Origin of the sequence: Dapis hubbardiae BLCC-M172 (assembly GCF_050016015.1) — a bacterium.
Taxonomy (GTDB): Bacteria; Cyanobacteriota; Cyanobacteriia; order Cyanobacteriales; family Microcoleaceae; genus Trichodesmium.
Window position 1 is genome coordinate 1 of the sequence record NZ_JBNHEQ010000275.1, and the last position, 57,671, is coordinate 57,671.

Here is a 57,671-nt window from a genome sequence, read left to right on the forward strand (position 1 = left end):
TAATGAAAGAGTTTTTTAAATCTCTAATTTTCTTTCCCTATTTCTATCTAACTATGTAATGCTCTAATTATCTATATATCAATTAATGAAATGTTGCTTAATTAGGGTTTGCTGATTAAATAAAAAAGCCTTTATATACATATCAAGGTTTAAGCATTTTTAGGTCTGGAAAAAGTACAAGGTTTTTGTTCTAAAGAGCTGCAAAAAGTTAGGATTTTGGGTTGACTATTGGCTGAAAAATTAAGGGATAATTCTTCTTCCTACCACCTCTAAATTCTCCATTGCTCCTGACTCAGTAGGGACGTTGCATACAACGTCCCTACCTCCTTACCCATAAGACTTTTTCAGCAAGCTCTAATTAGGTGATATGAAATTTATGGTTCTTATTACTAATTTTTTCAAGGTTTAAAGGAATAAATTAATGATTAATTGGTTACTATTAAATGCAGTAATATTAATTGTTGCCTATTTATTGGGTGCTACTCCTAGTGGCTATTGGATAGGTTCTTGGTTTTATGGTATTGACATTCGTGAACAAGGTTCTGGTTCTACAGGTGCAACTAATATATTAAGAACTTTGGGAAAGTTGCCTGCTTTGGCTGTGTTATTTATTGATATTTTAAAGGCAGTATTGGCGATAGTTCTAGTACGTTATATTTACTCTCTCCTTTTTACTCAAAACCTAACTATTGCTGCTGGAATAACTGATATTGATTTAGCAAAAGAATGGATGGTTATTTTAGCAGGATTAATGGCTATATTAGGTCATAGTAAATCTATTTGGATTGGTTTTAAAGGTGGCAAGTCTGTTGCTTCTAGTCTGGGTATTTTGTTAGCAATGTCTTGGGTTGTTGGTTTAGGAACACTTGGTGTTTTTATTGTTGTTATTAGTATTAGTCGTATCGTTTCTTTGAGTTCTATTATTGCTGCTGTTGCCGCTTCGGGTTTAATGTTTATTACAGGGAAACCACTTCCTTATGAAATATTTGCTATTATTGGTGGGGTATATGTGATTTGGCGTCACAGCAGCAATATTGAACGACTATTAGCTGGTACAGAACCTCGTATTGGGCAAAAGTTATCAACAGAATCTTAGTTCAACAATTATTAATTATTAATTACCTCTTCTGAAGTCTGAGTTCTGACTTAATTATTCATCTTCTATGGTTCTTTTAATGGCTCTGTAGCTACTTCATTTAAACCTACTGAATTGAGCAAATTTTGCCATTCTGAAGTAAATTTTACATCGTTGGGATTAGAGCGAATTAGTTCTGCTAAAGTAACGAGTGCTTCATACCATATACCAGCTTCTGAATAAATTAACCAGCGATCGCTCTCTGGAGTTTTTTGTAATTTTGTTGTCAAATCTGCACTGGGATTAACTCTTTGAATTGAGCCTTCTACCATAGCTTCAGGAATAGGAGTTTCACAGATTAAACTGAACGTCCAGTTATAATTTTTACCTACTTTTAGCTCTGGTTGATCGGTAGGAATTTTAATACCTATAATACCCTGACTATCGGGCAGTAATACTATATCTTCATAAACCTTTTTTTGAGTAGAATCTTTTAAGATAAACTCTCCAGCTATAGCTGTATTTTCTGGTACATAAATAAATATTGTTGGATGTGATGCCAGGGTTAATACTTGTCTGTTATTTGTTTTAGGAGTTAAAGGAGTTAAAGGTTTTTGACCCTCATAAAAGCAACTACCCCGTGTGCCTCCAGGAACAGTATCTCCTGTACCTCTATCTGTGCGTGGAGTCACATTTGCTAATGTACTTCTTGATAAAGAAATAGTAGATAATCCTAGAAATAATAATGTCAAAACAAGAGTTTTGAGGGTCAGGGAAGATAGTAAATTTTTTTGATAAATATTCATAGTCAGATAAGGTTTGTATTTTTTCTAATTATGGTTTGCTTAGAAATTATTTTCCCTAAAAATTAGAAAATCTTTATTTGACTTTTAGCCTATTCATTTTTAATTTTTTAGGGTTCAGAGGCGAGCAGGAGCATTTTGAGAATTCATTCATACTTATACCGTTTCACGGAACTCAAAAGTCAAAATTTTGATTTTATAGACTTGAAACTTTGATTCCACAGTAATTTCAGGCAATTATTTCACATTTAAAGTTTGAAACTATTTGTGACCTCTTTAAAGTGAATTAGTATTACTATTATATATCGTATTTATATTTGGGTGATGCAGAAAGTATTTGCATAATTAGGAAAAGGAAGAATAGTAGCGGATTTTAGAGAATTTTTGAGAGAAGAGCAAGAGAATATTTTTACTGGTGTTTATAACCGCCAGGCCGGTTTTTCATTTTAGTAGACCACAAAGTAGGGACTTTGTATGCAACGTCCCTACTGGTTTACCATTTTTTTAATGTGGTTTATTTACCTGAAAATTGCTTTAAAAAGACGGGACTTTCAACTTCTGAAATATTTTTGGTAAATAATTTATTTTTAGCTAATTAAAGGGCTTTTCACAAAGTTAGACTACAAAACTTTTTTCTTCTTCCTTCTTCCGTCTTCCTTCTTCCTTCTTCCTTTTAAAACTTCTTCCTTTTAAAACTTCTTCCTTCTTCTTTTAAACCCAAATATCTGTACTCTAAAAAACATGAAAACTGCTATAAAAATTATTTTCTACCAGTAACCAAATATATACCAACTGATATTTCCTTCCCTTTAAGATAAAAATCACCCCAAGATTCTACTTGAAATTTTCCACCTAAATGTGACAAAGTTTCTTGAGCAATCAAAATTCGGCAAATTCCTGGATGCCGTTCTTTTTCAAAACTTTCTAACCGAGAAGCAATATTAACACTATCCCCAATTACTCCATATTCTAAGCGATTTTTTCCGCCTAAACTACCCACTGTTACAGTTCCCGTATAAATTCCTACACGCATTTTTATTTCTGGAGAACCTTCTTGATGCCATTGATGATTCAACTTTAACAAATGTTTGTCCATTGCTAAAGCACAATTAACTGCATTTTGAGCATCTATAGCAATCTCTTCAACAGTGTTACTAGGTACTGGTATACCAAATACTGCAATTATTCCATCTCCAGTAAATTTATTGACTATTCCGTGATGATTAATAACAATATCTGTCATAGCACTCAGATATTCATTTAACCAAATCATTAAAGCTTCTGAGGATTTTTTTTCTGAGATAGTGCTAAAGTTTTTTAAGTCAGTAAATAAGATAGTTGCTGTAACTGTTTTTGGTGGTAAAATTCCACTATTAATTAAGTCTGAACGTTCTTGCCAAAGAGCATTAGCAATCTGTGGAGAAGTTTGCTGACCTAATAATTTCATTACCAGATTTTGTTGTTGCCATGATTCTTGAATCTTATAACAGATAACTATGCCACCTGTAATCACCATTCCTACTATTGGTGCTGCTATAGGTATCCATTTTGAATTGAGAAAAATAGCATAACTAATACCTATTAAAATACCTAAACTCAGAAAATTCATTAACACCAAAGTTATAAGTTTTCTGATATGCCAAGCTAGGCTAGCACCAACAATTGACCAAGCTATAATCCATAGTATTTCTGTTGATTCTTTCCAGAATAAAAATAACTTTCTATTATCAAGAACTGCACTAATAATTTGACTTGTAATGTGTGCATGAACCTCCACTCCTGCAATTCTTAATAACTTTAAACTAGCAAAACTATCAGGAGTAAAAAATAGGTCATTTCCACTAGGAGCAGTAGTACCAATCAAGACAATTTTGTTCTTGACTAATTTCGGGTCAAAATCACCTTTTAAAACATTCGTTATAGTAATTTTTGGAGCAACAGATTTAGAATTACGATAATTAATTAAAATTCTATATCCTGTATCATCTATTCTTTGGTATCCTCCAGAATTTGATTTTAATTCTTTAAATAATACGTCACCTAATTTATATTCATTATTCTCAGTTAAAGCAGGGGATATTCCATAATCTTTCAGATAAATAAGAGCTAATTGTAGAGAAAAAGCTGTCAATGTTTGATTGCCATCATCTGTAAATAGTAAAGTACGACGCACTACACCATCCGGGTCAATACTAATATTATTAAACCCAATTCTTTCTTGTGGCATTGTTGGAGGTGGCCCTACTGTATCACGAACAGATTCGCCAACGAAAGTAATAGCAAAAATATTCGGTTTTTTTAGTTGTTCTAATAATTCTGAATGACCAGGGTCATAAGGAATATCTCGATATATGTCTATACCTATTGCTTTGGGTTGATGCTTTTGTAGAGATACTAAAACGTTGGCCATAATTCTATCAGACATTGGCCACTGCTGCAAATACTGAATATCTTTTTCAGTTATCTCTACTATTAAAAGTCGAGGATCTGGTTTTTCATCAGACCGCAGACGCATCATACCATCAAATATTTTTATTTCTACTGGTTGAAATCCTCCTAAATTTCTGAAAAATAGTAAAGCAAGGATAGTAACACTAGAAAGAGTAATTATTGGTATTGGTATCCTTAGAGAATTAATTTTTTTATCGATCCATTGGAAAAAATGTATAAGCCCCATAATTTTAATGGCCATTAATCCTCTTTCAATCAGTTGTAAGTAAGTATTCTCCACACTTATGTACTATTCAGATAGATATTCAAACTATCGATTAATTTTGATAACAAAAGCATGGAGATTAGGGAATTTCCCCTCAGTTCACCTACTCATGTCTAACACCATCTGGCATTATTGTGCCAATAAGAATTGCTCCTTCTAAACTAGCTCCTTCCAAATTTGCTCCCCCTAGGTTTGCTCCTTCTAAGTTAGCTCCTGATAAATTTGCCCCTACCAAATAAGCTCCTCCTAAGTTTGCTCCTCCCAAGAAAGCTCCTTCCAAATTAGCTCCTTCCATATAAGCTCCCCCAAGGTTTGCTCCTCCCAAGTAAGCTCCTCCTAAATAAGCTCCCCCTAAGTTTGCTCCCCCTAAGTTTGCTCCTCCTAACTTAGCTCCTGCAAGGTTGGCGACTGGTAGTTTTGCTTCCCCAAGATTTGCTCCTCCAAGGTTTACACCTCCTAGTCTGGCTCCTTCTAGGTAGCAGTTTGGACACTCACGAGTCTCTAACAAAAGTCTAATGTTTCGTTCTATTTGTTGGTTAATCATTACTTAGAATCATTAAAATCTAGTCTAACTATTTATAACTATAGTTAGTAATGCAGCTACTGGTAATATCATGTCGGGTTGAACAGTGATAAATAAATAACTAGGTCGGAGTCAGTCCTCAGTCCTCAGTCCTCAGTCCTCAGGAGGGAAGAAAGAAGAACAGGAAAAGAAGGAGAAAGTTTTTTTGATCACTAATTATCCGGACATGATATAAGTCAAAAGTCAAAAATAAAAAATAAAAAGCTTTGAAAGGTAAGGCTTTGATAATTTTGTAACTGATAACTAATTTTTTAGAGATGATGTTTTTTTAGTAAAAACTATAGTTGCTATTGCTAGTATTTTTATATACTTTAATGCACATTTTTCTACTGTTGAGTGGAAAGAGTTTTACCAAGCATTGAAGTTATATGATATCCAGTTAATTAGCTATCGAAAACTTTCTTCTCCTTCTCCTCCTGATATATTCTTTTTTCCACAACTTCTCCCTCTTGACTCCTGACTCTTCTGTAATTATTTATAACTGTTTATTCAGACATGATATTAATCATTATTTTCACAAAGCTGGGCTGGTAAGGGGTGAATATTTTTATATTCTGATAAATATTGTTCCAAGATTTCCAACTGGGATAAATTAAGACTGTAATATATCCAACGACCATTCTGGCGACCTTGAACTAAGGAAGCTTCCTTGAGATTTTTTAGATGAAAAGATAGTTTTGACTGGGGAACATTCAGGCGATCGCATATATCACAGACACATAATTCTTGTGTCCGTAATAGTTCTAATATTTGTATTCGTAAGGGGTCAGAAAGTGCATGAAAGCTTGCTGCTACAAAAGTAGAGGATGATTTTAGGGATGTTTGTGGCATTAATTTTTAGGATGGCTTATTTAATTAGACATCTCCAGAAATTAAATATTTCTTTTTTTAAATCTTGTAGGGAAGTTATATGGAACTTTCCTACATTCTTTTTCGGAGATGTCTATTACACATAACTAATTTTTATCATATCACATTGTCTAAATTACACTAATGCACCACCACAGCTAGAACCACAACCTGCGGTACAACCATAACAATAATTTTCTGTCTGTACTTGTTCAATTATGTCTAAAGTATTAGCTTCTAATAATTTAGCTACTGTAATTTTGTCACCTTTCTCTGTTTGAGCTGGAATATTTTCCATTTGATTAAAGTCACAGTCATAAACATTACCTAAATAATCAATTGATAATTCATTCCGACACATTAAATTTTCTACAGTCTCCCTATTAAAATTTGTCTCTAAAAATTCTAGATAAGGCTGATATATTTTGCGGTTTTCCAGAAATAATTTAGTTCTACCTATAGGTAAATTAGTAATTGTGAACAGTTGATTAAACTCGACGTTAAAATGTTCTTTTAAATAATTCTTATAATCTTTTTCTAGATTTTGTTGATTGGGAGGAAGTGTAAATTTATCAATACTGGGAACTGGAGGATTATAAACTAAATCTAAGAGCAGATTTGGATTTTTTCCATATCCTAATCTATTCAAACATTGCAATGCTAGAATAGATTCATTATAAACACCATTGCCACGCATTTTATCGACATTATCTTCTAAATAACAAGGCAAAGATGCAATAATTCTCAGTTTATTTTCAGCGCAATATTCTGGAATATATTCAAATCCTGGCACAAAATAAATTGTCAAATTAGAACGAACAATTACTTCTTTATTCTTTGCTCTTGCAGCTTCAACTAATTGTTTAAAACCATAATTCATTTCTGGCGCACCCCCTGTCAAATCAATTGTTTGAATTTGGGGAAATCTATTAATTAACTCAATTAATTGTTCACAAATTTCTGGAGTAAGTTCTTCTGTTCTTTTTGGGCTAGCTTCCACATGACAATGACTACAGGCGAGATTACAACGTTTGCCAAGATTAACTTGTAAAACGGTGACTTTTTTCTTAGTTAAGTTTGTGCCAAGTTTAGTTGGGAAAGGTGTGAAAGCTGTTTGAATCATTGCAATAAATTTTAATAACGAATTAAATCAATTAATTGTGCAAAAGATTAACGGGTGGAAATTGACTTGAGAAAATTTTAGTTAAGCTTTTTCTTAAATATTCCCATCCGTTAACCAAAGATAATAATATAGGGGTTAGGATTTTAATGAGGTACAGTATTTTTATCTCTTCCCTATTTTGTGTTCCCTAATATCAAAAAGTTTTGTGTTTTAGAAATTTGATAATTGCGATATTGACTAACTACTTATTTACCGAAAAAATAAGGTTTGAAATAGCAGTCAGCGGTCAGCTCTCAAAGCGTATAATGGGGATTCCAACCCCCATCAATGCACACCACTAATTTTTAAAACTCTTGTGGGAGACTTAAACCCGCAGATTTTAGCTAATAGCTTGTTAAAGCCTCTCCTTTCAAGGATAAAAAAATTCTTTTTAAGAAGAGGTAATTATTAATTATTAATTATTTACTAGCTATTCTTGACCAATTTTGATCTGCTATAGCAATATGGCCAGGAATATCTTTTGTCCACAATTCTTTTACTTCTTTACTATAGTTTAAATAGAGTTTTCCATCAACAATTGACCAAGCATTGGGGTCTATAGGAGCTAGTTTTCCTTTTGCCATACCATAAGCGCAATGACCACCATATTGAGGTGCATATTTTTCTGGATTTTGAGCAAATAAGTCTCGGTTTTCAGCACTGGAAAAATACCAGTTTGCTCCTTTCCATTTATATTGATATTTGCTGTTTCCTTTTACTGCTTTACTTTGGGTAAAGTAGCTTACTGTATCTGCGCCACGAATGGCTGCGTTATTCTCTACATAGATATTTCCTGAGTTTTTACCAGCACAGGGGTTAGCTCCAGCACAAGGATTTTGTGCGATCGCTCCACTTGTAGTAGTATTTGATATAGTATCAAACTTGGGGTTAGCAATAGAACCGGTAGCTATTCCAGCACTCAAAAAAGAAGTAATAGCAAATGTTAGAAAATAGTTCAGTTTCATAGAAATAAACTTTGCTTATTTTTTTATTATTAACTAGCAGACATCTATGATTAAATATAGGCAAACTGAATCTAACCTGAGAAACAATTAAGAGATAGATAATAATTAATTACTGTCTATATTTATTGAATAGATAATTCTAGAATTATATCTGAAAGCTGAAATATTTGCATCATTATGGAAAATCGTGATTTTTTAGCAACTAAAGACGGTAAATGTGAAATTTTCAAGTCTATTATTCACAGAGAAATACCCACATATCCCTATCGACTTTATCGTTTTCTCACAGAAGTAGAAGATATTCTTTTAAAAGAACAAAATGACCAAATTAGACTCCAGAAAATTTGTCCGTTAGTGCGTTTATTATTAGATACTTCTCCTTGGTTACAAACTTTTTATTTAGAACCTTCTCCAGATACAGGTTGGTCAGTTTTAACACTTTATGAAGAACCAGATTTTGATTTAACTGTGCAAATAGTTGCTTGGCTACCAGGAAATATTTCACCTATTCATAATCATGCTACTTGGGGAATAGTTGCGCTTTTAAGTGGGATGGAAAAAAATACTTTCTGGAAACGAAACAATGACAGAAAATTTCCTGACAAAATTGCACAAGTTGGCTCTCAAATTTTAGAACCAGGAGATATTATTAGTTTAGTTCCAGATGCTATTCATTCTGTTGAACCTTTGGGAGAAGAAGCAACTATTACTTTTAATATTTATGGAGAGACTGATTTTTCTCAGCGCTTTGAATTTGATACTTTAACTAATACTGCTAAAAATTTTTAGGTAAGTATTTCTGTACTGGAATACTCCCTCAACAATTAATATTAATTATTACCTCTTCTGATAAAGAAGAGGATTAACAAACAAGATTTTTTTTCTCTTATACCAATTCCCAAAAGTATAGCAATACTTGGGCAATACTTCACTTATTAACTAATCAGCACAATCATAATTATTTTTTTGCTGATTTTAGCTAGTTTAATGTTAATTATTCTTATGTTTTCTTCTCCGGTAGGGACGTTGCATGCAACGTCCCTACACTCCCCTACTCCCCTACTCTGAAATAGATAAAGTTTTTGAGAAATGGTATTATTCGATTGGATATGGCGAGGGAACATCGCCATATCTTCGACCGCTTTTTTCTCCATGAATGGAGAGGCTTTATACCTATTTTTTCGGTAAACAGCTATTAGCATTCAGCAGGAAAAGCTGAATGCTAGGCAAACATATTTTGAAGGTAATAACTTACTAAGATTAGGTGATAATCTTTTTATTTTCTGCGCAATTCTGTGCAAACATATTTGACTCCTTGGAGACTAATTACTCTTTCCAAAATAATGAATTTATTAATTCATAGCTGTTTTGCTGCGCGAGATGAAAAAGGAATTTCCCACCTAAGAGGGTAGCTAATAGCTGAAGACTGAATGCTTACTAATTTTCTAAGCTTCGTTCCACATAGTTTTAACTTTATCTGGCATAAAACTAGCTATTTCTTGAACTCTTTCTGGAGATAATTCTTCTTTAGTAGCAGAAAAAACAGCTTTAATTACAGTTTCAGGTGCTATTCCTTTTGGAACTCCAGATTCTTGGTTAACTCGGAAAATAAAAGTATCGCCATCAAATATTAGTGGAGGACGAATTTTACTGAGAAAAGCAACAAGTGGGTTATTATCTTTCCAAAGTTCTCCTATTTCATCTGGGTCTGATTTTTCACTACTAGAAACTAAGTCTGAAGCGACTTGATCGGATGCTTCTGTTGTCATTAAATCACGCATTGTCCTAAATACAATAACACTAATATCTCTAGCATCGTAAATATCTGGTAATCCTGCTTGAGTCTGAACTTTCTGGAGAAAAGGTACAAATTTTTCATCTACAGGAATTTGTTGAGAATCAGTCATAATTATACCCTTGATTTTATTAGATTATTTATATAATATAGCAGTTCTCATAATGGTGAGGTACAAAATTCTAGCTTTGAGGGAACAGGGAATAGGGAATAGGGAATAGGGAGTAATGAAAAGATAAAGATATAACCGTACTTTACTAGCTTGGGAAACGCTATATCATAATATCAATTTCATAAAATATTGCTACAGTGACCAGAGAGGGAATAGGGAACAAGGAATAGGGAATCGGGAAAGAAAAACATAATAAATAAAGAGTAAAAAAGGTTTAATTTTTATAATTTATGGAATTTATAATTTTTTCTTGTAGGAATAAATCACATCTTTAGTAAGTAGCCAATGTACTTTCAGCAATACTTTCAATTATGATGCCTTATTCAAAGAGAATTATGTTATGTCAAATCCATTTAATTAGGTGTAAAAAAAATGTCTATCTTCATAGTTACCACATCTTTAGTGCTGATTTTACCGAAAAATTGTGGGTATGCGCCTCCCATTTTAATGGGGATAAAAAAAGAGCATATTCCTTATGTCAAGCCTACTTATTGCAGAGGTACTGATAACTGATAACTGATAACTGAAATTACCTCCTGATTACTAAATCCTAACTAACTATACCGATGTTACTGAATTTGATCTTAATAGCTAAGGGCTAAATGCTTAAAATAATAGGTGAATAATTTTCATTTTCCTAAATTTATTTGTTGCTGACTAGGAGGAGTTGTAAACCCAGTTTTATCAAGAATATAGACAACTCCAACTGATAAAATTGCCCCTACTACTAATCCAACTGCTATTAACATTAAAATAAACCGTTCTAGCATTACCTTAGTTTCAGGATTATAAGCTTCTATGATTTCCATTTGGTCATTTTCATTTTCTTCTGACTCAACTAAATGATTATCTAGAGGTTGAGAATTGGAATTAGGGATTCTATTCATTGGTAATTAATATTCAACTATAACGTTTACTATCTTATCCTAGTTTGGACTAATATCATCTCCAGTGAAAAATTTCTCAATAATTATAAATAAGTCAGGGTTCAGAAGTACAGGAGTTATGGAATAATATTATCTCCAGTTTAATAATTAATTATTATCAGCTTTTTCATCAATAAAGCAAACATTTGCTTTATTTCTACTATACTACTATATTATATTTTTAACTAGAGAATTGAAGCACAATAGCGACTATCTCTAGTTATCAACTAAAAGTAATGAAGCTATTAGCTGATTGCTGACCGCTGACGATGCAGAATGCTTACAAAAAGATTTTTTTTTATCCTGGAAAATAGAGACTTAAAATCATATAATTTATAAAAAAATAGTAGAAACTAGAGACTAATTTCTACTGAATTTAAATCAAGATAGTAATCAAGTAACTCATAGCTGACTGCTGAATGCCTACTCAACAACAATCAGAAGGAGTACAACAACTACTATTATTATTATTAATGTTTGTTATTTGATAATCGGAGCCTTTAGTTTCTCTAGGATGCCGAATTGTACGATCTCTAGAGTCAAACTTTTCTGCTACCTCTACAGGAATATTTGTATAAGGTTCAACAGGCAAAAAATCTTGATGGTAAGGACCGTTTTTATCTGTATAAATTTGGAAAGTCTTATCACAAACAGCCATTCTTTTACCTCTATATAAGGTATGACCATTATCATCAACTACCTGTTTCCACGGACCTTGATAAATCACAGCTTGATTCCGTTCTAAAAATTCTCCTTCTTTCCCTTTAAAAGCACGAACTGTTAGAGAACGAAATTCTATTCCATCAATTACTTGCCAGGGTTTTTCCTCACGTTTAAGAATTTCAATGCCATAAAAACCAGCTTCTTCAAACATTTCTAGAAAAACATCTTCTCGAAATGCTCCAGCAATACAGCCACTCCATAATTCCGGGTCGTTCATGATTTTTGGAGTGGGGTCTTCATCGCAGACAATATCAGAAATAACTGCTCGACCTCCCCTTTTTAATACTCTATGAATTTCCTGAAATAGTTTCTGTTTATCTTCGGGACGGACTAAGTTCAACACACAATTAGAAATTACAACATCAACACTATTATCTGGAATCAAAGGTTGTTCTTTGCGGAGAGCATTACATTCATATTCAAAAGCAGCTAAACCATCAATAGATGTAATTGGATTTGCAGTAAGCCAGTTTTCAACTAAGTCTAAATCTAAAGCTAAATCTTGGATTTTTCCTTTGACAAACTTAGTATTGTTACATCCAATTTTTGCAGCGATTTGACCTTGATATTTTCGAGCTAATGCCAACATATCATCATTAAAATCTACCCCAATTACTTGCCCCTCTGCACCAACTTTTTGAGCAATAATATAGCAATTTTTTCCAGCACCCGAACCTAAATCTAAAACTGTTTCTCCGGCAGATATGTAGCGCGTAGGGTCTCCACAACCATAATCTTTTTCAATAATTTCTAAAGGTAAAATATCGAGATAATTGCCCTCATAGTCAGTTGGACAACACAAGTCAGGTTGTACCTGTTGAGCGCCTTCTTGATAACGTTCTAAAACTGCACTTTCAATGTTATAATTACCAGTCAATTTTTGATTTGTAGTTGTATCGCTCATCGATAAATCTTGTTCCAAGTTTTCCAAATTCATTATATTTACCAAATAATTAAGCTGAATAAGCAAAAATTCAGCAAAAGTTTACAAACTCTAGTATAGACTTTGTATCATTTTTTCAAGTTATACCAGTTTCAAAAAATATCCCTAAATTAACTTTTTCGCTTTAGGTAAGGTTGGCATAGAGACAGGTTGTATTGTTAGATTTAAAGAGCAAAGGTAAATTTTTCCCAGTTCCAATTTTCCAGTTCCCTATATTTTTACTGTAACTATCTTTGTTGAATTTTGTACTATTTTTATTTAAAACACTTTTAGATGAGTATTTGCTGAGAAAAATTCAAAAATCAGATAAGATCCATCAAAAAAATTTGGTATTGAGAGCCAGTCAATTTAATTACTAAATTTATTTATAGAGCTTTTCTTTTTTATTATTTTTTCACGGTTGTATAGAAAGGTTCATTAATTGATAATGGATAATTATTTCTGATTAAAACCGTAGTTTATTGTTGATTGAATATAAAGAAATCTATTAGAACTTTTTTTTATTGAAATAGAAAGGTTGAAATTATTGGAGAGTAATTATCAATTATCCATTAATAATAGTCTCAAATAAATATAGCAATCCTAAATTCGTGACAAATCAAAAAGTATATAAAAAACTTGAAACTCCCGCCTGTTATCTGTTCCCTATTCCCTGTTCCCTCCATACCTAAAAGCGGTAAGGTTTTGATACACAAACTAAAATAGGACTGCTATATTATAATTATCAAATAGGTGAAATACAGATGTAGTTTAAATGCCTAACAACTTATTTAACCATTGCACTTAATAACATTAGTGCTATAAATAATTTTTCCTGCCTTTTTCTAAAGATATTTACCTTTGAAAGAGGCTGGCTGACGGCTTAATGCTTACGTTAATCCCGCAAAACATAACCCACCCCTCGCACAGTTTGAATTAACCGTTTTTCACTATTAGCTTCTAACTTCAAACGTAAATAACGAACATAAACTTCAATAATATTTGAATCTCCCATAAAATCATAACCCCAGACAGTTTCCAAAATTCTATCTCTTGTCAAAACTTGCCGAGGATGAGCCATTAAATATTCCAATAAATCAAACTCTTTTGCTGTTAATTCAATGTCCCTATTACCACGATAAACTTCTCTTGTACTTCGGTTTAAACTCAGGTCATCAAACATTAATAAATCGGGATTAGGTTCTTGAGTACGTCTGAGATGTGCCCGAACTCTAGCCAATAATTCTTCCACACTAAAAGGTTTTAACACATAATCATCGGCTCCAGCATCTAAACCAGCCACCCGATCTGTTACATCATCTTTAGCTGTTAACAAAATAACTGGAACTTTATCCCCCGTACTTCGCAACCGACGACATAATTCTAACCCCGATAAACCTGGTAACATCCAGTCAAGAAGTATCAAATCTGGCTTAATTTCTCGTGCGGTTGTTAGTCCAGTAAATCCATCATTTGCCACAGTTACTTGATAACCTTCATATTTAAGTTCTAACTCTATAAATTGAGCTAGTTTTGCTTCATCTTCAACTATCAGAATGTTAGAAGTCATAGCCCATACCTAAGCTAGTCAAAAATTAAATTGAGATATATTAGCCAAAAAAATATAAGACACTGCATTATAGCATAGTTTTTTATATATATCTATATTTTTATGCGATAATATAAGTTTTGTTTTATTTGAGTTTTTGAATTGAAGAAAAAATCAAACTAAGCTAAAGTTAACTTATAGGTACAGTTATGTCCACTATATAAGCTCTATTAATCTCTCTAGATGTCCAATCAAAGCCGATTTCTTCGCTCAAAACTCCTACGAGCAGCCCTTTGGTATGCGGCTAATGGTAAGTGCCAGAAATGTGGATGCGAGCTACCTACAAATTGGCACGCAGATCATATAGAGCGGTGGGCCGAGACTAACAGAACCAATGTCCACGAAATGCAGGCACTATGTCCTAAATGTCATTATGAAAAAACTGCTCAGGAGAACAAAAGTATGACAATAGGAAGACAACTAGATTTATTTTCCCAACCTACAGATCCGATTAAACTTAGGCATCATCAAGAACAATTTCAAGAAATATGTAAACGTATCAAGGCAGGGGAAAAAATTAGGAAAATTGTCATGGTAGTTACACCAGGGGGTGGTAAAAGCTTGATTCCTATTATTGCTGCTGCAAATTTGATTCCTTCTTCAGGTGGAGGAAATTTTCAAGGAACTATCGCAGACAAAATTTGTTGGATAGTTCCACAACTTAATCTGCAAAAGCAAGCAGAAGAAAATTTTGTATCTCCGTATTTTTAGAGAACAGTTGGGATATAAACATAGAATTAGGGCAAATAATAATGAACCAAACCCTTCCAAAGGAACATCAGGTTATGCTGCTACCTATCAAGCAATAGTAGCTAACCAAAATCTTCATGCACAAGAATTTCAGCGTCATCGCTATATCCTAGTTTTGGATGAGTTTCACCATGTCGGAGAAGGTAGTAAGTGGCATAAAGCTTTACAACCATTAGTAGATAAGTCAGTTTTAATGATTATGGTAACTGGAACTGTTGAAAGAGGGGATAAGAAAGCAATAGCTTTTATGCCTTATAAAAAAACTTCTGATGGTATGACTCCCGATCTATCTAATAGTGAAGATATACAAGTTATTCGTTACACAAGAGGTCAAGCGTTGAGAGAGGAGGCGATAGTGCCTCTTAATTTTGAGTGGGGTGATGGAGAAGCAGAATGGGTAGATAAAAAAGGAGAACGGCGTTCAGTAGATAGTTTAGCAGACGCAGGAGATTATACAAATGTAGCACTTAGCACAGCACTGAAGACAGGATATGCTCGTCAGCTACTAACTCAATGTAGTGATAGTTGGAAATCTTACAAACAAAATAATTCACGAGCAAAAATGTTAGTTATTGCACCATTTATATCAATAGCTAGGAAATATTTGGAGTGGTTGGATGATTTAGGAATAAAAGCTGTAATAGCTACAAGTGATGATTCAAAAAAAGCTCAAACAAATATAAACAAATTCAAGAAATACTATCACTATGGGGATGGAAAAGCAGTCGATGTTTTAGTGACAGTGGCAATGGCTTATGAAGGACTTGATGTTCCAGCAATTACTCATATTGCCTGTTTAACTAATATTAGAAGTACACCTTGGTTAGAGCAATGTTGGGCAAGAGCAGCTAGAGTAGATAGAGAAGCTAAAGATTTAAAAAAAACAGGTTTAATTTTTATGCCTGATGACCAGCTTGCCCATGATTGTGCAGCAAAAATCATGGCTCAACAAGAACCTATTATTAGGGAAAGAGAACAAGAGCAATATGATAGGAATAATGGGAATAATGGAGAAAAAGATAATAGTAAAAGTAGCGAAAATTCAGATAATTCTAATATTCCATTAAATTCTAATTTAACCCGTTCTAGAGCTTCCGATCTAAGTAGTGGTGAAACTATTGATTATGGTGAAACTGCTAAAATTAAATCAACAATGCAAAATATTTTAGGTCGAGATGTACCAATCAGCACTATAGAAATGAAGCGTATTATAGATGCTTATAACCAGACAACAGGAGAAACAAATTCCGAGCAAATTATTACTACAAAAGAAATTTTAACACCTAGTGCAGAGGTAGACAAAATCAGAGACGAAATTGAAAAATATGTGCGTAGTTATGAAGGAAAAAATAAACTTGAATTTGGAACCATAAATAAAGAAATTTATAACTTTTTTCGTAAGTCTCGTAAAGAAATGACACTTGAAGAATTAAGGAGGGTTTGGGCATGGCTACAAAAAGAATATCCAATGAATAATTAAAATCTCATATCGAAGGAAATTATTAGTACAAAAGAAACTTTAACACCTAGTGAAGAGGAAGAAAAAATTAGGAAAGAAATTGAAAATTATGTGCGTCGTTATCCAGTCAAAAATCAACTAGAAGTTAAAGCCATAAATACAGAAATTTATAACTTTTTTAGTAAGTCTCGTAAACAAATGACACTTGAAGAATTAAAGGGGGTTTAGACATGGCTACAAGACAAATATCCAACGAACAATTAAAATCTCATATCGAAACTCTAGGCAATGCTGGTAACTTAAACGCCACACCAGGTTCGCGCCCTTGGGCGATCGCTGTTAGATTAGAGATGCAGTCTGTCTTAAACGATATTACTTTTAATGCTCGACAATTAAAAGCATGGCGTGACTTGATGAAAAAACAGGCTGGATATAGCCAACTTGTAAATGAACGTGGAAAAGCATTTAAAACTTATGAACAATTCTGCAAAGCTAAACCACCCTTTGGATTAGGTTGTGTTCCATCAGAAATTGACCAAGTTATTCAGGAGCTAGAATTAGGTATTGCTAGAGGGCAAGAAGTAGAAGATCCCCCACCTAAATATCCAGGCAAACCAGAGGGATATTTTCAGAGATTTTCTAAAGTAGTTAATGCTTGTCCAGATAATCAACCAATCAATACAATCAAAATTAGAAAAATATTAAAGGTTTCCCAAAGCACAGCAAATATTTGGAGAAAAAGATGGTTAGACTTAGGATGGATAGAGCCATTGGCTACAAACAAACGTGGTTATTATCAAATCACAGATCGGGGCAGAAAAATCCTCAAAGAGTGGTTAGAAACAGGGTCATCTTTTAACAAAAATAATAGTAGTCTATGGCTAACTATACCACGCCATAATCCTCAGAAAGTAGCCGATAAACTGATTGAATCTCTTAACTCTGAGCAACTTAGAGAAATTGTTCAAATTATTTCAACATCACTAACACCAATTTGATCAAATATTACTATAGTGCTTTGGTATGTAGTAGGAGTTTAGAAATTAATACTTTAACGACCTTTTTTGAATTTGCCATAAGTTAACAGTAGTTAATTAAGGTAAAATCATCATTTTTTCAATATAGTTTAATAAATATTAATTGTAATTCAGGCCAGGTTATTTACTGGCTTGTGTTCTTCTGTTTTTATTCTACTATAGGAAAAACCTGTACACCCTCAACATTAATTTCGGAATTTATCGGAGGTTCTAAAGAAGGATTTGATGGGTAAACTTTACCATCAAATTTCAAAGTAACAGTTTGAGGTTTTGCTCCACCACCGCGAACCTCAACAACTAAATCTCGCCAGCCATTAGTTTGAGTTTTACTAACTGTAAATGGCTGATGAATCAGACTAGAACTCGATAGAAATTCAAACTTATTTTCTCCACCTTGAAAAATGAATAAATTACAACCTCCACTTCCACACCAATCTTGTGTAGTCATCAAAACCAAAGCATCTTTAATCCCATCATCATTTAAGTCAATATATTCTGTTTTGTAGGTTTCCTCAGTCTCTAAATTAACACCTAATTCTTGTAAATAAGAATTGACAGCCTCAGTTAAATTAGTCTGTGTTTTTTCATCTACATTTTTATCTGTTTGATTCGGAGATATTGAGCTAGAGGGAGACTCTTGTATTGGTGAAGATTGTGGATTTTTAGAAGTAGTATTTTCTGCTGGCTGACCACAACCAAAACTAACTAATAATATTCCACAAATAAGACTTGATTTTATTGTGTCCATATTTTTCAGATGGTAGTAAATTAAATATACTATTTTCAGTTATCACTAGAATAATCTTAAGAGAAAAATTTGATATTAGTCTATATTTTTTTTTGATAATTGAGATTAGCTCTTGGCTAGTTAAAATACTTCTGATAAAAATAAGTTAAACTAATAAATTCTCTTAGTAAAAGAACAGTTTGTCTTAGAAGTATAAAAACTGAAAAATTTAATAGCTGAATCCTTACCGAATTATTAATTATTAATAATTAAATAATTCTGGTTTAAAGCCTCCCCTTTTAAGGGAAAAAAAGAAATAATATTTCCCGATATTCAATCAAGAAGGGTTTTAACCAGAGGTAATTATCCATTATCAATTATCAATTAATGAAATTGCTATTATTCAACTTCCGACGCCAGAATTGGAAATTTTTCTCCTTTCAAATAAGCATCAAAATTTTGTTTAAAATAAATCCAAGAAGTTACATCATCTCGATCTAAAAGAGACTTAGCAGCATTCTTAAATAAAGGAAGGCGAGTATTAATTTCATCTTGAATTAATAAAGGTAATTCTGCCACACTAGCTACCTTCCCACCCCAAGCACTATAAATAAGATGACCAGGGCGATCGCCCATTTTCATCCACGGCAACCAAGGACCAACTCTATCCCATGCCAACATTACCTTAGGTACAGAAGTAGTCTCAGGATTTTGCAAATCTTCTGTAGATACTGTCAACTTAAACAGCTCGGTCGCTTGATAGAGAGGTTGGGGACTATATTCAGCAAACTTCGGGTCATCGGCGAGGGGGTTAGGATAGCTAGAAAAAAGGTCAAACTTATAAGTAGTTAACTCCTCATTAACTAATGCTGGCATTGGCCTTTTAAATAATCCCTGTACCGGATTATTGGCCACATGAAGCACAGGCAAAATTTCATCAGTCCAGGGATTTTTCCAAGTATCCAATTTTTCTTCTGTTTTGGGGTCAAGATAAAAGGTCAGTTCCCTAGAAGTAAAATCCCAACCTCCCTCAGATTTCGGAATACATCTGGCCACGCTCATCCCTACTATTTCAAACAAATGCTGTTTCGGTTCCCCTGGAATAAAAGAATGAACCGAACCATGCCAAGTGAGAAAAGATTGTTGAGCGTCGGTACTAGCACGGACTTTCACCCAGTCTTTTGCCTCAAGTAGTTTTTTTGTGAGATTGACCATTCGTTTGCTTTTATAGTTTTTTGTCTATAATAATACAGCAATTAGCATTCAGCTACTTAGCTATAAGCTTGATTTTTTTCCTTTTGTTATTTGCTTTGATGATTAATGAATCTAATTGATTAACTAAATAAATTCTATATATCCTTGATTTGAAATGATTTTAATTAATTACGATAAAAATCAATTTTGTGGTAGATTGATAAGATAAATTTTATCAAAATAATTAGGTTTAAAACTACGGCTTTTAAGGCAAAATGTTTTGAGAGGGTTTCTCAAAATCCTCCTGACAAAAACAACTTCTGATTCTGACGGCTGTTAACTTTTCCCTTATTTCTTTTGTCGTAAGCATTTTCTGGGGAATCTCAAGCTAACAGCCGTCAGTTTTTAGCTTGCTTCCGACCGAGGAAGTGCAAACTTCATAACTTATTATAATTATGCTATTCTTGTATTTAAAGCAAAAATTATTCTTGATATATTTGAAATAAATAGGTAGCTCTCAGATTAATTTAAGTGTTCTGAAATAAATCCTTACCCCTATATTAAATAATTTCCTGAAGTTACTTTAGTGTCACAGTTTTAAGCCTATAAAATCTTACTTTTTATTTTTGAATTTTGAATTCTGTGAAACGGTATTACCTTCTTCCTTCTTAAATAAATAGGATTCCATAAAATGAGTGAATATACAACTGAATATGAATTTGATAATTTAAACTTTTATAGAGAGAATAATGGTAAACAACTTTACTATAACTGGGGTGGAGAAGTTTGGTGGATAGAATCACCTGGAAAACCCAAAGAAAAATTATTTTCTATTATTGGTATGAATGCTACGAAAGTGTTTATTAAACCACATCCAGAATATGGCGAAGCTGGACAAAGAATTAATAGAGAAATTTGTTTGTTTTGCGATCCTTCTACTCAAGAAATATTACACTATTGGCTACCAAAAGAAGGGGTAAAAGAAGTTCCAGTAGTACATATTGCTAATAGGATGGTGCAGGGTTTTGTCTCACCTAAAAAAATTGTCATTTCTGAGAATTCTGGATATGTGCAAAAAGTTATAGAAATTCCTTTAGAATATCCTCACCCTTTAGCAAACGAAAGTAAATATCAAGATTATTGTCCTGGAGAAAAGTTTAAGGGAGTAGAGTATTTTACTTCTAGTGTAGCTCGACCAGGAGTAACAGAAATACCACCTTCTGAATGGGCAAGAGATTGTCCGTGGATGCCTTCGATGAAGTTAGGTTATGGTCATCCAGCTAGATTAAGGTTTGAAACTACTATTTCTAGAGTAGAATCTTTTGAAGAATTGCATCCTAATTTAGTTAAGTTGGTGAGAGAAAAATTGCCAATTTATGAATTTTCTCCTGATGAAAGTGATGAACCAAATGTAACAAGTATTTTGTATTTTAAGAAGTATTTTGATGCTTATTTAAAGGGAGAAGCTTTTCCAATTCCAGAAACTACTTAATAAGCAGTCAGCAGTTAGCTATCAGCAGTCAGCCAGAAGCAAATACAGCGCTCTCTAATTGGGTAGATCAAATACTTCTGTTCAAAACAACTAAAAATAATAATTTTTATTATTAAAAAACCGGATTTGTATTATACCAGGCATGAAAAAATAATGCTATTTTTACTCAACACTTTAGTTATTAAGTAATAAATAAGTAAGAGCAATGTTTTTAACAATTCGTTGCCAAAACGCGAATATATCTTATGCTTAAAAATCCTATTCCCTACTCCCTATTACCGAAAAATCAAGGTATAAAGCCTCTCCATTCACGGAGAAAAGAGAAAAAAAATCCTTTTAGTCAATCCTTCTATTACAGAAGATGTCATTACTAATTAATAATTAATCATTAATAATTATTAATTGTTGAACTACTCTCAAAAAATCTCAACAAAAAGAATTATTTTTCTGTAACTTGTTCAGAAAAGTTATTAATTATTCTTTGTATATCGGCTTTTGTGAGAGACTTCAGTAAACTAAAAGTAAATGGTTCTTGATTGAGATATTGGAGATAAGGCTCACTTAAATATAGTAATGATTGGGATTGATTTTGAAGATAAGCTTGAAAAAATGCTAAACTTAATCCCTGAAGATAGGGATAAGCCAAATTCGGGTCAGGACCAATTAATTGTTTTGGTAGTTCTATAGAAGCAGAAGTTTCTTCTTCTTCAGCAATAAATGAAAAATGAGTTGCTGGTTTACTGATAACTAAATATCTTTCTGGAGTAGTTAAACTAATAAATGGATAAATTTGTTCTGGAATTGGTGGAGCAAAAATATCTTCAGTGCTAGAAACAATCATTGTAGGAATTTTAATTTGACTAAGACCTTTATTTTCAGCTCCAAATACACCACTACTAACAGGATTAATTGCAATAGCTGCTGTGATACGTTCATCTCCTAAATTTGTGCTTATTTCTAGTGGTAAATTAATAGTTTGACACTGTAATAATAGAGATAAATTGAAGATAAACCTAGTGTCTTCAGATTGACAATCTTTTCGGAGTTGTTCTAGGTTAAGGGGAGCGCCTGCAACACTTAAAGCAGTATAACCACCAAAAGATTGACCTAATATTCCAACTTCTTGCAAATTTAGTCTACCTTGCCATCTCGGATCGGAGCCTATTTTTTCCTCTATTTCATCTAGCAAATACTTAATATCTAATGGGCGATTAATAAATGTCATTCCATCTACAGGTCTACTAAAACCTGCAAATATTCTTTCAATTTTTTCTGCATTTGAACCAATATGTTCCGGTACTATTACAGCAAAACCATGAGATGCTAAATGTTCAGCAAGATAGACAAAACTATTCAAATCTGAACCTAAACCATGAGAGATAACTACCACAGGAATTAATTGATTTCTCGAAATATTAGGCAGATAAATATCTGCTGGAGAAGAGCGATCGCGATTAGGATTTCTAAAGGTAAAAGATTGTTTTTCCCATCTCGTATTCCCTGGTTTTCTTAAATCTGGTAAATTATTAAAATTCCGTTTATCCTGAGAAACTGCTACATTTTCTGCTTGTGTTTGTAGTTCTGTTAAAATCCTATTTTCTTCAACAAATCTTTCTGTTAATTCATCAACTAAATTGATACCTTCTTGAAGTTCTATAAAAATATCTCCGGGAAACTTTTTCAGCAAATTAATAATCGTTAAACCATCTGGGTCAGCAACAGCTAACTCAAAAGCTCTTTGGAGAGCTTCACTACCATTTTGGTTTTCTCCTGTTTGGATAATTTCACCTAGACGTTTTAGTGCTTCTTTTCCTGCTGGTTCTTCCATAAATGCTTCTACAATACTAGGATCTAAATCAAAAGGCGTTTCCAAAAGTTCCTGTACCTCTTTTTTCTGCTGTCTTAAAAGTTGCTGTAGCTCCTTTATTTCATCTTTTAATAGTTCCGAATAAAGAATAAACTCATCCGTGTATTGACCTTCTTTGGCAAAGTTTTCGAGAGATTTGACTGTTATTTTAATTTGAAAAGCTGGCAGATAAATTTCGATTGGATCTTCGATATTAATATCAGGAATAGCAATTATAATTTTTTCAGCAGGAATAGCAGGAATAGGAGTAAAAATAGGTGATAATATGCCTAATCCTAGGGAAAATATAAATCGTGAAATAGATTTTGTTAGCAATCGGTGAATTACCATTAATTACTCCTAAATTATATGAATTGAATTAAAATATTTATATCTTGGTTGGTACATAATGTCAATAAATAAAAGGAGCGGTCGGAACAACTAAGCGATTTCATAATTATATGATTTTTCCTTAATTACTTGTAATATCAAATCTGGTAGCATTGGTGTAAAAAAACGTAGAAACCGGGTTTATATGAAATGCCGACTATAACTGACATCTATCTCCCATAAACCCGGTTTCTTATAATACTCCGAAGCCAACGGATTTGATATAATATAGCGCTACGCATTAAGGTTAGTACATTTCTAAATCCTGTTAGCGCAGCTTTTCCGGAGGAAAAACCCTTTATTAGTCTACTATTCCCTATTCCCTATTCCCTAGCACGTAGCGCTATAAAATGTAATAAAAATAGATACCTGCAAAAAATAATGTAGGAACTTTCCATGGAAAGTCCCTACAGGGTCAGGCAATAGGAATATAGATGATATCAAATCTGGTACTAGCTGATAGCTGATAGCTGATAGCTAGTTAAAATAACTCTACGACATGGCGTTTATCCGCTTTAACTTTCTTGCTATCTTTGAAACCGTAGACCGAGCAGTTTTTCCCCTTGCTCTGACTGCTCTAGAATCTGCGATCGCAACGCTAGAGTTTTCATCTGTTCCTAATTCACTTTGTAGTTGTTGACGAATTTTGTCGTGCATTTGCTCCCATAAACCACGACGTTGCCATTTCTGAAAATATTTATACACAGTAGTATAGGGTGGCAAGTCATGAGGCATCATTTCCCATTGACATCCACTTCTCTGTACATAGAAAACACCATTGAGAATTTCCCGAAAATCAACTTCAATGGGATGACCTAACCGTTTGGGTTCAGGTAGTAGGGGTTTGATCAGGTTCCACTCTAAATCACTCAGGTCGCTTGGATATGTTTTTCTTTGAGGATTTGCAATTGTAGGGATACGACTCATTTGTAAAAATATATACTAAACTAAATAAATTTAACGGTTGTGCTTCAATAATTGATAATTGATAATTGAGAATTACCTCTTCCTTTTAGGGAAAGGATTGAATAAAAGGAAGAGGTAATTCTCTCTTGGTCGATTGGATATGGCGTTTAGCTGGCGCACAACTTTCCGTTCCGGAATGCTTCGCAAACGTTAACGGCTGTCGCCGACATGAAAAACGGAGTGGCTCTGAAAGAGCGGGAGACCGTTCCCACCGGGACGCTTTCCTAGGTCATGCTCCGCAAACGCGCACTTCGGAGCTTTGCGTTAGCAAACGCCATCCCACCCTTCGGGAAGCTCCGCTAACGACCGCTTGTTTCTCTTGAAATAGAAGGCTTTAAACCTTAATTATTCGGTAAAAGTGAAAGTATGTAGTATCTTAATCTCTATTTTGACTTAGAGAAACTTTCTTTATAATTTATTTATAAATCAGCTTTGGTATAAACAGGACTTACACAAAGGCACAAATTGTACTGGGAATATCTGAAATAATCGCCAAATATAACGATACTCCCTAATTCATGATAAATACTTAAGCTGCAACTGCCTCTTCATAAGGAACAAAAGATTTCTTTTGCGCTCCACAAATAGGGCAAGACCAATCTTCAGGAATCTCTTCAAATGGAGTGCCAGGAGCAATACCAGAGTCGGGATCGCCGACAACTGGATCGTAAATCATTGAACATACACGACAGATCCATTTACTACCAACAACTTTTTGTTTGGGTGCAACACCATTGAGACCTTCGAGAGCTTCTGTATATTGATTAGCATGGTGGTTTTCAATGTGGGTAAGTAAACCAAATTTATGAGCTGCTTGACGGAACATAGTGGCGTGTTCGCGGGACTCTTCTTCTTGCTCTTTGAATTCTGCAACAGCTCCACTATCACGATCTACTCGCGCTTGTTCGGCAAATTCTGGGTACATGGTTGTATATTCGTAGGTCTCACCTTCAATTGCTAATTCTAGACAACGAGAGGCGATCGCTTTTTTTTGTTCTTCAGTTAAGGTAGATGGATCATCTACTACTAATTCAGGATGAAGCAGACGAAAGTGAGAAAAGGCGTGTTGCGTTTCTTGATTAGCTGTTTCCCGGAATAGTTTGGCTAAATCTTCCATACCTAATTTTTTAGCAACTTCGGCAAAGAAGAGATATTTACGGTTAGCCATTGACTCTCCTGCAAACGCATCGGACAAATTTTGGCTGGTGTTAGAGTTAGATAAGTCCATAATCTTTTCCTCTATTTTATTTTATCAGCAAGTTAGTTGACTCTATTATTTCTAATAATAATTCTGATTTCATAAAATGTCAAGTAAAATATTAAGTCTTATCCTAGACTCAATTATATGTGTTACAATTACTAATTGGTTAAAAATACATATAATAACTTTAAATAATGAAAAAAAACTACACGACAACAGAGATTCAGAAAAAAATGCAATCCAAAGGGTTAAGAGTTACTCCTCAGCGGTTTGCAGTTTATGCTAATCTTCTGTCTCGTTCAGATCATCCCACTGTTGAGGACATTTTGAGTGAGGTAAACCGTGAGTTACCAATTTCTTCTAAGGCAACTATTTATAGTGCTTTAAACGTATTACGGGAGGTAGGTTTAGTTAAGGAAGTATTACTGGAGGAGGGACTGACTCGTTATGATGCTAATGTTAAACCTCATCACCATTTTTGCTGTCAAAACTGTGGTGCTATCGTTGATGTAAGTTGGGAAACTTTTAGTAATGTACGATTAGATCGGTTACCTCCAGGACTTCATGCTGAAAGTTATGAGGTTATTGTGAAGGGTAAATGCGATCGCCCAGGTTGTCAACCGCTGCTTGGAAATCAAAAGTCAAAAGTCAGAAGTTAAAAGTATTATATCAAATCCAGATAATTACTATACTCAAGTCCGCAGCGACTGGAACGGAGTGGAAGGTTTGCGGAGCATTCCGGAACGGATAGCAATCTCAGGAGTGTAGGAGATTGCTTCCGCAGCGACGAAGCGGACGACTGTTCAAGCGGATTCTATATTACACCTAAAACATAGGTTTTTTTAACTGTTGTCTATCATCTGGTATTATCTATAATAGACATCTCCAGAAAATCAACTTACTAACTACAGCACTTCCTATTGCCTGTGAGGTACACAGCTAACAGGCAAGATGCCTGTGTTACAATAATTTTACCATTTAAACTTGTACGTCATTAGTCCGATCAGATGCTGTATATGAAAATTAAAAAATTTAATCACGTTGCGATTATTTGCTCTAATTATGAAAAATCAAAGCATTTTTATGTGAATATTTTAGGCTGTGAAATTATTCAAGAAACTTGGAGAAAAGCACGCAATTCTTATAAGTTAGATTTGCGTGTAGGTAATGATAATCAGATAGAATTATTTTCATTTCCTGACCCTCCAAAAAGATTAACTCGTCCAGAAGCTTGTGGTCTAAGACATTTAGCATTAGAAGTAGATAATATTGATGAGTCTGTTAATTATTTGAAATCCCAAGGTATAGAAGTAGAAGATATTAGGATTGATGAAATAACTGGCAAGCGTTTTACTTTCTTTCCAGACCCAGATCAATTACCTTTAGAAATTTATGAAAGTTAATATAGCAATCCTCTAATCGGTTGTAATATTTTAGTGGTAGGGGCGTTTTCCTGACGGAATGCTCCGCAAACATGTCGCGCAGCGAAACGGCCGTTAGCTACGCACAACTTTCCTATCGGAATGCTCCGCAAACGTTAACGCCCGTACAGGAGTCAGGAGTCAGAATTTTCAAGGTTTTCAGCTTAAATTAATTATTATTAGGACTTACGCAAAGAAACCCGGTTTCTACGATAAATCCTTGTTTTGAGCAATATACCTCTACGAGAAACCGGGTTTCTGGGTTCTCCTGCGTAAGTCCTGATTTTTTGCGATCTCAAAATGCCAAAACCTTTAGATATAAGTGCTTTGAGATTATATTGGTCAGCCACACGCGACTTATCCCACATATTACGCACTCTGCACAACCGGAGAAAATTTAATAAGTATTATTACACAATTAATTGCAAAGTTTTATTCCCTGTCATACTAATATGATAAACTTGTTAGTCTTGCCAAAATTGCAATTAATTTTGTGTACCAACTTAACTTACCCATCAAATCAATCTTGACTGAAAAATTTAGGTCTTAAGCTTCCTCTTTTATAGGGTATAAAAAGCGTTAGCGTTAGCGCAGCTCCTCTGCAAGAGGCAGCTCCTCTGCAAGAGGCAGCGGGTCCGTAGGAGCGGGTTTCCCGCTCTTTCAGAGCCACTCCGTTAACGCCATATCCAATCGACCAAGAGAAAAGAATATTCCGTATTTCAAGCCTCCTGGTTTAGCAAAAGTTACTGATAACTGATATAGCTCTACCCATTCAGGTTAGGACATTTCTAAATCCTAAAACCCTTTGACAATTTACTATTCCCTATTCCCTATTCCCTATTCCCTAGCGCTATAACTGATAACTGAAATGAGACGTACATACCAAGTCGGAGGTAGTCTTAGCAAAAATGCTCCTACCTACGTCACCCGACAAGCTGATACTCAACTTGATCAAGCTTTAAAAAGAGGCGAATTTTGTTACATTCTTAATTGCCGACAAATGGGAAAATCATCCCTATTAGTTAGAACTTACCATCAACTAAAACAACAAGGATTTCAATGTGCCACTATTGACATGACTAATATTGGTAGTCAAAATACCACTTGTCAACAATGGTATCAAGGCATCATTGCCGACCTCTGGCTGAGTTTCAAATTGAGTCATAAATTGTCTTTAAAAGACTGGTGGTCATCACTTTCAGAAATGTCTGATGTTCAAAAATTAAGTCGATTTATTGAGGAAGTAATATTAGTACAATTTCCCACAGAAAATATTTGTATATTTATCGATGAAATAGACAGTATTCTGAGTTTAAACTTTACCGTAGATGATTTCTTTGCTCTGATTCGTTATTGCTACAATCAACGAGCAATTAATCCAGAATATAATCGACTTAATTTTGCCATTTTTGGAGTAGCTACACCTGCCGATTTAATTCAAGACCGGAAAATAACACCATTTAATATAGGAAAAGCCATAGAATTAAATAATTTTACAATAGAAGAAATAGAGCCATTAGCAGCAAGTTTACCACTAGAAGAAAAACAGGCGAGAGGATTATTAAAAGAAATATTATCCTGGACTGGAGGGCAACCATTTTTAACAAACAAGCTCTGTCAATTAGTCATGGATGCCATTAACCAATCAGAGCAACTTACCCATTTTAAATTAATTGATACAGGCGATCTCCTCAGAAATAATAACTTATATAATTGGCAGAATATAATTTATAAATTTCCATTTGGTTATGCAGAATTATTAATAGAAAAGATAGTCAGAGACAAAATATTAGATGATTGGCAACATCAAGACGAGCCAGAGCATTTAAGAACAATTCAAAATCGGTTATTATACAATCCCAAAAAAGTCGGAAAAATCTTGGGAATATATCAAAAAATCCTGCAAAAACAACAGATAGAAATTGATAAAACTCCTGAATCAACAGAACTAATTCTATCAGGATTAATAGTTAAAGAATCAGGATTCCTCAAAGTAAAAAATCGGATATATGAACAAGTATTTAATTTAGAATGGATCGGGAAAAAATTAAGATTATTGCGACCTTATGCTCAGAATTTTGATGCTTGGATAGCTTCCCAAAAAACAGACAAATCTCGACTATTGCGCGGTCTAGCACTAAAAGATGCTGAAGCTTGGGCAAGAGGAAAAATTTTAAGTGATTTAGATTATCAATATTTAGATACTTCTGTAGAAATAGAGAGACAAGAAAAGCGAACTCTAATAGAAGCAGAACGCACACAACAAGTAGAAGCACGACTCAAACAAGAAGAAAAAACTGCTAGATTTCAAAGGTTGTTTTTAGTTGCAGTTAGCATAGCATTCTTTACCGTTTCTGGTTTGGGAATCACAACTTTTTGGCATTACCGCAATGCTTTAGCCAGTCAACGCCAAGAAAGTCTAGCCAAAATTAAAAGTATGGTTCGCTATTCAGAAGCGCTTTTTGCCTTAGACCAACAGTTAGATGCTCTAATTCAAGGACTCAAAGCAAAGCGAGAACTACAAAAACTAAGAGTCAGTGAACCCCAAACAGAAAAAATGATAGAGTTAGCCCTACGGCGCTCAATTTATGGGGCGATAGAATTTAATCATATTATCCCTAGCAATTCTGGAATTAGGGCACTTGAGTTTAGTCAGGATAGTCGGCAACTCCTGATAGGAAGTGAGACAGAAATTGTGCTGCATACCATTGGTATCTCCTCCCCCAAAAAATGGTTTGGTCATCAAGGCCCAATCTTAGCGGTGGCAATTAGTCCTGACAATAAAATCCTAGCCTCTGCTAGTGGAGACACCACCGTTAAACTTTGGCAAAGTGACGGAACTCTACTGTATACCTTAAGAGGTCATCAAGCACCAGTTCATGATGTAGAGTTTAGCCCAGATGGAGAAATCATCGCCTCATCAAGTTTGGATCGTACAATTAAACTTTGGCGCAAAGATGGAACTCTTTTAAATACTCTCACAGGACATGAAGGAGTTGTCCGACAAATTGCTTTTAGTCCTGATGGAAAAATACTTGCTTCCGTTAGCGAAGACGGCACAGTTAAATTGTGGTACAAGGAAGGAATAGCCTGGCTTCACACAACTCTCATCAAACAAAAAGAACAGTTTTGGGACTTAGAATTTAGTCCTGATGGTCAAATCTTGGCAGTAGGTTGCAGCGATGGCAAAATTCACCTGTGGCAACTTCCAGAGGGTAAACTACTGAAAACTCTCACAGGACACACAGCAGGTATTTGGGATCTAGAATTTAGTCCTGACGGTAAAATCCTAGCTTCAGCTTCTGAGGATAAAACTATTAGCTTCTGGAGTAAGGAAGGCATATTCATCAGGAGCATTAAAGGCCATAATGGTTCGGTCAGAGCAGTTACCTTTAGTCCCGACGGCAAAATCTTAGCCTCAGCCGGATCTGATTCCATGGTGAAAATGTGGAGGTTACAAAATCCCTTCTTAACTCGCTTGTCTGGACATACCGCTGGGGTGCAAGGGGTGGCTTTTAGTCCTGATGGTAACTTAATTGCCAGCATTAGTCATCAGGAAACTATTGTGTGGCAGTCTGATGGTACAATAGAAAGGAAAATCGAAGGAAAAAACTCTACGTTCAGTGACGTTGTTTTTAGTCCCCAAGGAAATATCTTTGCTGTGAGTGCTGGACTGGTAGTGCAAGTGTGGGATACTTATGGTGAGTTGCTCAATACTTTCAGAGGGCATATTTCCCAGACTCGCAAATTAGCATTTAGTCCCGACGGCAATACTCTTGCTTCTACCAGTGGCGATAAAACCATAAAACTCTGGTCTTTAGATGGTGGAGAAGTCATAACTTTGAAAGGCCATCAAGCGGGAGTTTGGGGAGTAGCTTTTAATGATGATGGTTCGTTGCTCGGTTCTAGTAGTGGTGATGGTACTGTTCGGTTGTGGCAGCAAGATGGTCAGTTGTTCAAAACATTTTTAGTGGGTGAGGGTATTATCTATAGTATTGCTGCTGGTCTTGATGGTTTTTGGATCGGAACCGGAAATTCTGGTAAAAATCAGAAAACCTGGAGTCAGGAAGACGAGTTACTCTCTCATATTGACACAAATGGTGAAGAAATTTGGGCGATCGTGGTTAGTCCTAATGGTAAAATTATAGCCACCGGAAATGATAGAGGAATTGTGAAGCTATGGCAGTCGGATGGTAAGTTATTGGCGACTCTGTTAGGCCATCGTTCAGCCATTAGAGGACTTGCTTTTAGTCCAGATAGCAAAACTCTAGCTTCGGCAGGGGAAGATAAAATGGTGATTTTGTGGGATTTGGATCGTGCGATCGCCTTTGAGGATGTACTCGCTTATGGTTGTAAGTGGGTAAGAGATTATCTGGAGACTAATGGGGAAGTCGAGGAGAGCGACAGAAGTCTGTGTGATGAATAGAATTTAGAATTTAGAATTTAGAATTTAGAATTATTAGAATTTAGAATTATTAGAATTTAGAATTATTAACAAAATTGTAGTGGACCGACACACCTTAAATGGTGCAATAGATGTAGTGTCGTGTCAAGCTTTAAATGGTGTATTAGATTTTTAAGTAAAAGCTTTGAAAAATCAGCATCCTACCATTTTTCTAAAGTAACATCTAAGGCTTGACATGGCAGTAGGTTGGGTTGTTTGCGTTAGCATTGCGTTTGCGTTAGCATTGCGAAGCAAAGCATGGAACGTAGCTTGCTTCTCCGCAGGAGTAACCCAACAACATTCTTTCTCCCCTACTCCCCTACTCCCCTACTCCCCTACTCCCCTACTCCCCTAATCCCCTACTCCCTAATGCACATTTTTAGGTGAAACAATCCAGTAGGGTGCGTTAGACGGCTTAAACTACAGACTATGAAAGGGATTCAGCAGTCCGTCGTAACGCACCATTGAAATATACTAGCTAATAACTGAAATTCAGTCATACTAAAAGACAAAAATACCTAAACTTTTTTGATAATTATTTTTATAATAAAAGCAGTTTTCATTAATATAGAGTATAGACATTTTTGCTTCAAGGTAGAAGGCAGAAGTTTTGTATTCAACATTTCTGGAAAACCACTACAATTTCTTAATTTAATAATTATGAATTATAAATTCGCGCATTCTAAATTCATATAATCAACTCAAATGAAATTTATCAAAATAAACTGTAAAAATTCAATCTTTTTGATCTGTTTTTTTTCTCAGGATATATTTGATAATTATACATTCCTAAAAACTGTAGTAAAATAATTATGAAAATCAGATAATAATCTGATGAAATTCTACTTAAAAACAAAATTTTTAGTTGTCAAATGATTATAATATCAATTAGTACAAAGATATTTTTCAAGCTTATATATAATGAACGACCTAGAACAAACAACTAAAAAAAAGTCAAAACTAAACAAGCTAATCAAACCACTATTAATTATGTTTGGAGTCGCCATTATCCTAATTGTTGCTCAGAAATTTTTTAATGCTCAACAACTATTGGAAAATGCCTTAAATTGGATTGATACACTTGGCCCCTGGGGTCCCATAACTTTTATTATTATCTATATTTTAGCTACCGTTTTATTCCTACCTGGCTCACTACTAACCCTGGGCGCAGGTGTATTATTCGGTCCTCTTTTTGGCTCCGTTTACGTTTCTATTGGCTCAACTATAGGTGCAACTTGTGCCTTCTTAGTCGGTCGGTATCTAGCACGAGGTTGGGTTTCCAAACAAATAGAAGGAAATGAACAATTTCAGGCCATTGACAAAGCTGTGGCTGATGAGGGATGGAAAATTGTTGGCCTAACCCGCTTATCTCCGATTTTTCCTTTTAACCTGCTTAACTATGCTTTTGGTCTAACCCAAGTTTCTCTGCGGGACTATTGTTTGGCATCTTGGATTGGGATGATGCCAGGTACAGTAATGTATGTATATCTGGGTTCCTTAGCTGGAAGTTTGGCAACTTTGGGAACAGAAAGTGGCTCGCGCAGCACAGCAGAATGGGTTCTCTACGGAGTTGGTCTAGTCGCCACAGTTGCTGTAACTATTTATGTTACTAAAATTGCCAAAACAGCCTTACAAAAGAAAATATCTTAGAGGGTATCTATAAAATAAAATCAGGACTTACGCAAAGGTACTATGTATAGAGTTAAAAAACTGTTGCGCAATAGTTTTGAGCGCTATATATAGCGCCTCTGCGTAAGTCCTAAAAATATTAAGTCTTTAATTTAGTAGACCGACACACCTATAGCGGTTTTCAAGAAGATGGAACAAACTCCTAAGAACAAAAAACCTTGTAGAGACCTTCCATGGAACGTCCCTACTACTTTGGTATACCTAAGTGAAAACTGCTATAAAATGGTGCGTTACGACGGATTACTAAATCCCTTTCATCGTCTCAATTTAAGCCGTCTAACGCACCCTACTGGTTTGTTTCTACTGTATTGTTTCATCTTAAATGGTGCGTTAGGGAGTAGGGGAGTGGGGGAGTAAGGTAGGGACGTTGCATAAGGGCGTCCGTACGAGAGAAGGACTTTTGTTGGGTTTTGTTCCATGCTGCGCAACGAAGTTCGCGTTACATGTCGCGTTAGCGAAACAACCCAACCTACATTTATTGCACTAAGTATTAAAATAATTAGATGAAAGTTAGACATAACTAAATATTTATTGTGATATACTGGATTAATGTCTAACTTATTAACAGTATCTCAAGCAGCAGAACTGCTAGGAGTTTCAACAAAAACAATTAGACGATGGGAAACTGAAGGACGGATAAAATCAATCCGTACCGAAGGTGGTCATCGACGATTTACTGTATCTAACTTAATCGGTAACAAACAAGATAATTCTTTAACCGTTGCCTATGCCAGAGTTAGTAGCTACGACCAAAAAGATGACTTAGAACGCCAAAAAATAGTTTTAGAAGCATATTGTGCTAAACAAGGTTGGTCTTTTGAAGTTATATCAGACTTAGGTAGTGGTTTAAATTATCGTAAAAAAGGACTGATTAGGTTAATAAAACTGATATGCTCAGAGCAAGTAGAACGATTAGTCTTAACTAATAAAGACAGACTGCTGAGATTTGGTAGTGACTTGATATTTACTTTGTGTGAAATATTTGGTACAGAAATAGTAATTATTAATCGTTCCGAGGATTCTACCTTTGAAGAAGTTTTAGCTCCAGATGTACTCGAAATAATTAGAGTATTTTCTGCTAGACTTTATGGTTCTAGAAGTAACCAAAACCAAGAAATTGTCAAACAATTAAAGGAAGTAGCAGACAAATTAAAATAAAATTTTTTCAAAGCAGGTGGACGAAAAGCAACAAACCTAAATAGTGAGTTTTGGGAATATCGCATTATTGCAGTTGCCCAACATCCGGAGGATGTCAAAATTAGAAAAATTTGATGGCAGTTAGAAAAGATACAATATACCAGAAATTTCTTTCACCATTGGTCAACAACTTTTTGATTGACCAAGAAGCTATGAAACGGTTCCGCAGTAGTATAGATTGGGAGACTCAAAGCGATCGCTTCACCAATCCTACCGTAGTTTATCCTGAATATTATACCTCTGGAAATTTTCACGGTATTGAAGGAGGTTATCTAACTATAGGTGCAGCAGTTACTTATGACCCTATTACCCAGTATGCTTTGCCTCCCAATGAAACTTGGGTGAGAAAATCTTTAGTTGATGCAATTCAGGTTAGACCAAGACGTATACTAGACTTAGGATGTGGCACAGGTTCTATGACCTTGATGCTGAAACAGACATTTCCCCAAGCAGAAGTTATTGGTATAGACTTATCACCGTATATGCTTGTCTGTGCAGAAGCTAAAGCCAAAACAGCAGGGTTAAATATTCAGTGGCGACATGAAAATGCAGAAAAAACAGGATTTCCAGATGCTTCCTTTGATTTAGTAACGATGGCCTTATTATTCCATGAAACTCCACCACAAATATCAAGAGGCATCTTACAGGAAATTTTTCGACTATTAATAGTTGGAGGCCAAGTTGTGATTCTGGACGGCAACCAAAAAACTTTACGACAAAGTGACTGGCTGACAGAAATCTTTGAGGAACCTTATATTAAGTCTTATGCTAAAGGTAATATTGATGCTTGGTTAGGGGCTGCGGGATTTGGTGCAGTGGAAACTCAGGATATATGGTGGTTCCATCAGGTCAGTAGTGGGGTTAAGCCACTTTTAGATCGAGATGAGATTATACCAGAATTAAAGCATAATCTACCAAATTGGGATAATGATAGTGGTAATTTTCCTGCTCCTGCTTATTAGAGCAATTAGCATTTATTAAGTTCATAAGCAAAATTAATTACACATCCTATTTATTTTCTATTCTCTGTTTCCTATCTCAACTAGAAAACTCCTAAAAGTACAACTACTTACAACAATATTATGACCAAAAAATTAGGTCAATAACCTCCTCTTAGATATGGGATGAAAAAAATAAACTTTAGTATTTTAAGGTAAGCATTTCCTGCGGAATGCTGCGCAAACAGCTATTAGCTGTCAGCCATCAGCTCTCTTTAAGGACAGTTTTTCAATTAAAATAGACCTTAAGAGCAAGAGAAACAGCTTTTGTAGTAAGACAATTAATAAAGCTTTTCTTGTCAACTAAAACCAATAGCTGATAGCTGACGGCTGACGGCTGAATGCTTACATTTTAAGCCTCTAGTTTAAGCAAGTTTAAGCAAGAGGTACTTGTTAACTGAGTAAGCATTTCCTGCGGAATGCTGCGCAAACAGCTATTAGTAATTAGCTCTTCCTACGGAATGCTACGCAAACATATTTTTAATGAATGAACTAAGAATTCCTTTGATTTATAGTATATTTTTAACCAAAAAATTGATACATAAAAACGAAGAATTTGGGTTTTAAACTCATACAATTCAAGGGGTTAAAAGCTGATAGCTGACAGCTGACGGCTGAATGCTTACTTAACTGATAACTAATAACTGATAACTGAAATGACTCTCAAAGCTGTTTTGTTCGATTTTAATGGTGTGATTATTAATGATGAATTTCTGCACGAAAAATTAATAGAACAAGTGCTACTTGATGAAAATCTGCTGCTTAAACCAGGAGAATATCACAAATTTTGTTTAGGAAGAAGTGATCGTGCTTGTTTGAAAGATATATTAGCCCAAAGAGGTAGATATGTAAATGAAGGGTATTTAGAACAGTTAATCAAACGCAAAACTCTAGCTTATCAACAACAGTTAGAAAGTATTGAAGAGTTACCAATTTATTCAGATACGGTAGATTTTATTTATCGGGTTTCTCAAGCTAATTTGAAGATGGCTGTGGTTACTGGTGCTATGCGAGGCGAAGTAGAATTAGTTTTAAATAAAGCTAATTTAGCTGATTATTTTCCGGTAATTATTGGTGGAGATGATGTTAAGGCCAGTAAACCAAAGCCTGATGGTTATTTGTTAGCTGTAGATACTTTAAATCAACAATATACAGACATTAATCTCCAGCCTTCAGAATGTTTAGTAATTGAGGATACTTTTTCGGGTATTGAAGCTGCTAAACTGGCTGGCATACCTGTGGTTGGTGTTGCTCATACTTATCCTTTTCATATGCTGCAACGTTTGGCTAATTGGTGTGTAGATTATCTTTCCGATTTAGAATTGGACAGAATACAAAGGGTGGCTCAAGAAATTATATGATGTCCGGATAATAATGTGAAGTCAGAAGTTCAATTCAGAGGTGGTGAAAATTGGTAACTGAAATGATTAGTTATTTATAACTATTCAACCAGACATGATATTACTTCTTGTAGATTTTTGTATAAAATACTACTTTTTTTGTCGAAAAAATATGTAAGTAGATGATAAACTTCTTTTAAATTTCAGATTTTGAAGCCAAATATCAAGTACAAAAACTTACCATTGAAAAACCACTGAAATATTTAAAGCTGGTCAAGGTTGGTAAGTATAACACTAGAAGGTAAAGCACTGAAGGGATTTTATAAATCTGCTCAACCTGATTAAGTTCCATCAAAAATAAGTAAAGAAACACATCAGTTTGTAAAGATATTAGTAATAATTGTAACTTATTATGTGTAAGTGCCTCTTATATGAGTAGAGTTCAGTTATTATTTAGTAAATATAAAAGAATGGTTAAGGAAACACAAAATTGGGGAAATATGTGTTGAAGGATACGTCTTAATTAGTATTCTTGACCAATTCTCTAAAGAAAGACGAATATGAAATTTATATGGAGGTTCCTATGACTCCCACAATGTTACGTCAGCTTTGGTCTGTAGTAGAAAACTCCCAACCTACAACCTTAGTATCACTGGATGATGCCACCTTAGTTCAGTGGTTAATCAAACAGTTGAAAAACAGAAGTACCCTAAATTGTACAGAAGCAGATTTAATTAACGAATACATCCAATCTCGGTTGTCCTTAATTAGGGATTTAGCTGAGGAACGTTTGGAAAGTGAACCTTCACTATCAGTATAAGTTTTAATTTAAAGTAAAAATTAAAAATCAAAACTATTTAAGATCGACAGGAAAAAAATATGGAAAGTAGTTGCTTGAGAGCTTCCAGAAGCGATCGCCAAGCTTGACACTATGGTAGCTTTGAGTAGATCACTTTTTTTCAAAATAAAAAAATCAGAATAAACTATGCAAAAATGGGGATCTATTCTAATAGCAGCTATTTTAATGGTAGTGCCACTAACAGCTTGCGAAGGTGAAGGCACATCAGACCAAACAGGAGCTGGCCAAGAAAGTCAACAAACCAGCAGTCGTTTAGATATTGTCAGAAATCGTGGCAAATTAATATGTGGTGTAGAGGGCGGTATTCCTGGATTCAGTTTTGTAGACCAGAATAGTAAATACTCAGGAATAGATATAGATATCTGCAAGGCAGTAGCTGCAGCTTTATTTAACGATCCAAATTCTGTAGAATATCGTAACTTAGATTCAACAGAGCGTTTTACTGCTCTTAACGGTGGAGAAGTAGATATGCTATCTCGGAACACAACATGGACTATTAGCCGAGATACAACCGTAGGTTTAGAATTTGCCCCCACTACATTTTATGATGGACAAGGGATGATGGTTCGTCGTGATAGTGGGATTAAATCTTTAGAGGAATTGCAAGGTAAATCAGTTTGTGTGGAAGCAGGAACAACTACAGAATTAAACTTAACAGATAATCTCCGGCAAAGAAATGTACAAGCTGAGACATTAACATTTCAACAAGCAGACCCAGCTTATGCAGCTTATGCGGAGGGACGTTGTGACGGGATGACTTCTGATAAATCTCAATTATTAAGTCGCCGTAGTACCCTACCAAGTCCAAATGATCATGTGATTCTGGACGTTACTATGTCAAAGGAACCTTTAGGTCCAGTAACAAAAAATAATGATTCAGCTTGGTTTGATGTGGTAAAATGGGTAACTTATGCTTTGATAGAAGCTGAAGAGTTAGGTATTACCCAAGCAAATGTAGATGACTTGAAGCAAAATTCTGAAGACCCTACAATTAAACGCTTTTTAGGAGTAGAGGGAGACCTAGGTGAAGGTTTAGGTTTGAGTAATGATTTTGCATATCGTGTAATTAAGCAAGTTGGTAATTATGGGGAAGTCTATGATCGTAACTTAGGAGACAATTCTCAATTTAAGTTAGAGCGCGGTCTGAATGATTTATGGAAAAATGGTGGGTTGCTTTATTCTCCACCTTTCCGTTAACAAGAAACTCACAACAGCAAAGATTTGGGAATTAATCTACACTCAATTTCCCAAGTCTTTGATGAATTTAGAATTTAGAATTTAGAAGTTGTTTTTGTAATGGCGAGTTTCAACAACTTGCCAAAAATATTTCACCAATTAAGACAGGGTGTTAGACTCAATTATTTTGATAAATTGACGGAGATGAAAATCTATCGGCAGGAAATTGAATAAAAATTATGCAGAAGTGGATATATTTGCTCTTGACAGTTTTTATTTTTTGTACATACTTGACAAGTTAGAAAAATAACCCCTTCTGAAACAAATAGATTAGATGGGGTTTGGAGACTAAACCCCTACGATAAAATTTTACTGAACAATTAAGGTTTAAAGTCTCTCCATTTATGGAGAAAAAAGAAAAAAAATTCCTTTTACCCAATGCTCTTGTTGATAAAGTAATAATTATTATAAATTGTGAGAAACTGTTTTTCATTAATTGATAATTGATAATGGATAATTGATAATTACCTCTGGTTAAAACCGCACGGGAATTGAATATCGGGAAATATCCTAGCACTTTTTTTCCCTTTAAAAGGGGAGGCTTCAAGGCGCGAATTATTTAATTATTAATAATTAATAATTGGGTAAAACAAGTATTAAGAGAGGACGCGAAGTGACTAAAATCTAAAAGAGGTAAGACTTCAAGAGATTGAAATCTGTCAATAATTGATAATTGATAATGGATAATTGATAATTACCTCTCCCTAAAACGGATAGCATTGAATAAAAGGAAAATAAATTCATTGTTTCTCCTTGATCATGAGAGGCTTTAAACCTTAATTATTCGGTAAATACCAGACGTGGAAAGGTACATATATTACTAGATTTTTAAGTTACAAATAGTTGTCTTAATTTCTTCGGACCTCCATACCTGTTCCCAGTTAAGTGTTCCCTATCTCCTTTTTATATTTCCTGATACATTCAATCTCTTAATTATTAATTATTAATTATTCATTATTCATTATAACTACTCCCTACTCCCTAAAATTATGATTGACGACAAAAATCAAAAAATTCCCCTATGGCGAGATGATAGATTTTGGCGTATTGCTTTACAAGTTCTTGCCATAGTAATTTTTGTTGCGGTTGTAGCTATAATGATTAGCAACCTCAGCCGAAATTTAGCACAACAAGGTACAAAATTTGGCTTTAGTTTCTTAGATAATGAAGCAGGATTTAGTATTAGTGAAAGCTTGATTCCTTACAAACCAAAAGACCCTTATACTCAAGTATTATTAGCAGGTTTAGTTAATTCTCTACGAGTAATGATTTTAGGAATTTTCTTCACAACAATAGTCGGAATATTAGCAGGTATTGCTAGTTTTTCTGATAATTGGTTACTGCGGAATTTGAATCGAGTTTATGTGGAAGTTGTCAGAAATACTCCTTTATTATTGCAATTATTTTTCTGGTATTTTGCAGTTTTTTTCAGTTTGCCTAGACCACAAGAAAAATTAGAATTACCCGGACCAATATTTATGAGTAAACGAGGAATAGCTATTCCTTGGCCGGAAAATACTTTGAATGTTTGGTTATGGTTAATAGTATTAGTTTTAGGAGCGATCGCTGCCATATTTATTTGGCAATGGCGCAATAAATTAATAACAGAAAAAGCAGCATCTGGTCAACCACAAATTATTGCTTTAATTAGTATGGGAATTATTGCAGTATTTATTATTATATTTGCTTTGGGTTGGCAAGCACCTATAGCAACAGAAACAGGAGGTACAGAAGGGGGATTAAATTTAACATTAGAACTTTCAGCTTTACTGGTAGGATTAGTATTTTATACAGGTGCTTTTATTGCTGAAATTGTTCGTTCTGGGATTCAAGCAGTACCGAAAGGGCAATGGGAAGCAGCTAAGTCTTTAGGATTAAAGTCTGGTTTAGTAATGAGGTTGGTGATTTTTCCTCAAGCATTACGAGTGATGATTCCACCATTAAATAGTCAATATATGAACTTAGCAAAAAACTCTAGTTTAGCAATAGCTATTGGTTATCCAGATTTATATGCTGTGGCTAATACTACTTATAATCAATCAGGTCGCCCAATTGAAGTCTTTATCATTTTAATGGTAGTTTATCTTTCTATAAATTTGACAATTTCATTGTGTATGAATTTATTAAATAAAAGTGTTCAATTAACAGAAAGATAATATTAGTCGGAGTCAGGAGTCAGGAGTCAGAATAAACACTTTTGAAATATTCACGACTTACGCAGGTGAACCTAGAAACCCGGTTTATCGTAGACTTCTATTAGTCAAAACAAGGATTTCTCGTAGAAACCGGGTTTCGCGTGCGTAAGTCCTAATATTGTTAAAGGTTGAACCTGAGTTAATGAACTAAAAAATCTTTTTATTAGAGCAGTTAGAGTTAACAATAGTAGGGGCGGGTTTCTCAGTTAAGTTAACGAGTTTTCACATTTAGTTAAATAAACCCGCCCCCCAATGATGAAACCCACTTAGTTAGAGTTAACATAAGTATCGAAAAAAATTAGGATTTATCTGATAACTCCTGTAAACAAAAAACTATAACTGTTGTATTGATTATTAATAAATATAATATTTGATAACTTTTACCTATTACCAATAACGCTATGAAAACCATTAATACAAATCAATCCCCCGCACCACCATTTCAGGAAAGTAATTCTATAGAATGGCTGAGAAAAAATTTTTTTAGTACCTGGTACAACACCTTACTCACTCTAGTCTTATTCGGCTTAATTTTTGGCGCAATAACTAACTTTATTTCCTGGGCAACAACAGAAGCGGAATGGCAGGTTATCAAAGTTAACTTGCCATTATTAATGGTGGGTAGATATCCAAGAGACCAATATTGGCGCATTTGGTTAATAGTTGGTATCATCTCTAGTTTTTCTGGTTTTTCTTGGGGAATTATTGTCAGAAAATCAGCTACATTATTTACTTTACCCGTATTAATTTTTATCGCTGTTTTACCAGCTATTATGTTACTCATTCCTGTAGCTATACCATTTAAACTATTACTTGTAGGAATGGTAATTTTAGTTATTGCTACTGCCTGGATAGGAAAACAATTAGGCAAAAAAAATAGCAACTTAGGTAAATATCTCTCTTTTGCTTGGTTTATTGCTTTTCTATTAATTCTCTGGTTAATCGGAGGTGGATTAGGATTAAAATCTGTATCTACAAATGACTGGGGTGGTTTAATGCTAACTATCTTAATGGCTGTAGTTAGCATTTTTTTATCTTTTCCGTTAGGAGTTTTATTAGCTTTAGGTAGACAAAGTAAATTGCCAGTAATTAGAATATTTTCTATTGGTTATATTGAAATTATTCGTGGATTACCTTTAATTTCAATTCTCTTTATGGGGCAAATAATGATTCCCCTATTTTTGCCAGATGGAATGCGACCTGATAGAATTTTACGGGCAATTTTAGGATTAACTTTATTTAGTTCTGCTTATTTAGCAGAAAATGTTAGAGGTGGTTTACAATCTGTACCTAGAGGTCAAAATGAAGCGGCAAAAGCATTAGGTTTAAATACTCCATTAAGTTTAGGATTGATTGTTTTACCTCAAGCTTTAAAAGTTGCTATTCCATCAATTGTTGGTCAATTTATTAGTCTATTTCAGGATACAACTTTATTATCAATTGTAGGATTAGTAGAATTATTGGGTATTAGTCGTTCGGTTTTAGCTCAACCCCAATTTTTAGGAGATTATGCCGAGGTTTATTTATTTAATGGCATAATTTTTTGGATTATTTGTTATGCCATGTCAGTCGGTAGTCGGCAGTTGGAGAAAAAATTAAATACTACTCATTAATTAGGGAATAGGGAATAGGGAACAGGGAATAGTAAAGAAGAGAAAAAACAAAAATACTAGCTTTTCACAATAATTAGTAGGTACTCACAGATATTGGTTCAATGAAAATTTGCTAACTTGTGTAATTGAAGAAGAAACTTATAATCTGGCTAAAATCATTATTCAAATAATTGAGCTGTATATTTCGACAAAAACAAATGCTTTTGAAGAATTCATTAAATCTTGCCAGCAAATAAGTCAATTAACAGAAGTAAATCAACATGAAGCTGTTGATTTTATTGTTACACTTTTACCGAAATAGATGCAAGATTGTTTGAAATTTTTAGCTATAGTATTTTGAAATATTATTACCACGAACAGACTGTGTTTTTTGGTTTTGATCTAGAAGATATACAACAAGAAAATTTAAAATTATACAAAACAGGGCGAACTAATGCTAATGATGGGGGCATAGATTTTGTAATGAAGCCATTAGGTAGATTTTTTCAGGTTACAGAAACAACGGATTTCAAAAAGTTTTTTTTAGATACTGATAAAATAGAAAAATATCCCTATATTTCATTAAATCTACTGAAAGTAAGGATAAATTACTCGAAAAAGTTAGAAAAAATGCACAAAAGCAATAGTCTGTGAATATAATAGTCGAAAAATATATTAATTAATTGCATAGAATAAATTATAAATTTGCCAACCATTATAGAACGTTTTTACCAGAGTGTAGAAATAGGATATTTATAGCAGTTTTCACTCATGTTGACTTGCATTACTTCTTCCTTCTTCCTTCTTACTTCTTCCTTTAAACCCAAATATCTGTACTCTAAAAAACATGAAAACTGCTATAAGTAATATATTGGAAGAAGTAATTAAGCAGAGCTAAGTAGAATTTAACTATGAAGTATAATAATTACCAAAAGTTAAAATGATAGAGTAGAGATAAGAATTTTTCAGTTAATTTGATTTAATCCCATTGAGGATTGCTACAAAATATTATAATCTTATTTCTATTTAATACTAACCCCTATTCCCTATTCCCTATTCCCTAAAAATGAAAATGACACAAATAGAAACACAAAAAACTGAAACAACAATAGATGCCAATATCGGAATTATTGCCACAGATGTCGAGAAATGGTATAGCAATAATTTTCATGTTCTCCGTGGAGTAAGTCTCACAGTAAAACGTGGGGAAGTGGTAGTAATTATGGGGCCAAGTGGCTCTGGTAAATCTACTTTTATCCGTACTTTTAATGCTTTGGAAGAATTTCAAAAAGGTAGCATTATTGTTGATGGTATTAATTTATCCCACGATTTGAAAAATATTGAGACTATCCGTCGGGAAGTGGGAATGGTATTTCAACAGTTTAACTTGTTCCCTCACTTAACAGTTTTGCAAAATGTGACTTTAGCCCCCATCTGGGTGCGTCGATGGCCAAAAGTTAAAGCGGAAGAAGTGGCAATGCAACTTTTGGAAAGAGTCGGTATTTTGGAACAGGCAAAAAAATTCCCCGGTCAACTTTCGGGGGGTCAGCAACAAAGGGTGGCGATCGCTCGTGCTTTAGCTATGCAGCCAAAAATCATGTTATTTGATGAACCGACTTCCGCATTAGATCCGGAGATGGTGCGGGAAGTTTTGGATGTTATGCGCAGTTTAGCAGATTCGGGAATGACAATGGTAGTGGTGACTCACGAGGTAGGGTTTGCACGGGAGGTAGCAGATAGAATAGTGTTGATGGCGGATGGGTTGTTAGTAGAGGAGGCGACTCCAGAGGAATTTTTCCAAAACCCGAAAGAAGAGCGTACCCGGAAGTTTTTGTCACAGATATTGTAGGAGTGAAAAGTTAAAACGCAAAAGTCAAAAGTCATGTATTGAGATTTTATATCATGTCCGGATGTAATGGTATAAATAAAATATTTGGTGATCGAGAGGATATATTTTAATTTATCCCCTACTCCCCTACTCCCCTACTCCCCTACTCCCCTACTCCCTTAATTATAAGTGTTCAACCGGACATGGTATTACAGGTTTCAAACCTCAACAAAGAATTCTTAAAGCAAGTAGTAATGCTGGCGATCCAATTCTAGATTTATTTGCTGGAACATTTACTAAATCATTCGTGAGAAAAAACTGTAGGGATTTGGAGACCAAACCCCTACGACAAAATGTTACAATTTATTTAGGATGGTTATATCTTTAACACTTATAGAAACTAATGAAAAATTCCAACACAAAATATGATTTTCTAATTGTAGGTAGCGGAATTTTTGGTATTACTGCTGCTGTAGAATTAGGAAAAAGAAAATATAAGGTGGCAGTTATTAACCCAGATACTATTCCCCATCATCTGGCAGCTTCTACTGATATTACTAAAGTTGTGCGTCTGGAATATGGTAGCGATCGAGAATATTTCCGTATGGCAGAAATATCTATTGAGCGCTGGAAAGAATGGAATGAACTTTTTGGGGAAGAGTTGTACCATGAGGTAGGTTTTTTAATGCTGTGCAAGGATAAAATTGAAAGCGATCGCCACAGCTTTGAAAAATTTAGTTATCAAAACCTTATTGAAAGTGGTTATTCTCCAGACAGAATAAATGCTGAAGGTATCAAAGAACGTTTTCCGGAGGTGAATACTTCGGTTTACATAGATGCAAATTTTAATCCCAAAGCAGGATATGTAGAATCTTCCTTGGTAGTAGAAAAACTAACTGAGTATGCTAGTTCTTTAGGTGTAGAAATTTATCAACAGCAAACCGCAGAAAGTTTTATTGTAGAAAACGGAAAACTACAAGGAGTCAAAACTAGAGAGGGAAATACCTTCCAATGCGGTCATGCGTTGGTAGCAGCAGGTGCTAATACTCCCTATCTTTTGCCAGAGCTACAACCTTACATGAAAGTGACTGGTCATCCCGTGTTTTGGCTAAAACCTCAAAACCCCAAATATTTTTCGTCACCTTATTTGAGTGTTTTTGCTGCCGATATTTCTAATTCTGGGTGGTATGGTTTTCCCTTTTTGCCTAAATATGGTGTTGTCAAGATAGCCAAACATTCTAGTGGCGTAGCTATTCATCCTGAAAATAGCGATCGCCAAATTAAGGATGAAGAAGTGGAAAATATGCGGTCTTTTCTGAAGATGACTTTCCCCGAACTGGTAGATGCACCTTTAGTCTATACTCGTAGATGTTTATATACTGATACCCTTGACGGACATTTCTGGATAGATAACCATCCAGAAATTAAAGGTCTTTCTGTTAGTAGCGGTGGCAGCGGTCATGGATTTAAAATGGCGCCTTTATTAGGAGAAATTGCAGCAGATGTTGTGGAAGGGAAATCAAATCAATTTTCCCAAAGATTTAGATGGCGACATTTAACACCTGATACCCTTCAAGTTGAAGAAGCTAGAGGTGTTGAAATCTGATTGAGAGTGGGAGCATCTTGCTCCCTAATTTCCACCCTGTCTGAACAGTATTTTTTCAGTGAAATTCATCTCCTAAACATCACGAAATACAGGCTCAAAAATAGAACAGGAAATTCTCAATTAAATTTAGACTATATTTTGATAAAAGTCATCTTTATTACCTATTTCTATTTTTCCTTCTGAGGAATTAATTACAACTTTCAAGAGTTTTACCAATATCCATTGTTCATTATTTTATTATTACTTTTAACTTTTAACTTTTAACTTTTAACTTTTGACTTCAAACTAACCCTGCTTGCTGAAAAACTTGTTCAACAGTTATTTCTAATTCTGGTAAAATTTCATCTCCCAAAAGTTCTTCCCCTCGTTTAGTTTTTGGCGGAGCATCAGGATAAAAAATAGTAATGCTTTTTGCTTGTGAATCTACAATCCAAATCCTCAAAACTCCTGCATTCAAATAATCTGTAGCTTTTTCACTTAAATCGCCAAAAGATTGACCAGGAGAAATAATTTCAATAGCTAATTCAGGAGGAAACGGACACAGTTCATCTTCAAATCTTTCTAGAGGTAATTTCTCATAAGAAATATATAACAAATCGGGTACGGGAACCCAATCTTTACCATTTTTTGCTAGAGTAACTCCCCATTCTATTCCTACTTCTCCTTTTGATTTACTCCAGTTAGTAAGAACTAGATAAAGAGTACCTGTTAAGCGAGAATGAAATCTTTTAGGAGAGATTTTAGGTTGTATTTTTCCATCAATTAATTCATAAGTAATATCCTCTTCTGGAAAAGCTAAGAATTGTTCTAAATTTAGTTGTGTTTCTGTAATCATAGTTATTTTTACAATTAGTTTAGTACAGAGGAGGGAGACAGTAGTAAGCTTGAGAAATTTAGGAGAAAACTTTTATTATCCTTAATTAACTAGAGGTGATACTAGACAGGAGAAAAGAATAAGAGGCGTTGGTAAATTAGAGTATGATTTGTATTTTTGGGTAACTCTTAAACTATTGAATAAGAAATATTTGAGATTGTTCAATTTTTATTTTCATACCTTTATTCACCAACGCCGAATAAGAATATATTTTATGCTCTAATTTCTCCCTCACTCCCCTACTCCCCCACTCCCTGACTCCCCTACTCCCCTACTCCCTCACTCCCCACTAACCGCCAATACCCAACCTACCAGCTAAACCTGGAGTTAGAGGGAACAAAGTAGCGATCGCCAAAAACAAAGCTAATAAACACAAAGCAGCTCGCGCATCATCAGGTTCAGTTAATTCATTTAAACAAGGGCGTTCTAAATTTCGCTGTAATACCAAAATAATAATCGCCCAATACAACGCCAAAGGATTAACCAAAGAAGCGATCGCCAAGACTACAAAAGTGAAAAATGTTGCTCTACCTGCAACTTTCCGACCATAAACTGCTTGCACAATTCTACCACCATCCAACTGACCCGCAGGCATCAAATTAATTGCTGTAATAAGTAAACCCAACCAACCCATAATTGCCAGTGGGTGAACATCTACTATATTTTGATGTACTGCCGGACCTAAGATCGCTCGCGCTAGAGTTCCCACCAAAACAGAAGCTCTAAAAAATTCTGCTGGCATTTGAAACAGACTACCTTCGTGGGAAAGCAATAAACCCCCTAATAGCATTGCCAAAGAAATTATGCCTCCAGCAGCAGGTCCAACAAAAGCGACATCAAACAACACTTTTCGACTAGGGATCATAGATTCAAAACGGTTCACAGAACCAAAACTGCCAATTTGCCAAGCGGGGAGAAAGAGCGGCCAACTAAAGCGAACATTGTGACGTTTTGCCAAGACTTGGTGAGCTATTTCGTGACCTGCCAAAACTATCCACAAACCAATGACAACGGGTAATGCTTCTTGATATCTCATAGGTTCATTGAAAAAGTCGAAACCTAACAATAACCCACCCGCTTCAAAACTGGTGGCAATAGTAGCAAGCAATAGAATAACTGCCAGAATTTTTTGGGATGTAGTGGCAGGTTTAGGGTCACTTTTGCTTGGTAAAATGATGACTACTGGTTTAGCTTCCGGACTTTCCAATAAAAATAGTCGGTAGCGATCGCCGAGTTTTTCTGTCAATTTTGCTGATAATTTAGTATGAACTGTTTCTGGTTCTCCCCGTAAATTTCCTTTGAAAATAGCTCCCTCTTGATAAGGGATAGTTTCAGTTGCAAAAAAGGTATCGACACCAAAAATGTCTTTTACTTTTTGCAAGTCTTCAGTTGGAATAGGAATAAATTCTAGAGTTTCTTCTTTTTTCTCTTCCTCTTTTTCTATTTTCTCTACATTTGGTAATTTAGTTATTTCTTCTCTCGAATCAGGTTTTGAGGAGTTACTAATAGATTCAATATCGGGTTTATTTTCTGCTTCTTGAGCTGCTATTATTCGTAATTGCCTTCCCAAATAAATGTACAATGCTGTACAAGCTATTAGCAGAAATAGAATCAATACTAAGTTGATATAAATTCCCGCAGCAAATAGAGCAAAAAATAGTAGCCAAGGTGCCATTAATACTACTGATTGTAGCCAGGCTAAAATGCCTGTTTTACCATAAGGTCTAGCTCTGTAGTATCCCCAGCCCAGAATTCCTAGAGCAATCAAAGCTACTATAACTGTGGTTGTGTTTTCGGATGTGGTATACATAATTCAGTTATCAGTTATCAGTTATCAGTTATTAGTTAACAGTTATCAGTGATTAGTTATCAGTTATCAGTTATTAGTTATTAGTTATTAGTTAACAGTTATTAGTTATTAGTACCTCCTGTAATATAGCAATCCTATTTTATTTGTGTATAAAAATCTTACCGCTTTTAGTCAACAGGCAACAGCTCCAGAAGGCAACAGACGGAAGTTTCGGTTTTTTTATCTACTTTTTGATTACCCGCAAACCATGGGCGGATTGCTATAGCTATGCTTTATCAACATCTTTACATAAAACTTGACAAAATAGAAAAGTTATGTATTTGAAATTTTACTTTTTTCTAGAGATGTCTATTTTATAGTAGGGGTTTGGTCTCCAAACCCAAGCGCATAAGGGATTTGGAAACCAAACCCCTACAGTTTGTTTTGCTGAATCATTTCATATTGCTATATAACTATTTTTGCAGGATTTCACAACTTAATTTTTTACTACTATAGTTGTTGAAATATTAGATAATTATTTCAGTTCAGCTTAGTATATCTTTGCTCAATTATTTACCTAAATAAAGTCTTTTTAGTTGATTTATTTTTCACTTCAAATGTTGCTGATAATAATTTAGTAAATCATCATTTTCTATTTCTATAAAAATGATTATATCTACTTAATCTTGTAGCAATTTTTCTATAGTTTCTGGGTCTGCATGAATATGACTCCGATGCTTTGCAGATGTATAATTAGGATTTAGTCTAATTGCTTGATTATAATCAGCGATCGCTCCCCAATTATCCCCAGCTTTTCGCAGTACATTTCCCCGTCTATAATAAGCTTTTGGATGGGTTGAATCTATTTTAATTGCCTCATTATAATCAGCAATTGCTCCCTCATAATCTTCTAGTTTATCTTTAACATCACCTCTATAAATATAAGCATCTGCATGACTAGAGTCTATATCTATTGCCTGATTAAATTCTGCTAAAGCTGATTGATAATTCTGTTGTTCATATTTAGCTAATCCTCGTTGATAAAAAGTCTTAAATTCTGGCTGCTGATTTTCTGTTGTTGTAGATGTTTCTGTTTCTGTTTGATTTTCATCAACATTAACTAAGTTTACATTTGTTAGAGAATTATTTACTATGCTAGTTGCTGCTAAAGCCTCTTTTCTTGCCCATTTATCTGCTGCTAAAATATCATCTAGACTAGGATTTTCTTGATTACTTGACTTATGTTTTTCACATACATATTCAATTAATTTAGGAATATCCAAAAACGGAATTTTTTCTTCTAAAAACAATGCTACAGCCTGTTCATTTGCTGCATTCAAAACTGCAGGCATAGAACCACCCATACGACCTGTAGAATAAGCTAACTGAATGCAAGGATATTTCAAATTATCGGGTTCCTTGAAAGTTAGACTTCCAGCTTTAACTAAATCTAACTGTTCCCAATCAGTATAAATCCTTTCCGGCCAAGATAAAGCGTAAAGCAAAGGTAAACGCATATCCGGCCAACCCAATTGAGCTAAAACAGAAGTATCTTGTAACTCAATTAAAGAGTGAATTATACTCTGAGGATGAATGACTATATCAATATTTTCATAATCCAATCCAAACAAATAATGAGCTTCAATAACTTCCAAACCTTTATTCATCATTGTGGCAGAATCAACAGTAATTTTTCGACCCATTGACCAGTTAGGATGTTTAATAGCATCTGCCACTTTTACATTTGATAATCTCTCAATTGGCCAGTCTCTAAAAGCACCACCAGAAGCAGTTAAAATAATTCTGCGTAAACCCTCTTTAGGTACACCTTGAAGACATTGAAAAATTGCTGAATGCTCTGAGTCGGCAGGTAATAATTTTACTCCATATTTTTCAATTAAGGGATTAACAACCGGACCTGCTGCAATAAGTGTTTCTTTATTTGCCAAAGCAATATCTTTCCCTGCTTCAATAGCAGCAATAGTAGGTAATAAACCAGCACAACCAACAATACCTGTCACGACTGCTTCTGATTGGCCATATCTAGCTACTTCTGTAACACCATCTTGGCCAGCAAGCAATTGAGGTTGAGGTTCCAGGTCAGCAATGGCCTCTTTTAGTGCCGTAAATTTGGACTCATCGTTAATTGCAACAATTTGAGGGCGAAATTGTCTGACCTGTTGGGCTAATATTTCTACGTTACTTCCGGCAGCTAACCCAATAACTCGAAATTTGTCTGGGTTGTGAGTCACAATGTCTAAGGTTTGAGTACCAATGGACCCTGTAGATCCCAAGATTGTAATTGCTTTCATATTTTTTTGAGAAAGTTGTCCACAATTCCACTATACGATTCATTGGTCATTTTGTGTTAATAGCTACTTTGCTAGGTTCATTAATTGATAATGGATAATTACCTATGGTTAAAACCTTCAAGAATTAAGAATTAAGAATTTAGAATTTAGAATTACCTCTCCTTGAAAAGAAGAGGATTGACGAACAGGAAAATTTTTATTTATTATCCCCTTAAAAGGGGAGGCTTTAAACCACAATATTTCGGTAAAGGAATTGAATATAAGGAAATATCCTAGCACTTTTTTTATCTTGAAATAGAAGGCTTGATACCTTTATTTTTCGGTAATATATTTTAGTTATTCAGATTTTTAACATAGAAATCATTATTGTAAATTCTAATTACAAATCATTGCAGATTTATCAAGAATTACATCTACTTTTCTATAGATATTCTTGCTTTCACCGAGGAAGGATATAAGATTCTAGTGAGTGGCTTAAATTTGATATTTCAAAATATCGTGTACTCATATTTTTACAATCATCACGGCTTATTCAGGAATTATTAAGGCTTGAAAAATAATGGTATTTATCATGTAATTTTTAATCTTTAATCTTCTATAGTATCAAGACAATATACTATAACTAGAATGACAATCAAAACTGATAGTTAAAAACTTACTCCGCTTGCCAGCCTTTTCTAAATAAGCTATTATAGATAAAAAAATTATTTCTGTGAAATATGAGTAATTTAATCAAGGAAATACGTCAATCTATCCGACTTATTAAAAATGACATGGTTAATAAGTATTATGACTTGAGAATTAATCAAGTTGAAGATCCATACCGAGTAATGTTTAGATCTGAACCATACAAGTTCATTTTTATTCTCAGCCATATGCGTTCTGGTTCTTCATTACTATCTAATATCTTAAGTTCTCATAGAGAAATCTTAGGATATGGTGAAACTCACATTGAATATGCTTCTGAATTTGATTTGAATAAATTAGCATTTAAAGTGTATCGTAAAACCCAAAATATCCGCAGGTTACAAGACTTAAAAAAATTGAGAATGAATCATAAATATATTCTTGATAAAGCTTTATTTAATAAGATTTTTTTAGATGAAAACTTGTTAACTTCGGAAAAATTATATAGTATATTTCTCATTAGAGATCCAGAGAGAACAATAGCTAGTATTCTTGACCTGAAGCCACACTGGAGTGAAGAAAAAGCATTAATGTACTATTTGAATCGCTTATCAACTTTAGAAAGATATGCAAAGTTAATTAATAACAAAGAACGCAGTTTGCTAATTACCTACGATCAACTACTAAATCAGACGGATTTAGTTTTTGATGCTTTAAAAAAAGTTCTGGGAACACAATCAGAATTCTCTGAGGAATACAAAGTAACGAATAAAGTAGGAAAACCGGGAATAGGTGATTCTAAAGAGAATATCAAAGCAGGTCGTATTGTCAGAAATCCTAGAAAATTAGAACAAACAATAACTTCTACATCAATTGCAGAAGGAATGAAACAGTTTGAAAATTGTGTTTCAACACTTTCTGAGTATTGTAGCTTCGTGAAAAATCCCAACTAATACCATTTCAAAGAAGTAAAAAGTCATGCACTAAGATTTTATAGACTCAAAACTTTGAGACTACAGTAATTTCAGGAAATAATTTCAAATATTATAGTTTGAAATTATTTGTAATATTCCTTTTTCAAATTGGTATAAGCTATTCAGAACATGAGTGAAAAAATCATGGGAATACTTGTTGAAAAAGAGCAAAAAAATAATATTTAATCTACATTCTGTACTTCAAAACCTAGTATAAAAAATAAGTAGTCAGGTTTTAAAGCTGTCAAATTGGTGACCTATAGTCAGAAGGGAATAGTGGTCGCCAATAGCTAGAAATAAATTAATTATTCATACTTAATATTTTCCTGATAATTTGACTCTTACAAAGACCAATAAACATAATTTACGAGGTATAAATAATTAGAATGTCGCCAGTTTTTGTGCTTTGTGCTACTTTTTCTGTTACAAATTGACGTGCAGAATGTGGGATTTAAAAATATGAAGCTTTTGCCACCACCTGTTGTGAATAAGCTAATAATTGTAGCAACCTTAATTTTCTTTGTCTGTGGTAGTTTACGCCATGCTTTGTTCTACTCCACAGGATTTGACTTGGGTATTTATGACCAAGTTGTATATTTAATTAGTCAAGGAGAATCTCCCATTTCTTCTTTTTTGGGGTATCACCATTTGGGAAATCATGCAGCTTGGGCTGTCTATCCTCTAGGATTATTCTATCTGATTTATCCTGATGTCCATTGGCTACTTTTAATACAAGCTGTATGTTTAACCTTGGGAAGTTGGCCTACTTGGTGTTTGGCCAGACTGGCGGGTTTAAATCAAGGACAAGCAGTAGCGATCGCCATTTCCTATCTTTTATATCCAGTAATTTTTAATATTAATTTATTTGATTTTCACCCGGAAGTTATGGCGTTGCCTGCTATTTTAGGAGGCATTTTAGCAGCTAAACTCAAACGTATTTTCTGGTTTTGTATTGCTATTATTTGGGTGTTGGGTTGTAAAGCGGTTTTATCTTTAACTGTAGCTTTTATGGGTTTGTGGTTACTAACTTTTGAAAAGCGTAAGTTTTGCGGTTTAATTGCTCTTTGTTTAGGTATTTTTTGGTTTATAGTTGTAACTCAGGGAATTATTCCTTTTTTCAGTGGTGAAGAAGTAGCTGGAGTCGGACGTTATAGTTATCTAGGAGATTCAGTTTTAGGAATTATTATTAATATTTTGCTACAACCAGGAGCAGTGTTAGGGAAAATATTATCTTGGGAAACTATCAAATATATTTTTGTTTTATTTTTACCTGTAATTTGGGGAATATTTCCACTGCTTCAGACAAATAAAGCTGTTTTACCTAATCTTATCCCCCTCATTCCAACTATTCCGACAATTATGTTGAATGTTCTGTCTGAAGTATCATTTCAGAGAAGTTTAGATTATCAGTATTCTTTGCCTGCTATTAGTTTTTTGTTATTAACAGTAATTTCCTGTTTAGCATCAGCTTCTCAAACAGAAAATGAAAATATTCAAATAGAATCAACTTGGGTAAGTAAGTTAGAAATTCCTAAATTTAATCTGAAATTACCAATACCAAATTTTCAATATCCTCGCATAATTATTTTGTGGTCTACTTTAATATTTCTCTTATTTGGTAATTTAGCAAGTTTATTTTCTTATGTAGGTAGTTTTGATACTTGGCAAGCCACAAATAATGCAATTAATTATGTCAAAACTCAAGGAGGTGTACTGACAGATAATAGATTAGCACCTCATTTTACTCATCGTTCAATGGTAAAGTTATTAAATCAAACAGAACCAGATAATTTAGATGAATTTGATTATGTAGTTTTGAATTTACGTCATCCTTGGCCGGATACAGAAGAGGCAGGTATTATTCTGTCTAAAAATCTCCAAAATAATCAAAAATGGGAATTAAGTTATCAAGAAAATGATGTAATAGTATTTCAAAGGAAAGAAGAAGTAATGGATAATTGATAATTGATAATTGATAATTAGGGTTTGCTGATCTAAGCATTTCCTGCGGAATGCTGCGCAAACAGCGGTCAGCTCTTAGGCATCAGCAAAGAAAAAGATCATCAACTAATTTTAATTACTCCTGTACTTTGGCTCCACTATTAGCTGAGTTCTGACTGCTGACTGCTAATAGCTGAATGCTTACCTGCTGATTAAATATCAAAGCATTTACAGGTAAAGATTTTAGTTTTTTTAGGTTGAAACTAAAGTGCAAACTTTTAAGTCTTTCAGGTTAAAAAAATTAGCATTTTATGTTGACTATCGCAGAAAAATTACTTATACAATTGTTCTTACTACCTTCTTTGTAATTACTATTTCTCCTTACTAATAAATAAGGTCTCAAGCCTCCCCTTTTAAGGGGATAAAAAAATATCCAATTCAGTATTTTAAGCCTCTTATACCAATTCCCAAAAGTAATGCTATACTTGGACAAAACTTCAGTTATTAAGTAATTAAACTAAGGTAATTACTTTTTTGTTAGTTTCAGGAAATTTAACATTAATTCTTCTTGTTTGTACGGACGCCCTTATGCAACGTCCCTACCTTCCCCCACTCCCCTACTTCAATCAAATGTAGAAAAGTTTTTGAGAAATGGTATTACTTCAGTAGGGGGTACTGATAACTGTTAACGCAGTTACGACCTTATGAGGCTAACTGAATTGCGCAGTTCCTCCGGAGGAGGCTAACTGAAATGACTCCTACCCTTACCAAAATACTTTATTCACCAAACCCTAATTAGAGATATTTTTCATTATCAATTATCAATTATTCATTATTTCTTTGGCTTTTCTAAATTCAAGAATTTTTTGATACAACCTTTCGTGGGTTTCATGTTCAAATAGCTTATCTCTGAACTCAAGATAATCTCCTTCTCCTAAATTACAAGCGGCAACAAATTGGAAAAATTTTAATGGTTCTAAATGATCTTTAAGAATTAAAAGTCCTTCTTGAATCAATTTTTTTTCGTTAGTTCTTCTGGTTGCCATTTCAGTTATCAGTTATCAGCTTTTTCAGTTATCAGTCAATAGACTCATCTACTTTCCTTCTTTATTCTACCCTTTTCTTTCTTCCTCCTTCCTTATTCCCTCTTCCTTCTTCTTTCTAAAAGGTGATTTTTTCTTGCCTGCTTAGATTAGAATTAAACAGATTTTCATATTATATCGGTTCTGAGTTAACTAATTCAATCTCTTGATTTTTAATCATCCCTAAAATTAATAAAACTACTTCATTTTATCAGGCTATTTTCTTCTGTGTTTTATCGTCAAAAGGACGATTATAAACACTGGTATCTAAATCAACCCTAATCAAATCATGCTACCTCCTAAATTATTGTTAAACTGATTGGATAACTATAGTAATTTAATTTAAGAATGAAACATTTTATCGCCAAAAATACTTGTCTCAATCTAAAGTGAAACGACTATAACTATCAAAAGTAAACTCTCATCTATTCTATCAAAAATAACTTTAGTTAGTCCATAATAATTCTGGTGATTTTATACATAGTGAATAATTGCCGTGGAATGTGGGTTACAACTGAAATATAATTGCTATAATATTCCTCACTTCTTCCTTCTTCCTTCTTCCTTCTAAAAATGCTAATTCTCAAAAGATTAAAATCAGATTTTCTACTTCAAATAACTATCATTGCTGCCATAATTTTATTTATCTGTAGCAGTGTGCGTCACTTATTATTTCAATCTTCTGCTTTTGAAATGGGAATTTATGACCAAGTTACTTATTTAATAAGTCAAGGTTTAACCCCTTTTTCTTCCTTTTTAGAAGTACATCATTTGGGCAATCATGCTGCTTGGTCAATGTATCCCGTGGCATTATTTTATAAAATTTATCCTTCAGTTTATTGCCTATTACTAATACAAGCAATTTGTTTAGCAATAGGAACTTTTCCTACTTGGAGTTTAGCCCGTCATTCAGGGTTAAATAAAAAACAAGCTTTTGCCATAGTAATAGTCTATTTGTTATACCCAGTGGTGTTTAATCTCAACTTATTTGATTTTCATCCAGAGGTAATGGCATTACCAGCAATATTAGGAGCAATTTTAGCAGCAAAACTAGATAAAATTTTCTGGTTTTGTTTAGCTATTATCTGGGTTTTAGGATGCAAAGCTGCTTTATCTTTACCAATTGCTGCTATGGGTTTTTGGTTATATTTCTATGAAAAAAAGCGAGTCTGCGGAGCAATAGCTTTATTTGCTGGTACGGCTTGGTTTATTATTGCTACTGAGATACTAATACCTTATTTTAAGAACGGTCTGCCACCTGGAGGAGTCGGACGTTATCGATATTTAGGAGACTCTATTCCAGAAATTTTATTGAATCTTTTTTTAAGACCTGAACTGGTATTTGGTAGATTAATTTCTCTCAAGACTTTAGAATATTTATTATTGCTAAATATGCCGATAATTTGGTGGCTTGCTCCTAAATATTTCACTCCTTTAATAGCTGCTTCTCCAGTTTTGGCTATGAATATTCTCTCTGATATTGATGCTCAACGAGATTTAATTCATCAGTATTCTTTGCCAATATTGCCTTTCTTATTAATGGCTGTAATTTATACTATTGCTGATGGTAAATGTGGTTTATGGTATTGGCTCTGGAATTTACGTCGTCCTCAAGAAGATAAGGCTGAAAATTTATCTACAATTGTTAGTAACCGCTTACCAAAATTTATCATAATTTGGTCTTGCATCGGATTTTTGGCTTTAGCTAAATATGGTTATTTTTGGTCTATTTATTTAGATTATTTAGATACTTGGCAAGCTGCACGAACAGCAATTAGTTTAGTTGAGACAAAAGGTGGTGTTTTAACTACTTCAGAAATTAGTCCTCATTTAAGTCATCGTCAGTTTATTAAGTTAATTGTTGAAGAAGAGGAGTTACCTAGAGATGAAGCTTTAGCTGAGTATGATTATATCTTAGTAAATGTACGTTATCCCGGTTGGAAAAGTAGTCAGGAATATTCGCGGAAATTAGTAGATAAACTAAAAGTTAATTCAGAATTTCAGCTTAGTTATGAACAGGATGATGTTTATTTGTTTGAAAATAGGGAATAGGGAATAGGGAATAGGGAATAGGTAGGGAAGTTGTATGCAACGTCTCTACCGAGTATGAAAATTTCTTCTTCCCACACTCTGCTTTTTTCAGTCAACCCTAATTATTGCTCTGCTGATTAAATATCAAAGCATTGATAGATAATGATTTTAACATTTTTAGGTCGGGAAAAAGTAGTTAGTTTTGAGCTACTTTATGCACGGTTCCCGAAAAATCAAAAAGTTAGGATTTTGATTGCATACATACATAGTTGAG

Annotated in this window: 44 protein-coding genes and 2 pseudogenes; 26 read left to right on the forward strand and 20 right to left on the reverse strand. The window is 34.2% G+C overall.

Annotated features, from left to right (window positions below; all coding sequences use genetic code 11):
* The first annotated feature begins 421 nt into the window (after positions 1-421).
* The gene (gene plsY, locus ACP6PK_RS25550; RefSeq protein WP_094673341.1) at positions 422-1,096 is read left to right on the forward strand and encodes a glycerol-3-phosphate 1-O-acyltransferase PlsY; all 675 of its coding nucleotides are present in this window, start codon (positions 422-424) and stop codon (positions 1,094-1,096) included.
* Between the two features lie 65 nt (positions 1,097-1,161).
* Here plsY and ACP6PK_RS25555 read toward each other — a convergent pair whose 3' ends face one another.
* The 6 genes from ACP6PK_RS25555 to ACP6PK_RS25580 form a co-directional block, all read right to left on the reverse strand.
* Positions 1,162-1,881 carry a DUF928 domain-containing protein gene (locus tag ACP6PK_RS25555; RefSeq protein ID WP_426563790.1) on the reverse strand — a complete coding sequence of 240 codons (720 nt, stop codon included), beginning with the start codon at positions 1,879-1,881 and terminating at the stop codon, positions 1,162-1,164.
* Between the two features lie 757 nt (positions 1,882-2,638).
* Positions 2,639-4,570 carry a CHASE2 domain-containing protein gene (locus ACP6PK_RS25560; RefSeq protein WP_426563792.1) on the reverse strand — a complete coding sequence of 644 codons (1,932 nt, stop codon included), beginning with the start codon at positions 4,568-4,570 and terminating at the stop codon, positions 2,639-2,641.
* Between the two features lie 127 nt (positions 4,571-4,697).
* Positions 4,698-5,138 (reverse strand): pentapeptide repeat-containing protein, encoded by a 441-nt coding sequence (locus tag ACP6PK_RS25565; protein ID WP_094673344.1) that lies wholly within the window; start codon positions 5,136-5,138, stop codon positions 4,698-4,700.
* 540 nt (positions 5,139-5,678) lie between these two features.
* Positions 5,679-6,008, reverse strand: a complete 330-nt coding sequence (locus tag ACP6PK_RS25570; RefSeq protein WP_426563794.1) for an ArsR/SmtB family transcription factor — start codon at positions 6,006-6,008, stop codon at positions 5,679-5,681.
* Positions 6,009-6,162: 154 nt separating this feature from the next.
* Positions 6,163-7,149 (reverse strand): arsenosugar biosynthesis radical SAM (seleno)protein ArsS, encoded by a 987-nt coding sequence (arsS, locus tag ACP6PK_RS25575; RefSeq protein ID WP_426563796.1) that lies wholly within the window; start codon positions 7,147-7,149, stop codon positions 6,163-6,165.
* Positions 7,150-7,607: 458 nt separating this feature from the next.
* Positions 7,608-8,153, reverse strand: coding sequence for a YHS domain-containing (seleno)protein (locus ACP6PK_RS25580; protein WP_426563798.1), 546 nt, complete (start codon positions 8,151-8,153; stop codon positions 7,608-7,610).
* 177 nt (positions 8,154-8,330) lie between these two features.
* Between ACP6PK_RS25580 and ACP6PK_RS25585 the strand changes: the two genes are divergently transcribed.
* Positions 8,331-8,942 carry a cysteine dioxygenase family protein gene (locus tag ACP6PK_RS25585; protein ID WP_426563800.1) on the forward strand — a complete coding sequence of 204 codons (612 nt, stop codon included), beginning with the start codon at positions 8,331-8,333 and terminating at the stop codon, positions 8,940-8,942.
* 656 nt (positions 8,943-9,598) lie between these two features.
* Here ACP6PK_RS25585 and ACP6PK_RS25590 read toward each other — a convergent pair.
* Positions 9,599-10,060 carry a DUF2267 domain-containing protein gene (locus ACP6PK_RS25590; protein ID WP_426563802.1) on the reverse strand — a complete coding sequence of 154 codons (462 nt, stop codon included), beginning with the start codon at positions 10,058-10,060 and terminating at the stop codon, positions 9,599-9,601.
* 432 nt (positions 10,061-10,492) lie between these two features.
* Between ACP6PK_RS25590 and ACP6PK_RS25595 the strand changes: the two genes are divergently transcribed.
* Positions 10,493-10,633: a hypothetical protein gene (locus ACP6PK_RS25595; protein ID WP_426563804.1), complete on the forward strand. Its 141-nt coding sequence runs from the start codon at positions 10,493-10,495 to the stop codon at positions 10,631-10,633.
* A 116-nt stretch (positions 10,634-10,749) separates the two neighbouring features.
* Here the strand turns inward: ACP6PK_RS25595 and ACP6PK_RS25600 are convergent, their stop codons facing one another.
* The 3 genes from ACP6PK_RS25600 to ACP6PK_RS25610 all read right to left on the reverse strand — a co-directional run bounded on the left by ACP6PK_RS25600 (position 10,750) and on the right by ACP6PK_RS25610 (position 14,261).
* Complete coding sequence (locus ACP6PK_RS25600) at positions 10,750-11,007, reverse strand: hypothetical protein (RefSeq protein ID WP_426563806.1); 258 nt, start codon at positions 11,005-11,007, stop codon at positions 10,750-10,752.
* Between the two features lie 466 nt (positions 11,008-11,473).
* Entirely contained in the window at positions 11,474-12,673 is a 1,200-nt protein-coding gene (locus tag ACP6PK_RS25605; RefSeq protein ID WP_426563865.1) for a methyltransferase domain-containing protein, read from the reverse strand.
* Between the two features lie 913 nt (positions 12,674-13,586).
* Entirely contained in the window at positions 13,587-14,261 is a 675-nt protein-coding gene (locus ACP6PK_RS25610; RefSeq protein WP_426563808.1) for a response regulator transcription factor, read from the reverse strand.
* Between the two features lie 222 nt (positions 14,262-14,483).
* Here ACP6PK_RS25610 and ACP6PK_RS25615 point away from each other — a divergent pair.
* From ACP6PK_RS25615 to ACP6PK_RS25630, 4 genes and pseudogenes are all read left to right on the forward strand, one after another.
* A pseudogene (locus ACP6PK_RS25615) lies at positions 14,484-14,675 on the forward strand (HNH endonuclease); the annotation flags it as partial.
* A 27-nt stretch (positions 14,676-14,702) separates the two neighbouring features.
* The gene (locus tag ACP6PK_RS25620) at positions 14,703-15,011 is read left to right on the forward strand and encodes a DEAD/DEAH box helicase family protein (RefSeq protein WP_426563873.1); all 309 of its coding nucleotides are present in this window, start codon (positions 14,703-14,705) and stop codon (positions 15,009-15,011) included.
* On the forward strand, positions 14,992-16,530 hold the full coding sequence (locus ACP6PK_RS25625) for a DEAD/DEAH box helicase (RefSeq protein WP_426563810.1): 1,539 nt from the start codon (positions 14,992-14,994) through the stop codon (positions 16,528-16,530). The genes ACP6PK_RS25620 and ACP6PK_RS25625 overlap by 20 nt, the downstream gene beginning before the upstream one ends.
* 209 nt (positions 16,531-16,739) lie before the next feature.
* Entirely contained in the window at positions 16,740-17,507 is a 768-nt protein-coding gene (locus ACP6PK_RS25630) for a hypothetical protein (RefSeq protein WP_426563812.1), read from the forward strand.
* 187 nt (positions 17,508-17,694) lie between these two features.
* Here the strand turns inward: ACP6PK_RS25630 and ACP6PK_RS25635 are convergent, their stop codons facing one another.
* Together ACP6PK_RS25635 and ACP6PK_RS25640 are read right to left on the reverse strand one after the other, a co-directional pair.
* Entirely contained in the window at positions 17,695-18,294 is a 600-nt protein-coding gene (locus tag ACP6PK_RS25635; RefSeq protein ID WP_426563814.1) for a hypothetical protein, read from the reverse strand.
* 378 nt (positions 18,295-18,672) lie between these two features.
* Positions 18,673-19,488, reverse strand: coding sequence for a DUF1838 domain-containing protein (locus tag ACP6PK_RS25640; protein ID WP_426563816.1), 816 nt, complete (start codon positions 19,486-19,488; stop codon positions 18,673-18,675).
* Positions 19,489-20,158: 670 nt separating this feature from the next.
* On the opposite strand from ACP6PK_RS25640, the gene ACP6PK_RS25645 reads away from it, so the two are divergent.
* Positions 20,159-20,959, forward strand: a complete 801-nt coding sequence (locus ACP6PK_RS25645; RefSeq protein WP_426563818.1) for a DUF1838 family protein — start codon at positions 20,159-20,161, stop codon at positions 20,957-20,959.
* Positions 20,960-21,398: 439 nt separating this feature from the next.
* Here the strand turns inward: ACP6PK_RS25645 and ACP6PK_RS25650 are convergent, their stop codons facing one another.
* The 3 genes from ACP6PK_RS25650 to ACP6PK_RS25660 all read right to left on the reverse strand — a co-directional run bounded on the left by ACP6PK_RS25650 (position 21,399) and on the right by ACP6PK_RS25660 (position 25,389).
* Positions 21,399-23,156, reverse strand: coding sequence for an alpha/beta hydrolase (locus tag ACP6PK_RS25650; RefSeq protein ID WP_426563820.1), 1,758 nt, complete (start codon positions 23,154-23,156; stop codon positions 21,399-21,401).
* Between the two features lie 531 nt (positions 23,157-23,687).
* Positions 23,688-24,122, reverse strand: a complete 435-nt coding sequence (locus ACP6PK_RS25655) for an IS5 family transposase (protein ID WP_426563822.1) — start codon at positions 24,120-24,122, stop codon at positions 23,688-23,690.
* A 568-nt stretch (positions 24,123-24,690) separates the two neighbouring features.
* The gene (locus ACP6PK_RS25660; RefSeq protein ID WP_094676984.1) at positions 24,691-25,389 is read right to left on the reverse strand and encodes a rubrerythrin family protein; all 699 of its coding nucleotides are present in this window, start codon (positions 25,387-25,389) and stop codon (positions 24,691-24,693) included.
* A gap of 167 nt (positions 25,390-25,556) precedes the next feature.
* Here ACP6PK_RS25660 and ACP6PK_RS25665 point away from each other — a divergent pair, with 167 nt between their 5' ends.
* From ACP6PK_RS25665 to ACP6PK_RS25735, 15 genes are all read left to right on the forward strand, one after another.
* On the forward strand, positions 25,557-26,021 hold the full coding sequence (locus ACP6PK_RS25665) for a Fur family transcriptional regulator (RefSeq protein WP_426563824.1): 465 nt from the start codon (positions 25,557-25,559) through the stop codon (positions 26,019-26,021).
* Between the two features lie 357 nt (positions 26,022-26,378).
* The gene (gene gloA2, locus ACP6PK_RS25670) at positions 26,379-26,765 is read left to right on the forward strand and encodes an SMU1112c/YaeR family gloxylase I-like metalloprotein (RefSeq protein ID WP_426563826.1); all 387 of its coding nucleotides are present in this window, start codon (positions 26,379-26,381) and stop codon (positions 26,763-26,765) included.
* Between the two features lie 886 nt (positions 26,766-27,651).
* On the forward strand, positions 27,652-31,209 hold the full coding sequence (locus ACP6PK_RS25675; protein ID WP_426563828.1) for a WD40 domain-containing protein: 3,558 nt from the start codon (positions 27,652-27,654) through the stop codon (positions 31,207-31,209).
* A 1,008-nt stretch (positions 31,210-32,217) separates the two neighbouring features.
* Complete coding sequence (locus tag ACP6PK_RS25680) at positions 32,218-32,877, forward strand: TVP38/TMEM64 family protein (RefSeq protein WP_426563867.1); 660 nt, start codon at positions 32,218-32,220, stop codon at positions 32,875-32,877.
* Positions 32,878-33,465: 588 nt separating this feature from the next.
* The gene (locus tag ACP6PK_RS25685; RefSeq protein WP_426563830.1) at positions 33,466-34,074 is read left to right on the forward strand and encodes an IS607 family transposase; all 609 of its coding nucleotides are present in this window, start codon (positions 33,466-33,468) and stop codon (positions 34,072-34,074) included.
* Between the two features lie 113 nt (positions 34,075-34,187).
* Positions 34,188-35,075, forward strand: a complete 888-nt coding sequence (locus ACP6PK_RS25690) for a class I SAM-dependent methyltransferase (RefSeq protein ID WP_094672563.1) — start codon at positions 34,188-34,190, stop codon at positions 35,073-35,075.
* A gap of 692 nt (positions 35,076-35,767) precedes the next feature.
* Complete coding sequence (locus ACP6PK_RS25695) at positions 35,768-36,472, forward strand: HAD family hydrolase (protein WP_094672564.1); 705 nt, start codon at positions 35,768-35,770, stop codon at positions 36,470-36,472.
* 562 nt (positions 36,473-37,034) lie between these two features.
* Entirely contained in the window at positions 37,035-37,271 is a 237-nt protein-coding gene (locus ACP6PK_RS25700; RefSeq protein WP_094670998.1) for a hypothetical protein, read from the forward strand.
* Positions 37,272-37,436: 165 nt separating this feature from the next.
* The gene (locus ACP6PK_RS25705) at positions 37,437-38,507 is read left to right on the forward strand and encodes an amino acid ABC transporter substrate-binding protein (protein WP_426563833.1); all 1,071 of its coding nucleotides are present in this window, start codon (positions 37,437-37,439) and stop codon (positions 38,505-38,507) included.
* 1,028 nt (positions 38,508-39,535) lie between these two features.
* Positions 39,536-40,702, forward strand: a complete 1,167-nt coding sequence (locus ACP6PK_RS25710) for an amino acid ABC transporter permease (protein WP_426563835.1) — start codon at positions 39,536-39,538, stop codon at positions 40,700-40,702.
* Between the two features lie 440 nt (positions 40,703-41,142).
* Complete coding sequence (locus tag ACP6PK_RS25715) at positions 41,143-42,354, forward strand: amino acid ABC transporter permease (RefSeq protein WP_426563837.1); 1,212 nt, start codon at positions 41,143-41,145, stop codon at positions 42,352-42,354.
* A gap of 109 nt (positions 42,355-42,463) precedes the next feature.
* Positions 42,464-42,655, forward strand: a complete 192-nt coding sequence (locus ACP6PK_RS25720) for a hypothetical protein (protein ID WP_426563839.1) — start codon at positions 42,464-42,466, stop codon at positions 42,653-42,655.
* Between the two features lie 8 nt (positions 42,656-42,663).
* Complete coding sequence (locus ACP6PK_RS25725; protein WP_426563841.1) at positions 42,664-42,987, forward strand: hypothetical protein; 324 nt, start codon at positions 42,664-42,666, stop codon at positions 42,985-42,987.
* 418 nt (positions 42,988-43,405) lie between these two features.
* Positions 43,406-44,182 (forward strand): amino acid ABC transporter ATP-binding protein, encoded by a 777-nt coding sequence (locus ACP6PK_RS25730; protein ID WP_426563869.1) that lies wholly within the window; start codon positions 43,406-43,408, stop codon positions 44,180-44,182.
* 382 nt (positions 44,183-44,564) lie between these two features.
* Positions 44,565-45,767: an NAD(P)/FAD-dependent oxidoreductase gene (locus ACP6PK_RS25735; protein ID WP_426563843.1), complete on the forward strand. Its 1,203-nt coding sequence runs from the start codon at positions 44,565-44,567 to the stop codon at positions 45,765-45,767.
* Positions 45,768-46,047: 280 nt separating this feature from the next.
* Here the strand turns inward: ACP6PK_RS25735 and ACP6PK_RS25740 are convergent, their stop codons facing one another.
* The 4 genes and pseudogenes from ACP6PK_RS25740 to dxr all read right to left on the reverse strand — a co-directional run.
* Positions 46,048-46,602: a Uma2 family endonuclease gene (locus ACP6PK_RS25740; RefSeq protein ID WP_426563845.1), complete on the reverse strand. Its 555-nt coding sequence runs from the start codon at positions 46,600-46,602 to the stop codon at positions 46,048-46,050.
* 328 nt (positions 46,603-46,930) lie between these two features.
* The gene (locus tag ACP6PK_RS25745; RefSeq protein WP_426563847.1) at positions 46,931-48,451 is read right to left on the reverse strand and encodes a site-2 protease family protein; all 1,521 of its coding nucleotides are present in this window, start codon (positions 48,449-48,451) and stop codon (positions 46,931-46,933) included.
* Positions 48,452-49,110: 659 nt separating this feature from the next.
* Entirely contained in the window at positions 49,111-49,584 is a 474-nt protein-coding gene (locus tag ACP6PK_RS25750) for a tetratricopeptide repeat protein (protein ID WP_426563871.1), read from the reverse strand.
* A pseudogene (gene dxr / locus ACP6PK_RS25755) lies at positions 49,576-50,742 on the reverse strand (1-deoxy-D-xylulose-5-phosphate reductoisomerase); the annotation flags it as partial. The gene ACP6PK_RS25750 and the pseudogene dxr, both read right to left, overlap by 9 nt.
* A 719-nt stretch (positions 50,743-51,461) precedes the next feature.
* Here dxr and ACP6PK_RS25760 point away from each other — a divergent pair.
* The gene (locus ACP6PK_RS25760; RefSeq protein ID WP_426563849.1) at positions 51,462-52,322 is read left to right on the forward strand and encodes a sulfotransferase; all 861 of its coding nucleotides are present in this window, start codon (positions 51,462-51,464) and stop codon (positions 52,320-52,322) included.
* 465 nt (positions 52,323-52,787) lie between these two features.
* Positions 52,788-54,305: a DUF2079 domain-containing protein gene (locus ACP6PK_RS25765; protein WP_426563851.1), complete on the forward strand. Its 1,518-nt coding sequence runs from the start codon at positions 52,788-52,790 to the stop codon at positions 54,303-54,305.
* 800 nt (positions 54,306-55,105) lie between these two features.
* On the opposite strand, the gene ACP6PK_RS25770 is transcribed toward ACP6PK_RS25765, so the two are convergent.
* Complete coding sequence (locus tag ACP6PK_RS25770; RefSeq protein WP_426563853.1) at positions 55,106-55,330, reverse strand: hypothetical protein; 225 nt, start codon at positions 55,328-55,330, stop codon at positions 55,106-55,108.
* Between the two features lie 609 nt (positions 55,331-55,939).
* Between ACP6PK_RS25770 and ACP6PK_RS25775 the strand changes: the two genes are divergently transcribed.
* The gene (locus tag ACP6PK_RS25775; protein WP_426563855.1) at positions 55,940-57,418 is read left to right on the forward strand and encodes a DUF2079 domain-containing protein; all 1,479 of its coding nucleotides are present in this window, start codon (positions 55,940-55,942) and stop codon (positions 57,416-57,418) included.
* Positions 57,419-57,671: the final 253 nt, after the last annotated feature.

Bases quoted from the DNA above. Each gene is read 5' to 3' on its own strand.
- ACP6PK_RS25570 (WP_426563794.1), bottom strand. From the start codon at position 6,008: ATGCCACAAACATCCCTAAAATCATCCTCTACTTTTGTAGCAGCAAGC.
- ACP6PK_RS25620 (WP_426563873.1), top strand. From the start codon at position 14,703: ATGACAATAGGAAGACAACTAGATTTATTTTCCCAACCTACAGATCCG.
- ACP6PK_RS25605 (WP_426563865.1), bottom strand. From the start codon at position 12,673: ATGAGCGATACAACTACAAATCAAAAATTGACTGGTAATTATAACATT.
- ACP6PK_RS25640 (WP_426563816.1), bottom strand. From the start codon at position 19,488: ATGGTCAATCTCACAAAAAAACTACTTGAGGCAAAAGACTGGGTGAAA.
- ACP6PK_RS25590 (WP_426563802.1), bottom strand. From the start codon at position 10,060: ATGACTGATTCTCAACAAATTCCTGTAGATGAAAAATTTGTACCTTTT.
- ACP6PK_RS25630 (WP_426563812.1), top strand. From the start codon at position 16,740: ATGGCTACAAGACAAATATCCAACGAACAATTAAAATCTCATATCGAA.
- ACP6PK_RS25635 (WP_426563814.1), bottom strand. From the start codon at position 18,294: ATGGACACAATAAAATCAAGTCTTATTTGTGGAATATTATTAGTTAGT.
- ACP6PK_RS25700 (WP_094670998.1), top strand. From the start codon at position 37,035: ATGACTCCCACAATGTTACGTCAGCTTTGGTCTGTAGTAGAAAACTCC.
- ACP6PK_RS25565 (WP_094673344.1), bottom strand. From the start codon at position 5,138: ATGATTAACCAACAAATAGAACGAAACATTAGACTTTTGTTAGAGACT.
- ACP6PK_RS25585 (WP_426563800.1), top strand. From the start codon at position 8,331: ATGGAAAATCGTGATTTTTTAGCAACTAAAGACGGTAAATGTGAAATT.
- ACP6PK_RS25680 (WP_426563867.1), top strand. From the start codon at position 32,218: ATGTTTGGAGTCGCCATTATCCTAATTGTTGCTCAGAAATTTTTTAAT.
- ACP6PK_RS25745 (WP_426563847.1), bottom strand. From the start codon at position 48,451: ATGTATACCACATCCGAAAACACAACCACAGTTATAGTAGCTTTGATT.
- ACP6PK_RS25770 (WP_426563853.1), bottom strand. From the start codon at position 55,330: ATGGCAACCAGAAGAACTAACGAAAAAAAATTGATTCAAGAAGGACTT.
- ACP6PK_RS25685 (WP_426563830.1), top strand. From the start codon at position 33,466: ATGTCTAACTTATTAACAGTATCTCAAGCAGCAGAACTGCTAGGAGTT.
- ACP6PK_RS25690 (WP_094672563.1), top strand. From the start codon at position 34,188: ATGGCAGTTAGAAAAGATACAATATACCAGAAATTTCTTTCACCATTG.
- ACP6PK_RS25645 (WP_426563818.1), top strand. From the start codon at position 20,159: ATGAGTGAATATACAACTGAATATGAATTTGATAATTTAAACTTTTAT.
- ACP6PK_RS25650 (WP_426563820.1), bottom strand. From the start codon at position 23,156: ATGGTAATTCACCGATTGCTAACAAAATCTATTTCACGATTTATATTT.
- ACP6PK_RS25660 (WP_094676984.1), bottom strand. From the start codon at position 25,389: ATGGACTTATCTAACTCTAACACCAGCCAAAATTTGTCCGATGCGTTT.
- gloA2 (WP_426563826.1), top strand. From the start codon at position 26,379: ATGAAAATTAAAAAATTTAATCACGTTGCGATTATTTGCTCTAATTAT.
- ACP6PK_RS25555 (WP_426563790.1), bottom strand. From the start codon at position 1,881: ATGAATATTTATCAAAAAAATTTACTATCTTCCCTGACCCTCAAAACT.
- ACP6PK_RS25730 (WP_426563869.1), top strand. From the start codon at position 43,406: ATGACACAAATAGAAACACAAAAAACTGAAACAACAATAGATGCCAAT.
- ACP6PK_RS25695 (WP_094672564.1), top strand. From the start codon at position 35,768: ATGACTCTCAAAGCTGTTTTGTTCGATTTTAATGGTGTGATTATTAAT.
- ACP6PK_RS25560 (WP_426563792.1), bottom strand. From the start codon at position 4,570: ATGGCCATTAAAATTATGGGGCTTATACATTTTTTCCAATGGATCGAT.
- ACP6PK_RS25665 (WP_426563824.1), top strand. From the start codon at position 25,557: ATGAAAAAAAACTACACGACAACAGAGATTCAGAAAAAAATGCAATCC.
- ACP6PK_RS25675 (WP_426563828.1), top strand. From the start codon at position 27,652: ATGAGACGTACATACCAAGTCGGAGGTAGTCTTAGCAAAAATGCTCCT.
- arsS (WP_426563796.1), bottom strand. From the start codon at position 7,149: ATGATTCAAACAGCTTTCACACCTTTCCCAACTAAACTTGGCACAAAC.
- ACP6PK_RS25740 (WP_426563845.1), bottom strand. From the start codon at position 46,602: ATGATTACAGAAACACAACTAAATTTAGAACAATTCTTAGCTTTTCCA.
- ACP6PK_RS25595 (WP_426563804.1), top strand. From the start codon at position 10,493: ATGTCTATCTTCATAGTTACCACATCTTTAGTGCTGATTTTACCGAAA.
- ACP6PK_RS25610 (WP_426563808.1), bottom strand. From the start codon at position 14,261: ATGACTTCTAACATTCTGATAGTTGAAGATGAAGCAAAACTAGCTCAA.
- ACP6PK_RS25600 (WP_426563806.1), bottom strand. From the start codon at position 11,007: ATGAATAGAATCCCTAATTCCAATTCTCAACCTCTAGATAATCATTTA.
- ACP6PK_RS25715 (WP_426563837.1), top strand. From the start codon at position 41,143: ATGAAAACCATTAATACAAATCAATCCCCCGCACCACCATTTCAGGAA.
- ACP6PK_RS25760 (WP_426563849.1), top strand. From the start codon at position 51,462: ATGAGTAATTTAATCAAGGAAATACGTCAATCTATCCGACTTATTAAA.
- ACP6PK_RS25710 (WP_426563835.1), top strand. From the start codon at position 39,536: ATGATTGACGACAAAAATCAAAAAATTCCCCTATGGCGAGATGATAGA.
- ACP6PK_RS25655 (WP_426563822.1), bottom strand. From the start codon at position 24,122: ATGAGTCGTATCCCTACAATTGCAAATCCTCAAAGAAAAACATATCCA.
- ACP6PK_RS25735 (WP_426563843.1), top strand. From the start codon at position 44,565: ATGAAAAATTCCAACACAAAATATGATTTTCTAATTGTAGGTAGCGGA.
- ACP6PK_RS25705 (WP_426563833.1), top strand. From the start codon at position 37,437: ATGCAAAAATGGGGATCTATTCTAATAGCAGCTATTTTAATGGTAGTG.
- ACP6PK_RS25580 (WP_426563798.1), bottom strand. From the start codon at position 8,153: ATGAAACTGAACTATTTTCTAACATTTGCTATTACTTCTTTTTTGAGT.
- ACP6PK_RS25775 (WP_426563855.1), top strand. From the start codon at position 55,940: ATGCTAATTCTCAAAAGATTAAAATCAGATTTTCTACTTCAAATAACT.
- plsY (WP_094673341.1), top strand. From the start codon at position 422: ATGATTAATTGGTTACTATTAAATGCAGTAATATTAATTGTTGCCTAT.